At 56.0% G+C, this 57,671-nt stretch carries 43 protein-coding genes and 1 pseudogene (2 of these 44 cut by a window edge); 11 read left to right on the top strand and 33 right to left on the bottom strand.

Annotation, left to right across the window (positions count from 1 at the left end; all coding sequences use genetic code 11):
* The 6 genes from ispG to KXR87_RS08885 all read right to left on the bottom strand — a co-directional run.
* Window positions 1-785, bottom strand: partial view of a flavodoxin-dependent (E)-4-hydroxy-3-methylbut-2-enyl-diphosphate synthase gene (gene ispG, locus KXR87_RS08910; RefSeq protein WP_437431904.1) — the 5' portion only. Its footprint begins 334 nt before the window's first position; 785 of the gene's 1,119 nt are visible here — the first part of the coding sequence; it begins with the start codon at window positions 783-785; its stop codon lies beyond the left edge, outside the window.
* 26 nt (window positions 786-811) lie between these two features.
* Window positions 812-1,780: a cytoskeleton protein RodZ gene (gene rodZ, locus KXR87_RS08905; protein ID WP_437431903.1), complete on the bottom strand. Its 969-nt coding sequence runs from the start codon at window positions 1,778-1,780 to the stop codon at window positions 812-814.
* A gap of 290 nt (window positions 1,781-2,070) precedes the next feature.
* Window positions 2,071-3,237 (bottom strand): bifunctional tRNA (adenosine(37)-C2)-methyltransferase TrmG/ribosomal RNA large subunit methyltransferase RlmN, encoded by a 1,167-nt coding sequence (locus KXR87_RS08900; RefSeq protein ID WP_437431902.1) that lies wholly within the window; start codon window positions 3,235-3,237, stop codon window positions 2,071-2,073.
* A gap of 186 nt (window positions 3,238-3,423) precedes the next feature.
* Window positions 3,424-3,855: a nucleoside-diphosphate kinase gene (gene ndk, locus KXR87_RS08895; protein WP_437431901.1), complete on the bottom strand. Its 432-nt coding sequence runs from the start codon at window positions 3,853-3,855 to the stop codon at window positions 3,424-3,426.
* Between the two features lie 159 nt (window positions 3,856-4,014).
* Complete coding sequence (pbpC, locus tag KXR87_RS08890; protein WP_437431900.1) at window positions 4,015-6,339, bottom strand: peptidoglycan glycosyltransferase PbpC; 2,325 nt, start codon at window positions 6,337-6,339, stop codon at window positions 4,015-4,017.
* A 1-nt stretch (window position 6,340) separates the two neighbouring features.
* The gene (locus KXR87_RS08885; RefSeq protein ID WP_437431899.1) at window positions 6,341-11,305 is read right to left on the bottom strand and encodes an alpha-2-macroglobulin family protein; all 4,965 of its coding nucleotides are present in this window, start codon (window positions 11,303-11,305) and stop codon (window positions 6,341-6,343) included.
* 278 nt (window positions 11,306-11,583) lie between these two features.
* Here KXR87_RS08885 and KXR87_RS08880 point away from each other — a divergent pair, with 278 nt between their 5' ends.
* From KXR87_RS08880 to KXR87_RS08865, 4 genes are all read left to right on the top strand, one after another.
* Entirely contained in the window at window positions 11,584-13,128 is a 1,545-nt protein-coding gene (locus KXR87_RS08880; protein ID WP_437431898.1) for a PTS transporter subunit EIIC, read from the top strand.
* Window positions 13,129-13,140: 12 nt separating this feature from the next.
* Window positions 13,141-14,508, top strand: a complete 1,368-nt coding sequence (locus KXR87_RS08875; RefSeq protein WP_437431931.1) for a 6-phospho-alpha-glucosidase — start codon at window positions 13,141-13,143, stop codon at window positions 14,506-14,508.
* Between the two features lie 216 nt (window positions 14,509-14,724).
* On the top strand, window positions 14,725-15,570 hold the full coding sequence (sseA, locus tag KXR87_RS08870; RefSeq protein WP_437431897.1) for a 3-mercaptopyruvate sulfurtransferase: 846 nt from the start codon (window positions 14,725-14,727) through the stop codon (window positions 15,568-15,570).
* On the top strand, window positions 15,571-16,344 hold the full coding sequence (locus tag KXR87_RS08865; protein ID WP_437431896.1) for a MurR/RpiR family transcriptional regulator: 774 nt from the start codon (window positions 15,571-15,573) through the stop codon (window positions 16,342-16,344).
* A 17-nt stretch (window positions 16,345-16,361) separates the two neighbouring features.
* On the opposite strand, the gene sseB is transcribed toward KXR87_RS08865, so the two are convergent.
* The 11 genes from sseB to trmJ all read right to left on the bottom strand — a co-directional run bounded on the left by sseB (window position 16,362) and on the right by trmJ (window position 25,668).
* The gene (sseB, locus tag KXR87_RS08860; protein ID WP_437431895.1) at window positions 16,362-17,165 is read right to left on the bottom strand and encodes an enhanced serine sensitivity protein SseB; all 804 of its coding nucleotides are present in this window, start codon (window positions 17,163-17,165) and stop codon (window positions 16,362-16,364) included.
* Between the two features lie 343 nt (window positions 17,166-17,508).
* The gene (gene pepB, locus KXR87_RS08855; protein ID WP_437431894.1) at window positions 17,509-18,798 is read right to left on the bottom strand and encodes an aminopeptidase PepB; all 1,290 of its coding nucleotides are present in this window, start codon (window positions 18,796-18,798) and stop codon (window positions 17,509-17,511) included.
* A gap of 60 nt (window positions 18,799-18,858) precedes the next feature.
* Complete coding sequence (iscX, locus tag KXR87_RS08850) at window positions 18,859-19,059, bottom strand: Fe-S cluster assembly protein IscX (protein ID WP_437431893.1); 201 nt, start codon at window positions 19,057-19,059, stop codon at window positions 18,859-18,861.
* Between the two features lies 1 nt (window position 19,060).
* On the bottom strand, window positions 19,061-19,396 hold the full coding sequence (gene fdx / locus KXR87_RS08845; RefSeq protein WP_437431892.1) for an ISC system 2Fe-2S type ferredoxin: 336 nt from the start codon (window positions 19,394-19,396) through the stop codon (window positions 19,061-19,063).
* A gap of 1 nt (window position 19,397) precedes the next feature.
* Window positions 19,398-21,248, bottom strand: a complete 1,851-nt coding sequence (gene hscA, locus KXR87_RS08840; RefSeq protein ID WP_437431891.1) for a Fe-S protein assembly chaperone HscA — start codon at window positions 21,246-21,248, stop codon at window positions 19,398-19,400.
* 15 nt (window positions 21,249-21,263) lie between these two features.
* A complete protein-coding gene (gene hscB / locus KXR87_RS08835; protein ID WP_437431890.1) occupies window positions 21,264-21,779 on the bottom strand; it encodes a co-chaperone HscB in 516 nt (171 codons plus the stop codon).
* Window positions 21,780-21,969: 190 nt separating this feature from the next.
* Window positions 21,970-22,293, bottom strand: a complete 324-nt coding sequence (iscA, locus tag KXR87_RS08830; protein WP_437431889.1) for an iron-sulfur cluster assembly protein IscA — start codon at window positions 22,291-22,293, stop codon at window positions 21,970-21,972.
* A 15-nt stretch (window positions 22,294-22,308) separates the two neighbouring features.
* Complete coding sequence (gene iscU / locus KXR87_RS08825; protein ID WP_003860661.1) at window positions 22,309-22,695, bottom strand: Fe-S cluster assembly scaffold IscU; 387 nt, start codon at window positions 22,693-22,695, stop codon at window positions 22,309-22,311.
* Window positions 22,696-22,843: 148 nt separating this feature from the next.
* Window positions 22,844-24,058, bottom strand: coding sequence for a cysteine desulfurase (iscS, locus tag KXR87_RS08820; RefSeq protein ID WP_437431888.1), 1,215 nt, complete (start codon window positions 24,056-24,058; stop codon window positions 22,844-22,846).
* A gap of 174 nt (window positions 24,059-24,232) precedes the next feature.
* Entirely contained in the window at window positions 24,233-24,724 is a 492-nt protein-coding gene (gene iscR / locus KXR87_RS08815) for a Fe-S cluster assembly transcriptional regulator IscR (RefSeq protein ID WP_437431887.1), read from the bottom strand.
* Window positions 24,725-24,927: 203 nt separating this feature from the next.
* On the bottom strand, window positions 24,928-25,668 hold the full coding sequence (gene trmJ, locus KXR87_RS08810; RefSeq protein WP_437431886.1) for a tRNA (cytosine(32)/uridine(32)-2'-O)-methyltransferase TrmJ: 741 nt from the start codon (window positions 25,666-25,668) through the stop codon (window positions 24,928-24,930).
* A 118-nt stretch (window positions 25,669-25,786) separates the two neighbouring features.
* Between trmJ and suhB the strand changes: the two genes are divergently transcribed.
* The gene (gene suhB / locus KXR87_RS08805; RefSeq protein WP_437431885.1) at window positions 25,787-26,590 is read left to right on the top strand and encodes an inositol-1-monophosphatase; all 804 of its coding nucleotides are present in this window, start codon (window positions 25,787-25,789) and stop codon (window positions 26,588-26,590) included.
* 63 nt (window positions 26,591-26,653) lie between these two features.
* On the opposite strand, the gene KXR87_RS08800 is transcribed toward suhB, so the two are convergent.
* Window positions 26,654-27,634 carry a nickel/cobalt transporter gene (locus KXR87_RS08800; protein WP_437431884.1) on the bottom strand — a complete coding sequence of 327 codons (981 nt, stop codon included), beginning with the start codon at window positions 27,632-27,634 and terminating at the stop codon, window positions 26,654-26,656.
* Entirely contained in the window at window positions 27,625-28,263 is a 639-nt protein-coding gene (locus tag KXR87_RS08795; RefSeq protein WP_437431883.1) for a DUF1007 family protein, read from the bottom strand. The genes KXR87_RS08800 and KXR87_RS08795 overlap by 10 nt, the downstream gene beginning before the upstream one ends.
* Before the next feature lie 124 nt (window positions 28,264-28,387).
* On the opposite strand from KXR87_RS08795, the gene csiE reads away from it, so the two are divergent.
* The gene (gene csiE, locus KXR87_RS08790; protein WP_437431882.1) at window positions 28,388-29,665 is read left to right on the top strand and encodes a stationary phase inducible protein CsiE; all 1,278 of its coding nucleotides are present in this window, start codon (window positions 28,388-28,390) and stop codon (window positions 29,663-29,665) included.
* Here the strand turns inward: csiE and KXR87_RS08785 are convergent.
* The 3 genes from KXR87_RS08785 to KXR87_RS08775 all read right to left on the bottom strand — a co-directional run bounded on the left by KXR87_RS08785 (window position 29,662) and on the right by KXR87_RS08775 (window position 35,117).
* Window positions 29,662-30,801, bottom strand: coding sequence for a 3-phenylpropionate MFS transporter (locus KXR87_RS08785; RefSeq protein ID WP_437431930.1), 1,140 nt, complete (start codon window positions 30,799-30,801; stop codon window positions 29,662-29,664). The genes csiE and KXR87_RS08785 overlap by 4 nt on opposite strands.
* A gap of 99 nt (window positions 30,802-30,900) precedes the next feature.
* Window positions 30,901-31,764: an aldose 1-epimerase gene (locus tag KXR87_RS08780; RefSeq protein ID WP_437431881.1), complete on the bottom strand. Its 864-nt coding sequence runs from the start codon at window positions 31,762-31,764 to the stop codon at window positions 30,901-30,903.
* A 71-nt stretch (window positions 31,765-31,835) separates the two neighbouring features.
* Window positions 31,836-35,117: a DUF5107 domain-containing protein gene (locus KXR87_RS08775; protein ID WP_437431880.1), complete on the bottom strand. Its 3,282-nt coding sequence runs from the start codon at window positions 35,115-35,117 to the stop codon at window positions 31,836-31,838.
* Window positions 35,118-35,234: 117 nt separating this feature from the next.
* Here KXR87_RS08775 and KXR87_RS08770 point away from each other — a divergent pair, with 117 nt between their 5' ends.
* Window positions 35,235-36,428 (top strand): ROK family protein, encoded by a 1,194-nt coding sequence (locus KXR87_RS08770; protein WP_437431879.1) that lies wholly within the window; start codon window positions 35,235-35,237, stop codon window positions 36,426-36,428.
* A 158-nt stretch (window positions 36,429-36,586) separates the two neighbouring features.
* Window positions 36,587-36,913: a hypothetical protein gene (locus KXR87_RS08765; protein ID WP_437431878.1), complete on the top strand. Its 327-nt coding sequence runs from the start codon at window positions 36,587-36,589 to the stop codon at window positions 36,911-36,913.
* A 40-nt stretch (window positions 36,914-36,953) separates the two neighbouring features.
* Here the strand turns inward: KXR87_RS08765 and glyA are convergent, their stop codons facing one another.
* On the bottom strand, window positions 36,954-38,207 hold the full coding sequence (gene glyA, locus KXR87_RS08760; protein ID WP_437431877.1) for a serine hydroxymethyltransferase: 1,254 nt from the start codon (window positions 38,205-38,207) through the stop codon (window positions 36,954-36,956).
* A gap of 312 nt (window positions 38,208-38,519) precedes the next feature.
* On the opposite strand from glyA, the gene hmpA reads away from it, so the two are divergent.
* Window positions 38,520-39,710, top strand: a complete 1,191-nt coding sequence (gene hmpA, locus KXR87_RS08755) for an NO-inducible flavohemoprotein (RefSeq protein WP_437431876.1) — start codon at window positions 38,520-38,522, stop codon at window positions 39,708-39,710.
* 38 nt (window positions 39,711-39,748) lie between these two features.
* Here hmpA and glnB read toward each other — a convergent pair whose 3' ends face one another.
* The 5 genes from glnB to KXR87_RS08730 all read right to left on the bottom strand — a co-directional run bounded on the left by glnB (window position 39,749) and on the right by KXR87_RS08730 (window position 45,868).
* The gene (gene glnB / locus KXR87_RS08750; protein WP_002438074.1) at window positions 39,749-40,087 is read right to left on the bottom strand and encodes a nitrogen regulatory protein P-II; all 339 of its coding nucleotides are present in this window, start codon (window positions 40,085-40,087) and stop codon (window positions 39,749-39,751) included.
* 74 nt (window positions 40,088-40,161) lie between these two features.
* Window positions 40,162-41,499: a two-component system response regulator GlrR gene (glrR, locus tag KXR87_RS08745; RefSeq protein ID WP_437431875.1), complete on the bottom strand. Its 1,338-nt coding sequence runs from the start codon at window positions 41,497-41,499 to the stop codon at window positions 40,162-40,164.
* Entirely contained in the window at window positions 41,496-42,230 is a 735-nt protein-coding gene (gene qseG / locus KXR87_RS08740; protein WP_437431874.1) for a two-component system QseEF-associated lipoprotein QseG, read from the bottom strand. Before qseG ends, glrR begins: the two co-directional genes overlap by 4 nt.
* A complete protein-coding gene (qseE, locus tag KXR87_RS08735; protein WP_437431873.1) occupies window positions 42,227-43,663 on the bottom strand; it encodes a two component system sensor histidine kinase QseE/GlrK in 1,437 nt (478 codons plus the stop codon). Before qseE ends, qseG begins: the two co-directional genes overlap by 4 nt.
* Before the next feature lie 504 nt (window positions 43,664-44,167).
* Window positions 44,168-45,868: a reverse transcriptase family protein gene (locus KXR87_RS08730; protein WP_437431872.1), complete on the bottom strand. Its 1,701-nt coding sequence runs from the start codon at window positions 45,866-45,868 to the stop codon at window positions 44,168-44,170.
* 41 nt (window positions 45,869-45,909) lie between these two features.
* On the opposite strand from KXR87_RS08730, the gene KXR87_RS08725 reads away from it, so the two are divergent.
* Window positions 45,910-46,035 (top strand): hypothetical protein, encoded by a 126-nt coding sequence (locus KXR87_RS08725; RefSeq protein WP_437431871.1) that lies wholly within the window; start codon window positions 45,910-45,912, stop codon window positions 46,033-46,035.
* A gap of 151 nt (window positions 46,036-46,186) precedes the next feature.
* Here KXR87_RS08725 and KXR87_RS08720 read toward each other — a convergent pair whose 3' ends face one another.
* The 3 genes from KXR87_RS08720 to purL form a co-directional block, all read right to left on the bottom strand.
* A complete protein-coding gene (locus KXR87_RS08720) occupies window positions 46,187-47,809 on the bottom strand; it encodes a hypothetical protein (protein ID WP_437431870.1) in 1,623 nt (540 codons plus the stop codon).
* Window positions 47,799-50,813: a WGR domain-containing protein gene (locus KXR87_RS08715; RefSeq protein ID WP_437431869.1), complete on the bottom strand. Its 3,015-nt coding sequence runs from the start codon at window positions 50,811-50,813 to the stop codon at window positions 47,799-47,801. The genes KXR87_RS08720 and KXR87_RS08715 overlap by 11 nt, the downstream gene beginning before the upstream one ends.
* Before the next feature lie 124 nt (window positions 50,814-50,937).
* Window positions 50,938-54,825, bottom strand: a complete 3,888-nt coding sequence (gene purL, locus KXR87_RS08710; RefSeq protein WP_437431868.1) for a phosphoribosylformylglycinamidine synthase — start codon at window positions 54,823-54,825, stop codon at window positions 50,938-50,940.
* Window positions 54,826-55,081: 256 nt separating this feature from the next.
* On the opposite strand from purL, the gene mltF reads away from it, so the two are divergent.
* Complete coding sequence (mltF, locus tag KXR87_RS08705) at window positions 55,082-56,647, top strand: membrane-bound lytic murein transglycosylase MltF (protein ID WP_437431867.1); 1,566 nt, start codon at window positions 55,082-55,084, stop codon at window positions 56,645-56,647.
* On the opposite strand, the pseudogene tadA reads toward mltF, so the two are convergent.
* A pseudogene (gene tadA, locus KXR87_RS08700) lies at window positions 56,640-57,210 on the bottom strand (tRNA adenosine(34) deaminase TadA). The gene mltF and the pseudogene tadA overlap by 8 nt on opposite strands.
* A protein-coding gene (yfhb, locus tag KXR87_RS08695) for a phosphatidylglycerophosphatase C (RefSeq protein WP_437431866.1) crosses the window boundary here: on the bottom strand, window positions 57,207-57,671 show its 3' portion. The gene runs 171 nt beyond the window's last position; 465 of the gene's 636 nt are visible here — the last part of the coding sequence; its start codon lies off the right edge, out of view — the gene reads right to left on this strand; its stop codon occupies window positions 57,207-57,209. Before yfhb ends, tadA begins: the two are co-directional and overlap by 4 nt.

Genomic DNA, 57,671 nt, shown 5'->3' with positions numbered 1-57,671 from the left:
GAACGGATGCGCAGCGATTTCAGGATATCGAAACCGACCTTGATCTCTTCAACCGGATCTGCCGCCAGGGAGATACGCAGCGTGTCGCCAATCCCTTCAGAGAGCAGCAGACCAAGACCAATTGCAGATTTTACCGAACCTGCACGCGCGCCACCGGCTTCGGTAATCCCAAGGTGTAAAGGCTGATCGATCTGTTTTGCCAGCAGACGATAAGATTCTACGGCCAGGAAAACATCGGAGGCTTTTACGCTGACTTTAAATTGATCGAAATTCAGCCTGTCCAGGTGATCCACATGCCGCATGGCCGACTCCAGCAGTGCCTGCGGTGTCGGTTCGCCATATTTTTCCTGCAGATCTTTTTCCAGGGAGCCCGCGTTAACGCCGATACGGATAGGAATATTTTTGTCACGTGCGCAATCGACAACCGCGCGAATACGCTCTTCGTTGCCAATGTTGCCCGGGTTGATACGCAGGCAGTCAACGCCATATTCGGCCACTTTGAGCGCTATGCGGTAATCGAAGTGAATATCCGCCACTAACGGAACACTCACCTGCTGTTTGATAAATTTAAACGCTTCAGCTGCATCCATAGTTGGTACAGATACACGAACAATATCCGCACCGACGCGCTCAAGGGCTTTGATTTGGTTAACCGTTGCTTCCACATCCGTGGTACGGGTGTTTGTCATCGATTGAACGGCAATGGGGGCACCATCACCAATCGGTACATTACCAACGTAAATCCGTTTCGATTTCCGACGCTGAATCGGAGCCTGGTTATGCATGAAAAATCTCCCGCCTTGCCCGTCTGTTACTGTGCTGCTGATTGTTCGGCATTGAGGGTCAGACGTGCAACCTGGTTATTTCTGATAAAGCGGCTCAGATCAACAGGTTTTCCCTGATACTGAATCTGAACAGCGGCCGGGGCGCCAATTTTAAGTTTATAAGGTGCCTGACCCGTTAAATTTAAAGAGGCATCTTTGCGCTGCACACCGCTGAATAATTTCTTACCGCTGGCGTCAGTTACTTCAAGCCAGCAGTCGGCCGTAAAGTTCATGACCAGCGCATTAGCATCAACAGAGGGTGCGACGCCCGCCTGGTTGGTAGGCAGCGCAGCGCCATTTGTTGTCGCCGCAGGCGCTGTATCAACCGGAGCCTGTGAAGGTGGAACGACCGGATTGGTATTTGCCGTAGCGGCAGGCGCTGAGGCAGTAGGGGCGGGTGTTTCAACCGGGGTGGAGGCATTATCCTGAACTTCAGCGGGCGCTGTTGCGGTCTCGTTATTCAAGGGGACATTTTGCCCCTCACCACTGGCGTTCAGTTCGGCAGAGGATTGATCGGCCATGGTGGTAATTTCTTCCTGCTGCGCTTTGTGGTTCTGCCACCACCATGCGCCCGTCAGACCCACAACCACAAACAGTACCAACCAGGTGAAACTCATCAGCCAGCCATCGCGTTTTTTGCGACGTTTACCTAACGCATAAGTCTGCATGGGGGCTACTTTCGCCGTCCGGACAGGGGCCTGCTTTTCAATCATAGGCAGCAGCTCTTCTTCCGGGATATGGACAAGACGGGCGTAGGATCGGATGTAACCACGCAGGAATGTTGAAGCCAAATCGGCCGGAGCCTTATCGTCTTCAATATCGCGAACCGTGGAGACTTTCAGACACAGGCGTTCGGCAACCACCTGCTGGCTGAGTCCAAGTTGTTCACGGGCGTTGCGCAGACGAACGCCTGTGGTTTGTGCTTCATGTTGTTCGTTAGTGGCTTCAGTATTCATTCGCTACAACTGCTGGTACGTGTTTTAAGATTCATGCGCGTGTTCGGCCAATGCCTGGCGCACCGCGAAATATCTGGGTCAAATAAACTTAGACCGACAGTATAAGACTGTCAGGCCAGTGATGACAGAACAGCTTTCAGCCCAATTGCTAAGCCATTGTTCCATCATTACATACTGCCTTAAAGTCAGACGAAACGCACCGTAATTATTGACTACGCGAGTCGTTGGAGGCGATTTATTCAGCATAGTTATGCGGCGCTGTAAATTAATTTACCGCGCCGCCAGAATGATCAGAGTGCTTTAACCGCAATCGTCTCGCCCTGCATACGTTTACGAATAGTACGCTTCGTACGATCTATTACGTCACCCGCTAACTGGCCGCAGGCAGCATCAATATCATCACCACGGGTTTTACGAACAATGGTCGTAAAACCGTACTCCATCAGAACCTTGGAGAAACGGTCAATGCGGCTATTGGAGCTTCGGCCGTATGGCGCACCCGGGAAGGGGTTCCAGGGAATCAGGTTAATTTTGCACGGCGTGTCTTTCAACAGTTCGGCAAGCTGATGCGCGTGTTCCGTGCCGTCATTAATATGATCAAGCATCACATACTCAATGGTCACACGGCCCTGATTCGCATTGGATTTCTGCAGGTAGCGGCGTACCGCATCCAGGAACATCGCAATGTTGTACTTTTTGTTCACCGGAACGATTTCGTCACGGATCTCATCATTAGGCGCGTGCAGGGAGATGGCGAGTGCTACGTCAATCATATCTCCCAGTTTGTCGAGAGCAGGCACGACACCGGAGGTAGAGAGGGTGACGCGACGTTTTGACAGACCAAAGCCAAAGTCATCCAGCATGATTTCCATCGCAGGTACAACGTTGGTCAGGTTCAGCAGCGGCTCGCCCATGCCCATCATCACCACATTGGTGATAGGACGCTGTCCAGTGACTTTCGCTGCGCCAATGATTTTAGCGGCACGCCAGACCTGGCCAATAATCTCTGACACTTTCAGGTTACGGTTAAAGCCCTGCTGCGCGGTTGAGCAGAATTTACACTCCAGCGCGCACCCTACCTGGGAAGAAACACACAAAGTGGCACGGTCATCTTCCGGGATGTACACCGTTTCAACACGCTGATCGCCTACGGCAATCGCCCATTTGATGGTGCCATCGGAAGAACGTTGTTCTTCAACAACTTCCGGCGCACGGATCTCGGCGACCTCTTTGAGCTTATTGCGCAGGACTTTGTTGATGTCAGTCATGTCATCAAAGTTATCGCTGCAATAATGGTACATCCACTTCATCACCTGGTCGGCGCGGAAGGGCTTTTCGCCTAAGTGTTTAAAAAACTCGCGCAGCTGCTGACGGTTTAAATCCAGCAGGTTAATTTTTGCATCTTTGTTGGGAATCGTCAGTGCGACGTTCTCAGGCGTGACAATCTGTTCAGACATAATCGTATTCCGGCCTCGTTGTTACACGTTGTGGCCCCTGGAGGGTGGTTGAAAAAAGAAGCGCCCCGGGAGAGCGTCAGCTTCTCTCGGGGCGCTGCATTGTACAAATTCTGGTGTACAGATGCCACGGTTGCACGCGGCATTGACGAAATAAAGTGTAAATGTCCTTACACTTTTCTCAGTCGATCAGCGTGTACGCGGGCAAACTTCACCTTCGGCGAAGAAATAAGCGATTTCGCGTGCGGCAGATTCAACAGAGTCAGAACCGTGCGTGCCGTTCTCGGTGAAGCTGTCCGCATAGTCAGCGCGCAGCGTACCGGCCAGGGCGTTGTCCGGGTTGGTCGCCCCCAGCAGGTCACGGTGACGCTGGACCGCGTTTTCGCCTTCCAGAACAGAAACCACGATCGGGCCAGAGGTCATGAACTCGACGAGGCCGTCAAAGAAGGGGCGGCCTTCGTGCTCAGCATAGAAACCACGAGCCTGTTCAGTGCTCAGGTGCAGCATTTTGGTGCCAACAATTTTAAAACCCGCAGATTCAAAACGAGCAAAGATGCTACCAATAACGTTTTTTGCTACCGCATTCGGCTTGATGATGGAGAAAGTACGTTCAATAGCCATGTTAACCCCTGTAAGTTGTTCTGTTGTCGTACATACATGCGTATGACCTGGCGCGGATTATAATGAGCAACGATGATATTGCCTATGGATATAGGTAACATTTTTTTAAAATAAGACGAGTTTTAGCAACACTCCGCACTAACTCGCTTATTCCGCCATTTATTGCACCGCAAACTGCACGGCCTGTACCTGACCCACATCGTCCATCACCAGTAACTGATACTCACCGGAGGTATCTATCTTCAGGCTGAGCAGACCCGCATGGGTGGATAATGGCTCACCATTTAAGAACCACCAGCGACTGCCCTGCCCGCCGGAAGCCAGCACCGGTAGCGTAACCAGAGTCTGACCGGGAACGCGTTTAATCACCCCGCCTTCACGAATTCCTGACAGTACCAGCGGAGGCGGCGCATTCTCATCCTGAGGCGGGCAGATTGTCGAGCGGGCAGGCAACCGGGCAGCACGTTTTTCCGTAACCGGCAGCCAGGGTTCAAGAGGCAACGGCCAGACGATCATCATTTTCTGTTGCGCATCCGGGCAGTCTGCCGCCACGCGTTGCCCCTGTGCGTTTAGCCAGACAGGGAACCGGATACCTTTCACCCCCTCCTGCTCAGGCATCAGGAGTGTAGGGGGTTGACTGTTGTCGAGTAACCAGGTCGATAACCGGCGGCGGCAGTTGCTGTCGCCGGCAGGGAGGCTTTGCCCACCGGGCCAGCAAATCACTCCACTGCTGACCGATTCTGGGCGTGGATCTTCAGGCATTTTCGCCTGCTCAAGCGCCGAACGCGGTTGCAGCAGGTTATTAACCTGATTCAGCACCGGTACTGCGCTTGCGAAGCCAAACTGCCCGGCAACCGGCGTGCCGTCTGGTCTGCCGGTCCAGACGCCTATCAGATAGCGTCCATTGAGGCCGATGGACCAGGCATCCCGGTAGCCATAACTGGTGCCGGTTTTCCACGCCAGCGGCACCACGCGGGGCAGTGCGCTGTCCGGTAAAGGCTGGGCTTCATTTGCCAGAATCCGGCGGATAATCCAGGCGGCACCCGGCGACATTAAAGGCCGTTCAGTCAGGGGATCGTCAGGCTGCAATCGAAGCTGTCCGGCTTTACCCTGACGGGCAAACGCGCTGTAGGCCGCCGTTATATCCGCCAGTCGTGCCCCTGCCCCGCCGAGGATTAGCGACAGATTAGGTTCTGCTCCCTGCGGTAACGTCAGCGGCAGTCCTGCATTACGCAGCACACCTGCAAATTTTTTCGGTCCATAGGCCTCCAGTACCTGGACGGCTGGAAGATTAAGCGAACGTACCAGCGCCTCGCTCATACTCACCGGCCCGTGAAATCCGCTGTCAAAATTCCCCGGACGATAATCCCCGGTACGACGGGGTACATCCTGCAACAACGAAGCAGGATGGATAAGCCCTTCGTCCATCGCCAGCCCATAGACAAAAGGTTTAAGCACCGATCCCGGTGAGCGAACGGCCGTCACCATATCCACATGCCCAAACCGGCTGTCATCCGAAATATCGGCGGAACCCACCCAGCCACGCACCGTCATGTCAGTGTGATCAACAACAATAATGGCCAGCGAACTGCGCGCCGGAAGCCGTGATTTAACGTTTAACGCCAGCTCTTCAAGCTGCCGTTGCAGGCTGGCGTCCAGGGTCGTGGTTATCTTCTCCCCGGTGTGTTGACTCACCATCATTCTGGAAAAGAGCGGCGCGAGCTGAGGCATCTGTCGGGGTGCCAGCCAGACGGGTTCCTGGCGGGACTCCGCCACCTGTGCCGCACTCCACACGCCCTGGCTCACCATACGATCAAGCACTTTATCGCGCGCCGCCTGTGCCCGTCCCGACCATCTGTCCGGTCGCAGTCGACTCGGTGCCTGCGGCAGCACCGCCAGCAATGCCGCGTCGGCATAGCTCATCTGCGCAGGGGATTTACCCAGATAGGCCCAGCTTGCCGCCCCCACCCCCTGCAGCGTTCCGCCAAACGGGGCGCGGTTGAGATAGAGCGTCAGGATATCGCGCTTGGAGAGATGCCACTCCAGCTGCAATGCGCGCCAGAGCTGGCGGATTTTGCCACCAAACGTGCGCGAATGCGGATCGAGCAGACGCGCCACCTGCATGGTTAACGTGCTGCCGCCGGAGATAACGCGTCCGGCGCGTAAATCCTGCCAGGCGGCACGGAGAACCGAAAAGGGATTGACGCCCGGATGGGTCCAGAACCAGCGATCCTCATACTGGATGAGCGCCTCCAGATAGCGGGGGGACACCTCTTCGATAGTGACCGGATAGCGCCAGATACCGCCGGCATCGGCGAAACGCCAGAGTGGTGTCCCGTCTTTTGCGACAACCACCCGCGCCGGGTTCACCTCAGTAAGCGGTAACGGCCAGATCCTGTCGGCAATGCATACGCACACCAGTAATAAAAGCGGCGCTCCCGCCAGCCAGAGCCAGCGGGAGCGCAGGAGACGCCTGTTTTTCATCTTACGGGCGAACAATCATCGGACCACTCGCAGCCCCCGTCGCCCGCCACTGCGGAACGTACATTGACTCCACCTGCGGCATCGGCAGTTGGTAGGTGCCCGGTGTCACCGCGCGCGCCAGGTAAATCAGAGTAACCGGCTGCCCCTGACTTACCGCCACTGCGGCCACAAAGCGATCATCACGGAATTCCATATGCTGGATATCCGCCTGCTGCATCCGGTTGAGCAACTCCTGGACTTCGCTGGCGCTGTCTCCGAGGCTTGCGCTGCTGCTGGCGAGGTTCTGGTTTTCCAGCTCCATCCCTGCAGGCAACAGATCGACCACTAACGCATCCGGCACGTTATTGCTGGCGGTAACCTCCAGCCAGACCAGCACCAGTTCGCCACTCTTAAGGGAGTCCAGCGCTTTGGTTTGTCCGTCGGTTCCCAGAATATGGCGTTCGATTTTCAGCACATTACTGGACGGGGCCGGGGTGTATTCCGGGTAACCGGTGCTGTCCAGACGCAACCACATCGGACTTTCCCCGCTATTGGTCACCTGCAACGCCGCCATCTGGTCGGCATTAAGTTCACGGGTTTGCTGTTTGTCACCTTTGAGCATTTCGGCCTCCAGGCTCGTCTGCGCCTGCCAGGTACCCGGTAAGCTTTGCAGATGGCGTCCGGCAAGGAACAGCGCATTGCTCTCTTGTGTAGAGAGCCAGCGCTGGCCATACGCCTGTTCAGAGAGCGTGGTCAGCAGTTTATTTTGTTCATCCGGTAACAGCTTGTTCTCCTCAAGCAGGGCGAGCATCAGTGCATTATCGCGCAGGTCACTGCCGTAATCGGCCATCCAGCGTTCAGACGGCAGACGTTTAGTCACCCGCGCCTGAGCCAGGGCCTGCTCACTACGCGGAGCGTCACCCATCAGTTTCAGCGCCACGCCCAGTTGCATTAACGGAAGGGCAGCTTTTGCCTGGCTGTTACGCTGCCAGAGCTCACGCAGTGCACCTAATGGTGCTTTTTGCTGACGAGCCAGGACCAGCGCCGCATAGCTTTGAGTCGCAAATTTCGTTGCCGCGACATCGTCGCTGTATCGCACTGCCATCGCAGCGGGATCCTGCAAATAGCGCAGCAGGCGGTTGTTGGCACTGGTCAGCGCATCACCGGGCACGCTGTAACCCTGCTCGGTAGCACGGAAGAGGAAGTCCGTCACATACGCGGTGAGCCAGTACTCTTCAGGGCCGTTTTTATCCCAGAGCGAAAAGCCGCCATCATCGCGCTGCATTTGCAGCAGGCGTGAAATGCCGATATCCACCGCAGCACGACGTTGCTCATCGCTGTCACCCTTGATCCCTAATGCTTTCAATTGCGCGGCATTGGTATAGAGCGACGGGAACAGGCCGCTGGCGGTCTGTTCAAGGCAGCCGTAAGGGTAAGCGCGTAACTCCTGAATATAACGGGCAATGTTCAGCGATGGACGCCCGCTCAGCAGGAGCTGCCCCTGGAGTGCCACCGGCGAAATACGCGTGGTGTGCTCGGCAGGCGCGTTCCAGCTTTCATGCGGGTAAAGCATCACGTCACTGCTGATGGTCTGGGCAGGCCAGGCCGGACGTACCCCGATTTTCCACTGTTTATGCTGCGGGGCAAAGGTTTCACCCGGCAGTTGCAGTCCCGAAATATCGGCGCTGATTTCGCCATCACCAAAGCCATCAAGCGCACGAACCGGGATAAACAGCGTGGTACGGGCACCCGGCGCAAGATTGACCGGTTTCGGCTGCTGACTTTGCAGTGCCACCAGACCGCTTGCCGCTACCGCTACCTGCAAACTTTGCGGTTTGTCTGTGAGGTTTGTGATGTCCAGAGTCAGGCGCGAGGTGTCACCACCCGCGAGGAAGCGCGGCATATTCAGTTCAGCAATAACCGGTGCGGCTACCACCACTTTACCTTCGCTGCTGCCAAAGTCCTCTGTCGTCCACGCCTGCGCCATCACGCGCAGCTCACCGTTAAAATCACCAATCGGCAGGGTGACCGTTCCCTCACCGTTGTCATCCAGGGTGACCGGCTGGGCCTGCTGGGCAACAATAGTGACATGGTTAACCGGCGGTTTACCGCCACGGTTCAGTTCATCTCCATCACCACCAAAGCGCAGCGCAGCAAGCCGTCCCTGCCCTTCAATGACCTGACCATAAATGTCGTAAATATCCGCGCCGTAACGCTTCTGCCCGAAGAAACCGGCCCAGGGATCTGGCGTCACGTAGTCGGTGATATTCAGTACACCGCTGTCAACAGCGGACACCAGGACATTCACCTGTTTTGGTGCTTTACCGTCTTTCAGGCTGGCCTTAATTTTTACCGTCAGCGGCTGGTCAGGACGCATTTTTTGCGGACTTTCCATCGTTACGTTCAGTCGGCGGTTTTCATCACCCATCGGCAGATGCAGCAAACCGACTGCCCGTTTCGGCGTAGCCGATTTCGATTTATCTCCCGGGCGCACAACCAGCGTACTCAGGTAGAGATCATGGCGACGCCATTTCTGATCGACGGGAATGGCGATATCCAGACCGCCCTGCGGCACATCGATCTCCTGCCACCACAACGGTCCTTCACTGGATTCGATCATGGCATAGCCTTTACCCGCTGCCGGAGCAGTAATATGCAGATTGATGGTATCGCCAGGCTGGTAAGCGGGTTTATCGAGCTTCATGGTCACGCGGTCAGGGCGTGCGGCACCGGCACCGTCGCTGTTATCCTGCCAGCTATAGCCAGCCCAGAAACGCACGCTGCTGACGCTCTCATCCGGCGCTTTCACCTCCAGACGATAAGAGCCCCACTCCACCGGGAAGCTCACCTTACCGGTTTCATCAGCGGCTAAATCGAGAGACTGCTCCCCTTCGACCAGATCTTTTTGATCGAACTGAGACTGCCAGCCATCGCTCTCAGACCAGTTCCAGTAGTAGTCGCGACGTTCGCGGATGAGGCGCACCTGAAGGCCGGATACTGCTTTTTTAGCCCCCGTCGGGTCGGCATAAACGATATCGAAACCGGCCAGACCGTTCTCATCAACAATCGGCTGATTCACCGTGGTGTCCGTGCGATAGTCATACACGGCTTTCGCCGCGAATTGTGGACGGATGCCCGGTAAGGCAGGCGCAGGCCAGAGCGGTTGTTCTGCACGACGCGTCACTGGACGCCCACCCGACTCCAGCAGGCTTGCCTGCAAAATCACCTGCAACGGTGAATGCAGATCTTTCCACTGGCTCGCCGTTGCAACCTCCCCATGACCTTTTTCATCCAGCTGAATTTGTACTTCATCCAGACTGCGGCTCTGGTTCTCTTCGGCAATATCACCGAACTGGAAGCCAGGCAACGCTTTCACCGCTTCACGCAACGGGCGCAGGAAAAGCTGCCCTTGCAGGGTGTTTCCGCTGGCAGGCGCGCCGTAAAGGTAGTAGCCCACAACGCCAAAGTTGACGTCATCCGCCAGCGAGAGCGGCGTCTGTTGTGGGGTGAGATTGAGCGCCATCCGCTCCGGCATAAAATCTTCGACGTGGAAAGACCACGTGCGTAGCTGATTATCACCGGTATTGGCACGAATAGCCCAGGTGCCGGTTTGCGCGCTGGCATCAAGCGTCCAGGTAAAGCGGTAAAGGCCATTTTCAGGCTGGCTGACCACGCTGCGCATTACCTGGCCGTCCGGTTTCACGACCTCAAGTTTCACCGGTTGATCCGCAAGCGGTTTACCGTCGCTGTCACGCAGCAGCGCATTCATGATGACCGTTTCGCCAGGGCGATAGAGATCGCGCGGGCCAAACATAAAGAACTGTTTGCTGTAACCAGGATCGCCGGCGATGGCAAATTCAGCAAGATCCAGCGCTGGCAGTTTCAGATCCAGCAGCGTGGTTTCACCCTCTTTGCGCGCCAGCAGCAATGCCGCCTCTTTATCGGTATTAAGTGTGGCATGGCCCTGGGCATCGCTCGTTGCCTGCGCCAGCGTCTGTCCTTTGTCATTCAACAGGACAACATCAATCCCCGATTGCGCCGCACCGTTTTCCAGACTCTGGGTAAAGATATCCAGACGGTTGTGGTAGCGGTGGGCAGAAACGCCAATGTTGCTCAGGGTAAAGAGCGTGGCTGCATTGCTGTAATTATAATGACCGGCCTGATTCATCACCGCGACGTATACGCCCGCCTGCTGCAGAGGGGCGACCTCTTTTAGCGGCAGCAGCAGTTTTTCCCGCGTATTGCGCGCTGGCTTGAGGTCAAAGCGGCCGGTGTAGACCAGGTCGACCATTTTAAGGAGGCTTTCTGATTCCCAGTTGGTCAGCGAGTTGCGGTACTCCCACTGGCTGACAAACGCCGCCAGAGATTCTGGTTTAACGCGATAGAAATTGACGTCAATGTTGTCCACATTGAGCGCAATCACCGGCAACCCTTCCACCACTTTACCCGGCAGCAGCGAGCCACGGCTGGCGAACCCTACAGTCGGTTCAATATCACGGGTGGTGAGCGATTTTTCGTAATCAATGCCAAAGGTGGCGTTATTCAGGGCCTGTAAACCACGATCAACCGATACCAACAACTCCCGGTTCGGTTCAATATGACGTAACCGCAGCTCTTTCAGATTAGGGGCAAGCTCCCATGCACCGTCCACCTTACCGTTCTTCTTGTCGACCACATGAACGGTGTTGGCAAAATTCTGGTCTGGATTGAGCGGAATGGAGAAGGTCAGCACCAGCGCTGCCGCGCCGTCCAGCTGCACTTCTGAGGCATCCACCAGTTTCAGGGCTTTGCCTTCACTGCTTTTCGCCAGCTGTTTAATTTTTTCCGCATCAGGTTTCGCAGCGGCAGGCGTCTCCTGCCGCGCTGAAGAGGGCGTTGACGCAGGTGCTGATTGCGCTTCCTGCGTTTTATCGTTGTTATCACAGCCTGCCAATGTGAACGTAGTCAAGAGCGCGACAGCTATCGCCGCTAAACGTAACGGTGTCATCCTTTATCCCTGGCCCCATAGCCTGTTAAGTAAATATGCGTAAGTATTATGCGTGAGTTTGCCAATTTCAAACAGCTGTTGTGATTCCGGAAAGCACATCCGTGCACACTGAACGAAGCGACTAACATGTTACCGCGATCACAGGGTGAAACGTAACATGTTACCTTCAAGGTCATTTGTTTTTAAAACAATAAGATAAGTGGATAAACTCCATGACTGGCTGCTAACGTTACCTCATCTTTATTCGCATCCCTGCGGTTCATAGAAGAGAGAACGTAATGAGCAGAGCCGTCAATGCCCTACAAAATTTCGGTAAGTCCCTCTTTGGTCCGGTCCTGATTTTGCCCATCGTTGGCTTGTTTATCGCTTTTGGTAACATTCTGGGCAATGGCAATCTTGCCGAGTACCTCCCCTTCCTCGGTCATCCGCTGATCCAGAATACCGGGCAGTTAATTGCTAAATCCGCCGTCTCGGTGCTGGCAAACCTGGCACTGGTTTTTGCCGTGGGGATCCCGGTCGGCCTGTCTGCACGCGATAAAGGCTACGCGGCCCTGATCGGTCTGGTGACCTTTATTGTCTTTATCAATGCTATGAACGTGACCATGCAGTTACAGGGCGCGTTAGCTCCGGCGGAGCAAATGAAAGCAGCCGGGCAAAGCATGGTGCTGGGCGTGCAGGTGCTGGAGATGGGCGTCTTCGCCGGGATCCTGACCGGCGCACTCTCAGGTTATCTTTACAATAAATATTCCGGCGTGCAGTTTTCCGGCGCGATGGCGATTTACTCCGGTCACTGCTTCGTTGCCATTATCATGCTACCGGTATCGATGGTTCTGGGTGTGGTCATGAGTGAGCTGTGGCCTTTCGCGCAACACGGCATTAGCACCCTGGCAATGGCTATCAAAGGCGCTGGCCCTGTTGGCGTCGCGGTCTACGGCTTCCTTGAGCGTATTCTTGTGCCCACTGGCCTGCATCACCTTGTTTATACCCCGTTTCTTTATACCGAGCTTGGCGGTACGCAGGAGGTCTGCGGCTCGCTGTATCAGGGTGCGCGCAATATCTATTTCGCCGAAATGGCCTGCCCGGAGGTGAAGCAACTCAGCAGCACTGTCGTCTGGGATGCACGCGGTATCAGTAAAATGTACGGTCTGCCCGCGGCGGCACTGGCGATGTACCTTACCGCCAGCCCCGAACGGAAAGCAGCGGCAAAAGCGATTTTGATTCCGGCCGCGCTAACCTCCTTTCTGGTGGGCGTCACCGAACCTATCGAGTTCTCGTTCCTCTTTGTCGCCCCGCTGCTGTTCGTGGTGCACGCGGTGCTGACCGGCCTCGGCATGATGCTGTTCTACCTCTTTGACGTCCATGCCATCGGCGCCAACGGCATTATCGATTTTATTCTCTACAACCTGCCGCTGGGCACTGAAAAATCCAACTGGCCAATGTACATCGTGGTGGGGCTTATCATGTTTGCCCTTTACTTCGTTATCTTCCGCTTCCTGATCCTGCGCTTTGATATGAAAACCCCCGGTCGTGAAGACGCCGAGGAAGAGACACGTCTGTACAGCAAACAGGATTATCAGGCCAAAGGGAATAACGACGGGCTGGGCGAAGCGATTATTGCGGGCCTCGGCGGTCGCGACAACATCGAGGTCGTGGACAACTGCTACACCCGCTTACGCGTCACCGTAAAAGATGTCGCCACTATCGATGAACCTCGCCTTAAGGCGACAGGCGCGAAAGCGGTAATCAAACAAGGTAATAACGTTCAGGTGGTCTACGGGCTGCATGTCAAAAAAATGCGAGAAGCCGTTGAGCTGTTTCTCTAAAGGAGACTGATGATGTTTACACCCCCGTTTATTCTCTCTATCGCCGGTGGCGGCAGCACCTATACGCCCGGGATTGTGAAGAGCCTGATGGTACAGCTGGAGAAATTCCCGCTGGCGGAAATCCGTCTTTACGACATTGACGAAACCCGGCAGAACACCATTGCGCCGGTGGTCGAAAAGGTTCTGCGCGACCACAGCCAGAGCATTAAATTTACGGTGACCACCGACCCGGAAATCGCCTTTAGCGGCGCGCACTTCGTTTTTGCCCAGATGCGCGTGGGTCAGTACAGGATGCGCGAACAGGATGAGAAGATTCCCCTGCGCCACGGCGTTGTGGGTCAGGAAACCTGCGGACCTGGCGGACTGGCCTACGGCCTGCGCACCATCCTGCCAATGGTGGAGCTTATCGATCACGTTGAGCGCTACGCCGACAAAAAAGCCTGGATTGTGAACTACTCCAACCCGGCGGCTATCGTGGCAGAAGGGGTACGCCGCCTGCGCCCGCAGGCACGCGTGCTCAATATTTGCGATATGCCGGTTGCCGCCATGCGCAATATGGGCGCGGTGCTGGGGGTGGATCGTCACAAACTGGTGGTGGATTACTTTGGCCTTAACCACTTTGGCTGGTTCACCCGCGTGCTGGTGGACGGCGAAGATAAGCTGCCCCAGTTGCGTGAACATATCGCCCGCTTTGGTCTGCTCACCGAAGATGCCGCGCAAACCGATCCGCAGCACTCGGATCCGTCATGGGTGAAAACCTGGCGCAATATCAAACCGATAATGGATCACTTCCCTGACTACCTGCCGAACCCGTATCTGCAGTATTACCTGATGCCCAATGACATCGTCGAGCACCAGGATCCAGATTACACCCGCGCCAACGAGGTGATGAACGGTCGGGAGAAAAAGCTGTTTGCCGCGGCCGAAGAGTACAAACGCACCGGGCTCCTGTCGGATGCCTTCCACGTAGGGGTGCACGGCGAGTTCATTGTTGACGTCGCCCGCTCGCTGGCCTTCGATCTACGCCAGCGCCATCTGGTGATTGTGGAAAACAAAGGGGCTATCGCCAATTTACCTTACGATGCAATGGTGGAGGTGCCCGCCTACATCACCGCTGAAGGGGCAGAGCCGGTGCGCATGGGGGCCGTTCCCCTCTTCCACCAGACGCTTTTAATGCAGCAACTGGCCTCGGAACAACTGCTGGTGGAAGCGACCATCGAAGGCAGCTACGAGAAGGCGTTGCAGGCCTTTACTCTCAACCGCACGGTGCCCACCATGCAGCATGCCAAAGCCATACTCGACGACATGATTGAGGCGAATCGCGACTACTGGCCTGCGCTGCAGAAAGCCTGGCAGGAGGGGAAGGCGGTACAAAAATAACGAAGTGACTCGCGCCTTTTGCGATGGTTGCTTGTCGGGTCAGGAAAAAACGTTAACAATTCAGGATATACCCTAAATAATTCGCGTTGCAGGCAGGCGGCAGGTGAGTGCCTCTCCGGGCGCTGACTGAAGTCAGTGAGCGGAGTGGCCAAATGTAGCCGACACGCCTGCAGCGTGAAGCATGATGGGTTTCCTGTTGATGACCCGGAGGCAACCATGTCCACCTCTTATTTCGTCTCAGCCGACTGGCTGATTGAGCACGGCGACAACCCTGAAGTACAGATCATTGATGCCCGTATGGCCCCCGCAGGCCAGGAGCACCTGCGCGATATGACCGCGGAATATCGCGCCGGGCATATTCCTGGCGCCATCCGCTTTGATATCGATGCCCTCTCGGATCACACCTCTTCTTTGCCTCATATGCTGCCACGCCCGGAGGCTTTTGCCGTCGCCATGCGTGAGCTGGGTATCAGCCACGATAAGCATCTGGTGGTGTATGACGAGGGCAATCTCTTTTCCGCTCCGCGCGCCTGGTGGATGCTGCGTTACTTTGGCGCTGATAACGTTTCTGTTCTGGCAGGCGGGCTTGCCGGCTGGCAGCGCGATGAACTACCGCTTCAGCAGGGTGACGTCACAGCTGTGGAGTCCGAGTTTGAGGTTAAAAGCGATCCGGCAGCAGTAAAACGCCTGACGGATGTGCTGCTCGCCAGCCATGAAGGTACGGCTCAGCTTGTAGATGCTCGCCCCGCAGCACGCTTTCAGGGCGAGGCCGATGAACCCCGTCCAGGCCTGAAACGCGGTCATATCCCTGGTGCGCGTAATGTCCCCTGGGGCGATCTGGTGGTGAACGGTGAACTGAAAACTACCGATGAACTGGCAGACATTTTTGAACGCCAGGGCGTGGATCTTGATAAGCCGATTATTGCCAGTTGCGGCTCCGGCGTGACGGCATGCGTGGTGATTCTGGCGCTGGCGACGCTCGGTGCGGATAACGTCAGGTTGTACGACGGCTCCTGGAGTGAATGGGGCGCACGCGACGATCTGCCGGTTGATCCTGCCTGAATGGATAACCGACTCGCGCCGCTGTTGACGCGTGGCGAATCCCTGACGCGGGCGGAGTACCGTGTGCTGGCCCACCTGACGGAGCATCCGTTACTGGTGGGTAATATTACGGTACGCGACCTTGCCACCGCCACCTTTGTCTCGACCGCCACCATTATACGACTCTGTCAGAAATTGGGGTTTAGCGGCTACAGTGAGTTTATCTGGCACTGCAAACAGCTGCTTGCCGACACGCCGCATATCAACGAGCCACCAGTCAGCCACAGCGACAGGCTACCCGGGCTGTTTCAGCAGTTCGTCGCCAATTATCAGCAGACCTTTCAGTGGGTGACGGAGGAGAAACGGCAAACCTTCGCCCGCCTGCTGCGTGAGAAAGAGAGCTTCTTCCTTTATGGCGCAGGGTTTTCTTATCTCTTTGCTGAGTATCTGACCAAGAAGCTGCAGGTGCTGGGTAAAACGGCGTTTATCTCAGGCCCTGGCGACAGTCGCAATATTTTTCTTAGTAACGCCGCACGCTATCAGGTGTTTATCGCCGTCTCCCGCAGCGGGGAAACCGAGCAGGTGCTGGATAAAGCCCGCATCGCCCGCAACGTGGGGATGACGGTTATCGCTTTTACGCGCGCCTCTGCGAATACGCTGGCAAGCCTTGCGGATCTGCACTTTGCCCTTTACGACGAAGCGGTGCATTTCGCCGCCGAGGCCGCTGGCGTTACGTCGTTCGAGTCGAATCTGGTGCTGATGATGGATTTACTGCTGCTGGAAGCGACGGGCTAATCCAGCCCGTCGTGGCTTCAGATGATGCGGTTCGTTTTCAGGTCGCGCAGGAAGCTGCCCCAGCGACGTTCATAGAACGGGGTAATGTGGTCAATCATAAAATGGCTGATCCCCTTTTCGCCTTTCACTACCTGGCAGATATCCACCGGATCGTCCCCCGGCAGGGTATCCATTGCCACGCTGCCCGCCGCCTGAATGATCTCCTCGATGTCTCCATCGGCTTCAATGCCAATCAACAGGTTGGCGCGGGCGTCGTTTTTCTCTTTTATGGAGCAGAGATAGGCGCACTTCACATGGTTGAAGGTGCTGAACAGGGTGGTGAGGGAATCCACCATCTGCGCAGGCGGCTCGGTCACTTCTGAGAGCAGCAGCGATGTACCGCCTTCAAGCACCTCCTGCTCACTGAGCGGGCTGCCCTCTTTACCGACCAGATGACTGATTTCACGCGGCGTCAGCTCTTTGCCCGTCGGCAATTTGGCGTTGAGGAACAGTGTTTCGCCCAGCGTCATTTCGAACAGCGTACGGGCAGGGAGCACGACAAACGCCTGCTCGGTATCCACTGCCTGTTGCAGTGCTTCAAGCGAGGTGAAGAAGGGAATGACTGACTCACCGTCATCTTTTTCCCAGTGCTGAATATCCAGCGCGCTGTCTTCGACAACGGATTTATCATCCGCTGCCGTGCCCGGCACCCATACCGTGGACTCCAGCAGCGCACGGAAAAAGGCCGGGCGGTAGGCAGGCTCGGTCGCCGCCTTTTCCAGCAAAGTTTCGAGTGTATCTGGCTCGTGATGATGGTCGTGATCGTGGTCTGAATGGGACATAATTTTTACTGTTCGTCTCGATCTGTTTGATGCCCTCACCCCTGCCCTCTCCCACTGTGAGAGAGGGAATGGCCTGTACCGTGCACTCCCTTTCCCATCGGGAAAGAGGAAACGGCCTGCACCGTGCACTCCCTTTCCCATCGGGAAAGAGGGAACGGCCTGCACCGCGCTACCCCTCTCCCACCAGGAAAGAGGGAACGGCCTGCACCGCGCTACCCCTCTCCCACCAGGAAAGAGGGAACGGCCTGCACCGCGCTACCCCTCTCCCATCGGGAAAGGGGGAACGGCCTGTACCGTGCACTCCCCTCTCCCCTTTGGGGAGAGGGTCAGGGTGAGGGGAAAATTACTTGCTGGTCAGCAGATTTGCCAGCGCGCGTACACCAAGGCCTGTTGCTCCCGCAGCCCACTGCTCGACACCCGCTTTGCGGTAGGTGGCGGAACAGTCGATGTGCAGCCAACCCTGCTGATAGTTCTCAACAAAATGAGACAGGAAACCGGCTGCCGTGCTGGCACCCGCCGGGAAGGCTGCGCTGGCGGTGTTGTTAAGTTCAGCGAAGTTTGACGGCAACTGATGGCGGTGGAACTCGGCCAGCGGCAGACGCCAGAATGGTTCGTTCTCTGCGGCGGCGCTCGCAAGCAGTCGGTTAGCCAGTTGGTCATCAAAGCTGAACAGCGCATGGTAATCATTGCCCAGCGCGGTTTTGGCCGCACCGGTCAGGGTGGCAGCGTCGATGATAAGCTCCGGTTTCTGCGCGCTCGCGTTAATGAGACCATCGGCCAGCACCAGGCGCCCTTCTGCATCGGTGTTCATCACCTCAACGGTTTTGCCGTTACGGTAGCGAATGATATCGCCAAGCTTAAAGGCATTACCGCTAATCATGTTATCTGCGCAGCAGAGGTAAAGCTTCACGCGTTTGTTCAGCCCGCGCGTAATCGCAAACGCCAGTGCGCCCGTGACCATCGCCGCACCGCCCATATCGGATTTCATGGAATCCATAAACGCGGTCTGCTTGATGCTGTAACCGCCGGAGTCGAAGGTGATACCCTTGCCGACCAGACAGGCGAAAATCGGCGCGTCTTTGTCGCCGGTCGGGTTGAAGTCCAGTGACAACAGCACCGGCGGGCGGGAAGATCCACGTCCCACGGTGTGAATACCCAGGTAGTTCTGTTCACGCAGATCTTCACCCTTAACGATGCGGTAAGAGATAGCCTCGCCACCCACATCGCTGAGCAGATCCACCGCACGCTGCGCCAGTTGTTCCGGCCCTAAATCTTCCGCCGGGGCATTGATGGTGTCACGCACCCAGTCGATGGTTTTCAGCCGTGCATCAAGCTCTTTCTGCCCGGCATCATCCAGCACCGCCCAGTCGATGTTACGGGTGCCTTTCGGCCCCTTATAACCGGCCCAGAAGGCCCAGCTCCGGTCTGCATCCCAGCCTTCGCCGCTCAGCGCGACATGCTTAATGCCCATGCCATCGATTTTGCGTGCGGCACGCTGAATGAGGCCGGTATCGTCTTTGCCTGTCAGGTGCAACGTGATGCCGTCGTGATTAATGCTAAACGCTGCTTTTTCGCCCCAGCGAGCGTCCGCGCCCTGGGTCGATAAGGTAATTTTCATCGCTTCAGTTGTCATTGTTTTGTCCTTTAGCGCAGGAGATATGAAAACGGGCCACCAGAAGGCAGCCCGTCGATATCAAGATGCTTCGTCTAACCAGACTAGCAGAATTGCCTCGAGAATTTTTTCGTTCGATGCGTTTGGATCATCATCAAACTCCTCCAGCTCGCAAATCCACTGATGCATGTCGGTGAAACGCACGGTTTTCGGGTCGAGATCCGGGAAGGTGTCGTACAGCGCTTCGCCAATTTCGCGGCTGTCTGTCCATTTCAGTGACATATTAATGCTCCCGCGCGTGGTTGATGGTGTAGCGAGGGATCTCTACGACCAGATCTTCATCGGTGACGCGCGCCTGGCAGCTCAGACGGCTCTCCGGCTCAAGACCCCAGGCTTTATCCAGCATGTCATCTTCATCTTCGGTGCTTTCCGGTAACGAATCGAAACCTTCACGCACGACACAGTGGCAGGTCGTGCAGGCACAGGACTTCTCACAGGCGTGTTCAAGCTCAATGCCGCCACGCAGGGCCACATCAAGAATGGTTTCGCCGGTCTTTGCTTCCATAACTACTCCATCAGGGCATAAATCCTGATGAGGCAGAAAAACGATCTTAGGCATATTAAACCTCGTCGACGGAATGGCCTTTTAACGCGGTACGTACGGACATATCCATACGGCGCGCGGCAAATTCCTGGGTTTGTTTATCTACATTTTTAATGGCGTGTTCAATGGCGTCGGCATCATTACCTTTGGCAACGGCAACAAGTTGCGCGATAGCCTGGTCAATGTCCGTACGCTCTGCGGCGCTGAGCAGCGCGGCATCCGTTGCCAGCGCACCGGTCAGACTCTCCAGTACGCGGGCGGCCTCCACTTGCTGTTCTGCGAGCATACGTGCTTTCACGTCCTGCTCAGCAAAGCTCATGGAGTCCTTAATCATGGTGGCGATTTCGTTATCGGTCAGGCCATAAGAGGGCTTAACCTGAATTGCGGCTTCAACACCGGTGGATTTTTCCATCGCGGTGACGTTGAGCAGGCCGTCGGCATCCACCTGGAAGGTGACGCGAATATGCGCGCCGCCTGCGGGCATGGCCGGAATACCACGTAGCGCAAAACGCGCCAGCGAGCGGCAATCCTGCACCAGCTCACGCTCGCCCTGCATCACGTGGATAGACATGGCGGTCTGCCCGTCTTTGAAGGTGGTGAACTCCTGCGCACGGGCCACCGGAATGGTAGTGTTACGCGGGATAACTTTCTCTACCAGACCGCCCATGGTTTCAAGCCCGAGCGACAGCGGGATAACGTCCAGCAGCAGCATATCGCTGTCCGGTTTGTTACCCACCAGAATATCTGCCTGAATCGCGGCGCCCAGGGCGACAACTTTATCCGGGTCGATAGAGGTGAGCGGCGTGCGGCCAAAGAATTCGCCTACGCGTTCACGCACCAGCGGCACGCGGGTGGAGCCGCCTACCATCACCACTTCCAGTACCTCATCCGCCTCAACGCCTGCATCTTTCAGTGCGCGGCGGCAGGAGAGTAAAGTGCGTTTCACCAGGGTCGAAATCAGCGCCTCAAACTGCTCGCGGGTCACTGTACCCTGCCAGCCTGCGACGTCAACGGTGACAGAGGGCGCATCGCTCAGGGCGATTTTTGCCGCGATGGCCGCATCCAGCAACGCTCGCTGTAAATGGTTGTCGCCATGCTCCGGCAGACTGGCCTGTTCACGAATAAAATCCGCGAGCAGGTGATCAAAGTCGTCGCCGCCGAGGGCAGAGTCTCCGCCCGTCGCCAGCACTTCAAACACGCCACGGCTTAAGCGCAGGATGGAGATATCAAAGGTGCCGCCGCCAAGATCGTAAACGGCGATAACGCCCTCTTTACCGGAGTCCAGACCGTAAGCAATGGCTGCGGCGGTCGGTTCATTCAGCAAGCGCAATACATGCAAGCCCGCCAGCCGTGCGGCGTCTTTCGTCCCCTGACGCTGAGCATCATCAAAATAGGCCGGAACGGTAATGACCACGCCGTCCAGCTCCCCGGAGAGGGATTCCTGGGCACGCAGGGCCAGAGTTTTCAGAATGTCCGCTGAGACACGGATGGGGTTCACCAGGCCTGCGCGGGTCGCCATCATGGGCAGCCCATTTTCGCTGGCCTGTAACTGGTACGGCAGGTGAGGATAACGTGCCTGGATATCGGCCAGCGCGCGGCCCATCATGCGTTTTACCGAACTGATGGTATTAACCGGATCCTGCGCGGCATTGGCACGCGCGTCATAACCCACCGTCTGCCCCTGCGCATGATAGTGCACAACAGACGGTAACAAATGACGCCCTTCGCTATCGGCCAGCGTTTGCGCCTGACCACTGCGTACGGTGGCGACCAGTGAATTCGTGGTGCCTAAATCGATCCCTGCTGCCAGACGACGCTGGTGAGGCGCAGCGCTCAGACCCGGCTCACTAATTTGTAATAAGGCCATAATGTGCTTCCAAAATTAAAAACCGAGCAGTTTTTCTTCGAGTTGTTCTGTTGAGCTGCGCAGTTTATCCAGAAAACGGAGTTTACGCACGGTATCCGCCGCGTCGTCCCACGCTTCACGACTGAATTGTTCCACCATCTGCTGATGACGAACGTCGTACAGTTTTTTGACTCGCTGGGCAAAGGCCTCCAGGCGGTCAGCATCGCTGGCCGTACCAATCTCATCGAGCTCTTCACGAAGCTCCAGCTGCTCCATCAGAAACGCGGTATCCCGCACCGTGTGCTGCTCAGAACCGAGATCAAAGCCGTGCAGGGAGAGCAGATATTCTGCCCGTGCGAGGGGATGGCGCAGCGTTTGCCAGGCCTGATTAATGGTCGCAGACTGCTGCACGGAAGCGAGTTGTTCCGCTGGCGTGCCGCTGGCGAAGTTATCAGGATGATACTGCCGCTGAAGATCCTGAAACCGGATGGTCAGGGCCGGAAGATCGACGTGATAGTGAGCGGGTAAGCCAAAGAGGGTGAAGTAATCCATAAAGAGTCCTGCTATAACAAGCCCCACACGCAGGATGACGCTTTATCATTCGCACTGTCTCGGCACTGGCTGTGGTCAACGTCCCGTTCACATCGTTCTCTCTGTTTACGGGACGTTCTCACTTGCCGCCTCGACTCAGCATAAATGAGGTTGAGTCTTTTCCAGGGTGGGGCTTATCGGTAACACGCGATTAAACGTTGAAGCTTTCGCCACAACCGCACTCATCTTTCACGTTCGGGTTGGTAAATTTAAACCCTTCGTTGAGGCCTTCTTTTACAAAGTCCAGCTGAGTACCATTGAGGAACTGCAGGCTTTTGCCATCGACCACCACCTTCACGCCTTTGTCTTCGAACACGGTATCTTCAGCCGCAGGTTCATCAACAAATTCCAGTACGTAAGCCATACCAGAGCAGCCGGAAGTCCGTACGCCCAGTCGCAGGCCAAAGCCTTTACCACGGTTCGTCAGAAAGGCACTCACACGCGCGGCAGCGCTGTCGCTAAGGGTAATCGACATAACAACCTCAACTGATTATTTTGCTTCACGTTTGCTTTTGTAATCCGCAATGGCGGCTTTAATCGCATCTTCTGCCAGGATGGAGCAGTGGATTTTAACCGGCGGCAGTTCCAGCTCTTCGGCAATATCAGTGTTTTTGATTGCCTGCGCTTCGTCCAGGGATTTGCCCTTCACCCACTCGGTGACCAAGGAGCTGGAAGCGATAGCTGAACCGCAGCCATAGGTTTTGAAGCGCGCGTCTTCAATGATGCCTTCGTTATTGACTTTGATCTGCAACTTCATCACGTCGCCGCAAGCCGGTGCACCCACCATGCCGCTGCCTACGCTCTCATCGCTGTTGTCGAAAGAACCCACGTTGCGCGGATTCTCATAATGATCGATTACTTTTTCGCTGTAAGCCATGTTCTGTTCTCTTTATATGTACCCTAAATAATTCGAGTGGCAGGAAGGCGGCAAGGGAGCAAATCCCCAGGAACGTACATAAGTACGTAACTGGGGTGAGCGAGCGCGGCCAACGCATCTGCAACTTGAAGTCTGACGGGTATACCGATTAATGATGTGACCATTCAATACTGTTCAGATCCACGCCCTGTTTGAACATTTCCCACAAAGGAGAAAGGTCGCGCAGACGGCCAATGGAGTTGCGAACCAGCGTGATGGTGTAATCAATTTCTTCTTCGGTAGTGAAACGACCTAAGGAGAAACGAATGGAGCTGTGGGCCAGCTCGTCAGTCATACCCAGCGCGCGCAGCACGTAGGAAGGCTCAAGGCTTGCAGAAGTACAGGCAGAACCAGAAGAGACCGCCAGATCTTTAAGCGCCATGATCAGCGATTCGCCTTCAACGTAGTTAAAGCTGACGTTGAGGATGTTCGGTGCGCCCTGCTCAAGGTCACCGTTCAGGTAAACCTCTTCCATATCTTTCACGCCTTCCCACAGACGGTTACGCAGCGTACGCAGGCGCGCCATCTCGGTATCCATCTCTTCTTTGGCAATACGGTAGGCTTCACCCATACCAACGATCTGGTGTACAGGCAGGGTACCGGAACGCATACCGCGCTCGTGACCGCCACCGTGCATTTGCGCTTCGATACGGATACGCGGCTTACGACGCACATACAGCGCCCCAATGCCTTTCGGGCCATAGATTTTGTGGCCGGAGAAAGACATCAGGTCTACTTTCAGTTGGCTCAGATCGATTGGCAGCTTGCCCACGCTCTGGGTCGCATCAACGTGATAGATGATGCCACGCGCCCGGCACATTTCGCCGATGGTCGCGATGTCCTGCACCACACCGATTTCGTTGTTCACGTGCATGATAGAAACCAGGATGGTGTCATCACGCATTGCGGCGTCGAGTTCTTTCAGATCGATAATGCCGTTGCTCTGTGGAGCAAGGTAGGTGACCTCAAAACCTTCACGCTCAAGCTGACGACAGGTGTCCAGCACGGCTTTATGTTCGGTTTTGCAGGTAATAATGTGCTTGCCTTTTTTCTGATAAAAGTTGGCCGCACCTTTAATTGCCAGGTTGTCAGATTCGGTTGCACCGGAGGTGAAAACAATTTCACGCGGGTCGGCGCCTACCAGCTCAGCAATCTGATTACGGGCGATATCTACCGCCTCTTCAGCATGCCAGCCAAAACGGTGTGAACGGGAAGCGGGGTTACCAAAGTTTCCGTCCAGGGTCAGACACTGCATCATTTTCTCAGCAACACGCGGGTCCACCGGCGTCGTTGCGGAGTAATCGAGATAAATCGGTAATTTCATTGCTCTTAAACTCCGTACATCACTCAATGCAATGAACCAGGCTTTCGGCTGGATGTTCAACCGTTCTACGGGGCAATCTCTCACCCCGGCCTGATTCTGAAATCTTATAATTTATTACCCTTCCTGTTTTAGGGTGCGGCAGGCGTAGCAGCGCCCGGAAACAGGACGGATAAATTAAGCGCGCAGTTTGACGTCGATTGCGTCCTGACCACGGGTCGTGCGATGGGTTTCGTGCGAATGCTGGCGATCGGACACATCAAGGATCTCCTGGTTATTAACCAGTTCACCCAAGGTGATATTATTCAAAAAGCCGGTCAGACGATCGCTCAGGTCGCGCCACAGTGCATGGGTCAGGCATTTATCGCCGCCCTGGCAGCCGGTTTTACCCTGGCAGCGGGTTGCATCCACGGATTCATCAACGGCGCTGATCACTTCGCCAACAGCGATGCTGCTGGCATCTTTACCCAGCAGGTATCCGCCGCCCGGGCCACGAACGCTGGCCACCAGGCCATTTTTACGCAAGCGGGAGAAAAGCTGTTCCAGATAAGAAAGGGAGATCCCCTGACGCTCGGAAATATCAGCCAACGGCACCGGACCGGTCTCGGAATTGAGCGCAACGTCAAGCATTGCGGTCACGGCGTAACGCCCTTTAGATGTCAGTCTCATGTCTTAACTTAGCCTCAAACTCGCCCCTGCCCGGGGTTTTTATTAAAATTTCAAATAATGTCGCATAGCGGAGGCAAGTCTGACATTCCTGACTAAATTGGTCAACTATTTACTTGACTGTTTTAGTCAGGTATTAGGCTTTACGTGCCGTTTAACTTAAGTGCAGATTGAGGTACCCTCCCCGAAAAGGGAGGGCAAGAAAACTATTGTTTTTCCTGAGTTTTCTGCTCAATAGATGCCAGCATGCCACGCAAAATATTGAGCTCCTGGCTCTCTGGTCGGGCACGGGTAAAGAGGCGGCGCAGCTTATTCATGACCTGACCCGGATGGTTTTCGCGAATAAATCCGGTAGAAAGCAGGGTTTTTTCCAGATGGCCGTAGAACCGTTCCAGATCGTCAACCAGCGGATACGGTGCTTCTTCTTCTGTTTGCAGAGCAGCGTTACTCTCCTCCTGCGTTGCAAGCCAGGCCATACGCACTTCATAGGCAATCACCTGCACCGCCATCGCCAGATTCAGCGAGCTGTATTCCGGGTTAGCGGCAATGGCAACGTGGTAATGACACTTTTGCAGCTCATCATTGGTAAGCCCCACACGTTCACGACCAAAGACCAGCGCGACGGGGGCATGCTTGCCTTCGTCCACGCTTTTAAGTCCGCATTCACGTGGATCAAGCATAGGCCAGGGCAGCGTGCGGGAGCGTGCGCTGGTGCCAACCACCAGGCTACAGCCTGCCAGTGCTTCATCAAGCGTATCGACAATCTGTGCATTGCCAATAACATCGCTTGCGCCAGCGGCCAGTGCGATAGCCTGCGAGTCCGGTTTCACCAGCGGGTTAACCAGCCACAGGTTGGTCAGCCCCATTGTTTTCATTGCGCGGGCAACAGAGCCCATATTGCCGGTGTGAGAGGTCTCCACCAGTACGATTCGAATATTTTGCAGCATAGTTTTTCTACGGCTAAAGAATATTTGTGCATATTATCATAAACCGAAGACATATTCCGAATACGCTGCTATCATACGCGCCGTTTTCCCGTTCTTTAACATCCAGTGAGAGAGACCGATGCATCCGATGCTGACCATCGCCGTGCGCGCAGCGCGCAAGGCGGGTAATGTAATTGCCAAACACTACGAAACACCTGACTCCGTAGAATCCAGCCAGAAAGGCAGCAATGACTTTGTGACTAACGTCGATAAAGCCGCAGAAGCGATTATTATCGAAACCATTCGCAAATCTTACCCGCAACACTCCATCGTCACCGAAGAAAGCGGTGAACATGAAGGCGCAGATCAGGATGTTCAATGGGTTATCGATCCACTGGATGGCACCACCAACTTTATCAAACGCCTTCCCCACTTCTCCGTCTCCATCGCCGTACGCATTAAAGGTCGTACTGAAGTCGCGGTGGTTTACGATCCTATGCGCAACGAACTGTTCACCGCAACGCGCGGTCAGGGCGCACAGCTGAACGGTTACCGTCTGCGCGGCAGCAATGCGCGTGACCTCGATGGCACCATTCTGGCGACAGGCTTCCCGTTCAAAGTGAAGCAGCATGCAGCCCCTTACATTAATATCGTCGGTAAGCTGTTCACCGAGTGCGCGGACTTCCGTCGCACCGGCTCTGCGGCGCTGGATCTGGCCTATGTGGCCGCTGGTCGCGTTGATGGTTTCTTCGAAATCGGCCTGAAGCCCTGGGATTTTGCTGCTGGCGAACTGCTGGTACGTGAAGCAGGCGGTCTGGTATGTGATTTCACCGGTGGCCACGGCTACATGATGAGCGGTAACCTCGTTGCCGGTAACCCGCGCGTCGTTAAAGCTATGCTGGCCAGCATGCGTGACGAACTGAGTGAAGCGCTGAAGCGTTAATTCGGTTGAGGCTTTCTCCCTCGCCCCTTTGGGGTGAGGGCATCTGGCCCCCTCCCCTTCACCTCAAAACGGCCTTATCCCTCTGCCTTGCGGCACTGCACTCATCCACATCACTACCGCAGCCGCTATTAACACCATCCCCCCTGCTAATGCCAGCGTCGTCCACCCTACCTGTTTCCACACGGCGGGCGTTTTACTGCCGCTCAGTTTTACCGCCAGGGTACGAAAACTATGCACAAGTAGCGCCAGCGAGCTGATGGTCAGTGCGGTGCCTGCGGCCATCGCCATTGCCGACGCCACTCCCCAGCCAAACACGCCGACCACCTTGCTGAACAGCAGCACCATTATCGCCCCCGAACAGGGTCGCATGCCCATCGAAAGCACAATCACCAGCCGGGCGCGCCAGTCGTCACCCTGCTGTAATTGCTGAGGTGTCGGCAGATGCTGATGTCCGCAGCCGCACTGTTCATGGTGAACATGATGAGGGGTAAAGGTTTTAAAGGTCGGTTTGCGTAAAATACCATGCAGTTTTTTAAGCGCCCGCCAGCAGAGCAACAGTCCTAATACCCCCACCAGCGCATAGCTTCCCTTCTCCAGCCAGAAACTGCCGAGAGGAAGCTGCCGCGCGGGCAGAGCCAGCACCTGGAGCACCACAACCACCAGCAGCACTGCCACCAGGCCCTGCAGTAATGAAGAGGCAAGCGTAAGGCCCATGCTGGATTTCAACTTAGACGGGTGGGTGGCAAGCCAGGTCGTGATCACCACTTTCCCGTGCCCCGGCCCCAGTGCATGCAATACCCCATAAAGGAAGCTCACCAGCAGCAGCGAACTTCCGGCTCGGGTCGGGTTATCCGCCACGCCTTGTAATAGCGAGCTGAGTTGCTGGTTAAATTCCCGCTGCCAGACAATGCTTTCGCGCAGCACCTGCGGCCAGGCCTGCCAGAGCCAGGCACCACCCACCGCTGCCAGCACCAGAAAAAGAGCCAGCGGCCACCACTGGCGAACACCTGTCTTTTGCAAACGCGCGGCGGATATCACTGACATTGCAGCGTCACCGTCTGTGCAAATTGTTTACCCAGCTCCATACTCTCCTCCGGCGCATCGGCCTTATCCAGCGACTGAGCATAGTCCAGGACATCGTCGCCAGGATGTGGCGTGTGCAGGCTCAGCTTACATTTTGCGCGCAGTTCAGCAGCCAGGGTTACGTCGCTATCGTGTTCATAGCTCATATCCACATAATAGGTAGGATCAAAGGTGGAGAAAGTGTAACTCTGCCCATTAAGCGTCTGGGGTGCGGCAAGCGGAAGGGCAAAGGTCAGTACGGCCTGGTGCCCCTCTCTCTCCATGCCATAATGCAGAGGACGGTTAACAAACCTCACTTTTTTGCCGTTGTGCCAGACCTCCGTGAAATAGTGCTGTCCAAGCACATTGGCCATGACCTCGGCGGCCAGTTTTTTCCATATTTCGTCCCCGGGTCTGGCATCTCCGGCATCGTAAAGTAGATCAGCCGAGGTGATTTCATCCATCGTCCAGCGCATCAGAAGCCCGGTCCACTGACCATTCTCCACCATTACTTCGGTTTTCAGACGGATAAAACTATGGGGATGCGCCGTCACCGCGGACGATAAAAACGTGAGAATAAGCCCTAAGGCATACGGTTTCACTGCTTGCATGTCTTCCTCACGATATAAATTCTGTGATGTTCTCCGGCATTCCTGAGGTAAAGGGCTGCGGCTGCGCTTTCGTCAATCATACCTTTAGCTATTCTTATCGAACACCCTAACTGGAACTTCGCAGATGACAATCGTAATGACGCCACCATCTGTGCTCTCCAGTCCGCAGCGCCGCTGCCAGGTGCTACTACTGCTTGCGTTACCGGGGCAGACGGTCACCACGGAAATCATTCGCGCCGTCAATGGCGTTGACGAAGAGATCGCGCGTCAGGATATCGCCGACACCGATCATGAGATCCAGCGCTACCATCGGCTCACTATTGCGTCCCAACAGGACGGAAGCTATCGGATTGAAGGCACAACCCTTGACCAACGTTTATGCCAGCTACAGTGGCTTCGACGCGGCCTGCGTCTGTGTCCACACTTTATTTCCGAGCACTACACGCCAGCCCTGAAATCGGCGCTGAAACAGCAGGGCATTGCCCGCACGCTTTACGACGACACCAATCTTCGCGCGCTGATTAATCTCTGCGCTCGTCGGCTGCAGCGCTCATTTGAGTCTCGGGATATGCAGTTTCTGGGCCTCTATCTGCAGTATTGTCTGCTGCAGAGCCATGCTGGCTTCTCACCAGAATTTAACCCGGTGCAGCATGCCTGGACGCAAATGCGGGCTGAATACGTCGTAGCGCAAGAGATTGTGCGCCACTGGCAGCGACGCGTCGCTGCCCTCCCCCCGGACAATGAACATGCATTCCTCGCCCTGCTGTTTATGATGCTGCGCACGCCCGACCCCCTGAACGACAGCCACCAGGAGGATCATCGCCTCCGGCAGGCCATTGTCAGTATGGTCGCTCTTTTTCGTCAGCGCGCTGGCTTGCACTTTAGCGACGAACAGGGTCTCACCGATCAGCTTTATGTCCATATCACGCAGGCGCTGGACCGCCATCTCTTCGGCATTGGTATTGATAATAGCCTCCAGGAAGAGATAGTACGCCTTTATCCCCGGCTCATTCGCACAACCCGCGAGGCGTTAGCGCCCCTTGAGGCTGAATATGGGCTGCGTTTCAGTGATGAAGAGGCCGGCCTGGTGGCAGTGATTTTTGGTGCCTGGCTGATGCAGGAAGCGGAGCTGCATGAAAAGCAGGTGGTGCTGATAACGGGCAACGAGCCGGAGAGGGAGCAGGAAATTGAGCTGCAACTACGCGAGTTGACGCTGCTGCCGCTCAATATCAAATACCTGCCGGTGCGTGAGTTTAAAAAGCAGGGGGCCCCCCGTGACGTAACGGTAATTGTCACCCCTTACGCCACGCCGCTGCCGCTGTTCTCCGCGCCGCTTATCCATACGGATCAGTCGCTGAGCGAACACCAGCAGCAGCATATTCGTACTATGCTGGAGTCCTAACGCTGCAAGGTGACTTTCGGGCGCAGGAACAGCGCCGGAAGTGCCAGCAGTGCCATTACCCAGAAGAGGCCCTGGTGAAGATGCTGGTACAGGAACCCTGACACCATCGTCATCAGGGCAATACTGCCCCCCATCGCCACGGCGGAGTAAATAGCCTGCAGGCGGATAATTTCACTTTCCTTACGCGCGGCGATATAACGCATGCCCGCCAGATGGCAGACGGTAAAGGTGCCGCAGTGGAGTATCTGCACCACGATCAGCCACGGCAGATCGGTCGTCCATCCCATCAATCCCCAGCGTGCCAGTCCGCTTACAGCCGAAAGAAGCAGTAAATCACGAGCGCTGAAGCGGCGGAACAGCCGGTTGCTCAGCGTAAAGACCACCACTTCCGCCACCACGCCAAGCGACCATAAATACCCGACGGTCGAGGCAGAGTACCCGGCTTCCTGCCAGTAGAGCGCACTGAAGCCGTAATAGGCGGCGTGTGCCCCCTGGAGCAGCGACACGCAGGCCAGAAAACGCCAGTTTTTAACCACCAGATCGCGCCAGGCCTGCCAGCCTGTGGCATCCTGATGACGCCTCTCCCCTTGCGGCAGAATCGACGGGCGAATCAACATGCCAAGCAGCATGGAGACCACACCGAGGGTAAGCATCGCCAGCACCGCACGGTAATCAAACTCGCTAACCAACTTGCCTGTTGCCGCCGAGCCAATCACAAACGCAATAGAACCCCAGACCCGCACCCGGCCGTAGTCCATCGGGAACTGTTTTTGCCAGGTATTTGCCAGCGCATCGGTTAGCGGCACCAGCGGGGAGAAGAAGAGGTTAAACCCGATAATCACCACCATCAGCCAGGCCACATTCGTGCCAGCCCAGAACCCGAGGGCGAACAGCAGGGTAATCAGTGCCAGAATACGTAAGGCTTTAATCAGCAGCGAAGGATTACTGACGCGTGGGGCAATCAACAGGCTGCCGAGAAAACGGGCCACCAGACCTGCACCAAGCAAAATACCGATGGTTTCAGGCGTCAGCCCTGTCCCTTTGAGCCAGACGCTCCAGAAGGGGAGAAAAATACCGTAGCTAAAAAAGTAGGTGAAGTAAGCGAGCGCCAGCCAGCGCGTGGACTGCAAGACCATGATTTCCTCCTGAATGGTGGCGATAGTCTGGAGGGAAACCGACGACCTTGCAAGCAACAATGCCATAACAGCCGGCCCTGTTGCGCGCAGGTCTGCTTTTCAGATCTGCAAGGTGATCACCATCGTCTGGCTGAAGCTTTCTCCCGGTTTAAGCGGCGTCAGATGCCCACCCCGGGGTCGGTGATGGTCGTCCGGCGCGTGGCTCATCGGTTCAAAACAGAAGGCGTCAAACGCATAGCCCTCCTCAAATTCAGGGGCGGAGACAAAAACAAAATAACAGGGGGCCGCCGGTGTCGTTTTTATCTGCAGACTGTAGCCCTGCTGGCTGATAAGTGCCTCACCGTTCCAGCCTGCAAAACCATTGTTAACCCACTGGCGCGGGAGTGCGTTGGGCTGTTGAAAATTTAACGCCGCAGGCAGGCTATCCTGATACTCACCTGCAAGCCACTGCTCGCGCTCCAGCCAGTAGCCGGTCGCTTGCGCCTGCAAACGCGTCTCCCTGGTCAGGGGAAAATAGGGATGCCAGCCGAGGCCAAACGGCAGCGTCTGCCTCCCCTCATTTTTTACGCTAAGCGTGACTGTCAGTGACGAGGCACCGAGAGTAAACCGCTGCTGCGCGAAATAACGGTAAACGCCGTGGTTATGCCGGTATGCCAGCGTCAGCGCGACTTTGGATTTCTGCCCGCACGTCCAGTGAGCCAGCCAGCCATCGCCGTGCAGATAATGGCGGTCCCACGCCACGTTTGGCTCAAGGCAACAGGGGGTTCCCTCCCACGTAAAGTGGTTCCCGCTGATGCGATTGCCGAAAGGCACCAGTGGGAAACAGGCAGACTCTGTCGCCACGCCGCTCTGTTTTCCGGGACGTAGCAGGGGCATATCCTGGTGCCAGAACCCCTCTATCACGCCTCCCTGTTCGGACACCATCAGCCGCAGCGTCCCGTTCTGTAAGCTGTGAATTGTCATCGCACTCCTCTTCCTCCAGGGGGTAGTCGGGTGCGGCGGTCAGGCCGCGCCCGGATTGCAGAACGCAGGCGCTAGCGAACAAGGTGCAGCACGTAAGGCATGACGCGCACGAAGAGCGCGGCTTTTGGCCAGGCGGGGTTAAGGGCGCTTAGCGCCGTGCAGGCCTCATGCCACTGTGGTTCATCGCCCATACCGGCTGCTGCCAGCGCCTGGATGTAGAGACATTTTTCCTGATGCTGCTGCTGGAGAGAGCCGTACAGCGAGAGCAGATCGGGTTGCGAGACGGCAAAAAAGTCGGCCTGTGCAGGTGTGTCTGCCATGTTGATTGCCCACTGCGCCATATCCGTAAACAGCGCGTCGGCAGCGGCGCCATCGCCAAGCATCCGCAGCGCCATCCCCTGCCAGAAGAGATAGTCCACGGGCTGATCGTTGTAATAGCTGTGAACATTGAGCGTGCGGTCGCCCTGCATGGCTTTTTGCCAGGCCACCTGCGCCTGCGCCTCGTCGCGTTGTAACCGGGCGCAAACGCCCAGCCAGAACCAGATGTCATTATCCGTCTGGCCGGGCAAGCGGCCTTCGCTCAGGTTTTCCGGGTAGCGTAAGGCGCCCATCAGCAAATGTTCTGCGCGGGCAGGTTGCCCGGCACCAATGGCCTCCCAGGCCTGAAGCAGTCTGTTGAGAATGAACTGGCTGGTGACTTTACCTTCCCCGCCTTCCCAGGGGTGGAATTTACGGCTTTCCAGCACACGAGTGGCGTTGTCGGTTTTACCGCACAGGTGCCAGAGGTTCAGTAACTCTGCCGTCATGTCATCGCGTTTCAGCGCGCATGCCAGATTCGCTTCCAGCCGGGCAAGCCGACTTTGGGGCGAGGCCCCGGCGAGTCTGGCGAGCAAATCACGCTCAAACAGCAAACGCGCATCATTCGGTAATAAACCACAGGCGGTGTCGAGGTAGCGGGTCGCTAAGACTTCATCCTGCTGTCTGTTCCAGGCATGAATGGCCAGACCGCGCCAGGCATCGGCCAGGCGGTCGTCCATCGCCACGCACTGCTGCCAGAGGGCAACGGCTTTTGCCTCACTGCGTTTGCTGTAATGGAAGCAGGCCAGCAGATGGCGGGCAAAAGCGCTCTCCTGCAGGGCGTTAAGGGCATCGACTTCATCAAGCGTATTCGGGAAACGGACAAAGCGCGGAAAGAGGTCAATCGCGCGGGCGATAAGCGGCGCCCGTTCGGCTTCAGGCAGCAGACTGGCCTGCATCAGGAGCGGCAAAGTACGTTCGCAGTTAAGCGTATTCAGCACGCTGAGCGCCTCGTCAGCCATTCCCCAGCTCAGTAACTGCCCGGCGGTGGTCAGCGCATTGATATCGCGCCCACCGCAGAGGTTGCGCCAGGTCGCGCGTGCGTCATCACTCCCCTCACTCTGCCATTGCAGCCACCACACCGTCGGGTTTAACGGGTAGTCGCGCCTTAACTGTGACAGCATCGCCACCGCATCGTTTTGCTGCCCGCTCAGTTGCAGTAGCCGGACCAGCAAACAGTGGGCCTCCTGGCAGCCAGGGCCAGCCCGCAGGCTCTGCTGGCAAAATGCAATCCCCTGCGCGTAGCGGCGATCGCGTGCAGCAAGCCGCGCCAGGCCGTAAAAACCAGCTGCTTTGCTGTTGCCGCTCCAGGTAGCACGCCAGAAATCCTCCTCCGCCTCTTTCCATCGTTGCAGGCGTTCACAGGCGCAGGCACGAATAAAACTGGCCATCCCGCACTGGGGATTTTTATTGAGCCGGTGTGCACGCGTTAACGCCTGGGTGGCAAAATCGACGGCACGAGCATAGTCGGCCCGGTTGTATTCAAGCGTTGCCAGCGCCAGGTTGCAGCGATAATCAAGTGGGTCGATCGCCACGCCGCGGGCGTAATAATCCAGAGCCGGGCGGCTGGCATGGTGGTACTGCTCAAGGTGTTGACCAATAAACCAGGCCTCGTCAGCGGAGGTAATGTCATCGGCGGCGGCAGGCGCCGTGGCGACATCCGGCAGCGGCATTTCGCCCGGCTGATGCTCTTCGTAGGCCAGCACTGTCGTACCCGTAGCATCAAAAAGCGTCAGGGTCAGCCGTGCCGGGTGAGCAACATCAAGCGCGCCCTGCGTCACTGAGACGGGCGTAAGGGTGACGTTTTCATCCAGTAACGGTGTCGGGTTGCCTGCTTCAGTAAGCGTCAGGCGATGCCCCGTTAACGGGGCGATGGCGTAGAGCCCCCACTCCAGCCCTGCTTCGTGTCGCTGGAGTTTCAGTACCGCATCCTGCGAGGCGTTATGCACCATACCGAGCGAATGGTAGGGCAGGAAATACTGTACGAAACGTTTTTCTTCATACGCATCCAGCCAGGTAAAATCGGGCTGGTTATCGGCAAAAATCCCGGTCATCAGTTCGATATAGGGACCGTTGTGGTCGGTGAGGCTACGATCCCAGGCCTGACCAAATTCGCTATGCCCCCAGCTCCACTGCTTTTTGCCGGGTGCTATGTGGTGATCGGCAACGTGCAGCAGTCCGCCATTTTCATCCTGCGACCAGGCACCAACAAAATCGTAGGCAGACTTTTCCGCCATATAGGAGGTCGGGACCGGTACGTTTTTATAGCGGGAGATATCGACACCGGCCGAATAATCGACTTTGTAATATGTCCCCGTGGCAATCGGGAAAGAGGAGACGGCGCGTTTACCATGATCGAACACGGCGGTCACATCTGGCGGGAAGACGCTCTGATGATCATCGCCCCCTTTCACTGCCGGGTTCGCCCACCACAGGAAATGGCGCGGCGTCGCATTAGCGTTGTAAACACGGCTGCCGATTTCCAGCGCCGCCCGCTCCGGCCGCAGAGTGAAGCCCGTCATGACCTGCAAGCCATGCATCGGCTCGGTTTCACCGACCCACACCGTTTTGCTGCCGTCCTCATGCTCTTCGAGCATAGAGTCCACCGGCATAAAGGTGGTTGGACGATGATGCTGCGGCCAGTTGAATTCGATACCCCCTGAGATCCACGGGCCGAGTAGCCCCACCAGCGCTGGCTTGATCACCTCATTGTGATAGACAAAATCGCGCTGTTTGACCTTATCGAATGCCTTCTGAACACGACCGCCAAGCTCAGGGAGGATCATGATTTTCAGATACTCATTTTCCAGCCAGACCGCCTGCCACGCTTTATCTGTCCGGCTGTCGCTCAGCGTGTCCGTCACGCCGTAAGGGTAAACCGCCCCGGTCGAGCCCTGGTAAACACGGTTTTCCAGAAACATGGGGTGAACATCCTGTGGACCGGTTTCATAAGTGGGGATAATGACGGTTTCGCGCCAGACTTTTACGGGTTCCATAGTGCCCTCTTTATTAATAAGACTTACTAAAACGGGGAGTTGTGGGCAGTCTGACAGACAAAGAAAAGGCGTTTTTGCATAATAATCACGCATTACACTAAACAAGGTTTAGTAAACATGAGCCTCTGCCTGACTCACCAACAGATTCGCCGCATCAATAAATGCGTGGTACTTGAGCATCTCTATCGTGAAAAGCGCGCCACTAAATCAAGCCTGGCGCGGCTGACGGGGCTCTCTGTCCCTGCCATCAGTAATATTCTGGATGATCTGGCGGCGGAGAACCGCGTACTGAACGTGGCGGATGATAAGCCCGCGCGCGGGCACAGCAGCGGATCCTGGCTTATCGCGCCGCATGGAGACTGGACGTTGTGCATGAACATTACGCCGACCAGCCTGGAGTGTCAGCTTGCCAACGCCTGCATGAGCCCAGAGGGAGCGTACCAACGCCATACGCTGAACGCGCCCCATCCTCAGGCCTTACTGACGGCCATTGAGCAGTGCTGGCAGCGCTACCGGAAAGCCTGGCCGGGGCATCGAATCAATCTTGCTCTCGGCGTACACGGGCAGGTCGATCCGCTCACTGGTGTGTCGCAAAATATGCCCCAGGCACCGTGGAGTGAACCGGTTGAACTGAAATATCTGCTGGAAGAGAAGCTGGGAGTCCGCGTAAGGGTCGATAACGACTGCGTGATGCTGGCGCTGGCGGAAAAGTGGCAGAACGCCGCGCAGGAGCGGGACTTCTGCGTGATCAATGTCGATTACGGCATCGGTTCATCCTTCGTGATTAACCAACGCATTTATCGTGGGACGCTCTACGGTAGTGGACAGATTGGTCACACCATCGTTAATCCCGACGGAATGGCCTGCGATTGTGGGCGCTATGGATGTCTGGAAACCGTTGCCTCGTTGAGCGCCCTGAAAAAACAGGCGCGGATCTGGCTGAAATCTCAACCGACTCCGGCTATCGACCCTGACACGCTTACCACCACGCAGTTACTTGCAGCCTTTAAGGCGGGAGATGCGCGGGTCCAGGCCTGGGTGGAAAACGCCGCCAGCGCCATTGGCCTGAGTTTGTATAACTTTCTCAATATCCTGAATATCAACCAGATATGGCTCTACGGGCGCAGCTGCGGATTTGGCGAGCGCTGGCTGAACGCCATTGTGCAACAGACGGGGTTAAACCCGTTTGATCAGGGCGGGAACCCACGCAATAAAACCACCCACATTGAAATGGGGCGGTTAAGCCGCGAGCAGCAGATCATGGGGATTGGTTATTTGTACGTCGAGGCGATGCTGAGCGAAATAATGTAATAGCCGGTGGTCTGGTATATGCCGTTCATTGATGCGCACTCGCACGGGTGTCGCCCCTGACGCCCCAATCATGCAGCCACATATTGGTAGTGGAACCGAATAAGGCGTCTGGCCTACACTGCGTTTATCCATCCCTTCAGTACAGTGGCGCCGCTCATATGCTTAAGCACCTCCTGCAAACTTTAAAAATGGGGTACGTTAAGGCGTTCGACTGCTATGGCAGGGATACGAAGCTTGAGTATCTGACGATTTTGTCCTTTCAGCAGTGCTGGTTTGCCTTTTACTTATGGCAGCCTTACACCAGCGACTACTCGTTAATTATCTTTCTGCTTTTTATCCTGCCGGTTGCGTCAAGCAATGCCCGCTGCATACGTTATTGCGGTTACTCCCGCGCGCTGTGCCTGCTGTGGTTTATTGCGCCTTATGTGCTGTTGTTCCTGCCTTTCATACTCAAAAAAAGGCAAGTGACGCCACTGACGCCATAAAAAAAGCCCGCTATGCGGGCTTTTTCATCACGCAACGGGCTTACGCGTAAACCGGGAAGCGCGCACAGATAGCCAGGACTTTCGCTTTGACGCTTTCGATAACAGTCTCATCGCTGATGTTATCCAGCACGTCACACATCCAGCCAGCCAGCTCTTTGACTTCCGCTTCTTTAAAGCCACGACGGGTTACCGCCGGAGAACCGATACGGATACCGGAGGTCACAAACGGGCTCTTCGGATCGTTCGGTACGCTGTTTTTATTCACGGTAATGTTGGCACGGCCCAGGGCGGCATCCGCTTCTTTACCGGTCAGGTTTTTATCCACCAGATCCAGCAGGAACAGGTGGTTTTCCGTGCCGCCAGACACTACTTTGTAACCACGGTTCAGGAACACTTCCACCATCGCTTTGGCGTTTTTCGCAACCTGCTGCTGGTAGACTTTGAACTCCGGCTCCATCGCTTCTTTGAGCGCCACTGCTTTTGCGGCGATAACGTGCATCAGCGGGCCGCCCTGCGCGCTTGGGAAGACAGCAGAGTTCAGTTTCTTATACAGCTCTTCGTCACCGCCCTTCGCCAGGATCAGGCCACCGCGCGGACCCGCCAGGGTTTTGTGGGTGGTAGTGGTCACCACGTGAGCGTGGGGGACCGGGTTCGGGTAAACGTCTGCGGCAATCAGACCGGCAACGTGGGCCATGTCAACGAACAGGTACGCGCCGATGCTGTCGGCGATTTCGCGCATTTTTGCCCAGTCAACGATACCGGAGTAGGCAGAGAAGCCGCCGATGATCATTTTCGGTTTGTGCTCTTTAGCCTGCTTCGCCATGTCTTCGTAATCAATTTTACCGGACTCATCAATACCGTAAGGAATGATGTTATAGAGCTTGCCGGAGAAGTTAACCGGAGAGCCGTGAGTCAGGTGGCCGCCCTGCGCCAGGTTCATGCCCAGAACGGTATCGCCCGGCTGCAGCAGTGCGGTATAGACCGCGAAGTTTGCCTGAGAACCGGAGTGCGGCTGCACGTTGGCATAGTCAGCACCAAACAGTTCTTTGGCACGGTCGATCGCCAGCTGCTCTACCACATCAACGTATTCGCAGCCACCGTAGTAACGTTTGCCCGGGTAACCTTCGGCATATTTATTAGTCAGCTGAGAACCCTGAGCCTGCATTACACGCGGGCTGGTGTAGTTTTCGGAGGCGATAAGTTCAATGTGCTCTTCCTGACGTACTTTTTCTTGCTCCATAGCCTGCCATAACTCGGCATCATAATCGGCAATGTTCATTTCACGCTTTAACATCCGCTTCTCCTGCTCAGCTAACAATAAAACCGCTTAAATTGAGGCCCGTTTTGGGGAACGGCTCACAGTATAACTGAATCAAATCTTGATAACAGGTCTTGACAAAGGTTTTTACGCAAACGATTGGCTGCCCGTCAGACAAGGGTTTATGAGATCAGTCACTTTGCCTTAGCAACGGAATTCTTTTCACCTTTGTGATGCAGCAACTTCATCTTGTTTTTACCGCATGCAGATAAAGGCTTTACAAACGCAGGGGTAAATCTATAACATGTATTTAAAATGCATGTTATAGAAAATCATAAGGAAGACATCATGCTCGACGCCCAAACCATCGCCACGGTAAAAGCCACCATTCCCCTGCTCCTGAAAACGGGTCCGAAACTGACCGCCCATTTTTACGATCGGATGTTTACCCACAACCCTGAGCTCAAAGAGATCTTTAACATGAGCAACCAGCGCAATGGTGACCAGCGGGAAGCGCTGTTTAATGCCATTGCCGCCTACGCCAGTAATCTGGATAACCTTGCTGCCCTGCTCCCTGCGGTAGAAAAAATTGCCCAAAAGCACACCAGCTTTCAGATAAAACCCGCCCAGTACAATATTGTGGGCGAGCATCTGCTGGCCACGCTCGATGAGATGTTCAGTCCGGGGGAGGCGGTGCTGGAAGCCTGGGGCAAAGCCTACGGCGTACTGGCAGGGGTATTCATTCAGCGCGAAGCGCAGCTCTATCAGCAGAATGTTGAGAAAACCGGCGGCTGGGAAGGCACCCGCGCGTTTCGTCTGGTCGCCAAAAAACCACAAAGCGCGCTTATCACCAGTTTTGAATTCGCCCCTGTAGATGGTGGCAAGGTCGCTGACTACCAGCCGGGGCAGTATGTTGGCATCTGGCTGAAGCCCAAAGCTTTCGCCTTTCAGGAGATCCGCCAGTATTCCCTGACTCGCGCCGCCAATGGCAATACCTACCGCATCGCGGTAAAACGTGAAGAGGGTGGCCAGGTTTCCACCTGGCTACATCAACATGCCCGTGAAGGGGATATTGTGCACCTGGCCGCGCCCGCAGGGGATTTCTTCCTGACGGTTGCCCCCACAACGCCTGTTACGCTGATTTCCGCAGGCGTAGGCCAGACCCCTATGTTGGCGATGCTGGATAGCCTGGCACAGGCTAAGCATCAGGCTCAGGTTAACTGGTTTCATGCATCGGAAAATGGTTCAGTACATGCTTTTGCCGATGAAGTGGCCGCACACGGCAGCGCCCTGCCGCGCTTTCTATCACACGTCTGGTATCGTGAACCTGCCGCTGAAGATAAAGCGGCGGCACGATTCAGCCATGAAGGTCTGATGGATTTAGCGCAGTATGAAGAGGCAGTCAGCGACCCGGATATGCAGTTCTATCTCTGCGGGCCTGTAGCCTTTATGCAGTTTGCCGCGACGCAGTTAGTGGGGCTGGGAATTAATACCGATAACATTCATTACGAATGTTTTGGTCCGCACAAGGTGCTGTAAAGCAGGAGGCCCCTCACCTCCGGGCGAGGGGCTAAAAATCAGATTGCCGCGTCATCCTCTTCGCCGGTACGAATACGTACCACGCGCGCGACATCAAAGACGAAAATCTTGCCATCACCGATTTTACCGGTCTGGGCGGTGCGGATAATGGTATCCACACAGGTGTCGACGATATCGTCGGTCACCACGATTTCAATTTTCACCTTCGGCAGAAAATCCACCATGTATTCCGCACCACGGTAAAGTTCAGTGTGGCCTTTCTGGCGACCAAAACCTTTTACTTCAGTTACCGTCATCCCGGTGATGCCAACTTCGGCCAGCGCTTCACGCACGTCATCCAGTTTGAAAGGTTTAATAATCGCATCAATCTTTTTCATGGTGGGTCCTTATACACGCTTGCCAGTAGTCGTCTTCGTAATCGGTTGCTCACACTACCATATCCGTAACGCCTTTACTCTTTAAAGTCGTTAGCATCGAGTTCATGCCGGGAGAGCAGTTTGTAAAATTCCGTTCGGTTGCGCCCCGCCATTCTTGCCGCATGGGTGACATTCCCCCTCGTGATTTGCAGCAGTTTACGCAGGTAGTTCAGTTCGAACTGATTGCGCGCTTCAACGAAGGTGGGCAGCGCGGTGTTCTCCCCTTCCAGTGCCTGTTCCACCAGCGCATCGCTGATGACCGGGGACGACGTAAGCGCCACGCACTGCTCAATCACATTTACCAGTTGACGAACGTTGCCGGGCCAGCCCGCAGTCATCAATCGTTTCAGGGCATCGGTTGAAAAGGCGCGCACAAAGGGTTTATGCCTGTCCGCGGACTGGCGTAAAAGATGGTTTGCCAGCAGCGGAATATCTTCCGCGCGCTCGGCAAGCGCTGGGATCTTTAGATTGACGACATTCAGGCGATAGAAGAGATCTTCGCGAAACTCGCCGCGCGACATCGCCTTCGGGAGATCCCGGTGAGTGGCGGAGATAATGCGCACATTGATGTCTATGTCACGGTTGCTGCCCAGCGGACGCACCTTGCGCTCCTGCAGCACACGCAGCAGTTTCACCTGCAACGGATTGGGCATATCGCCGATTTCATCCAGAAACAGGGTTCCCCCCTCCGCCGCCTGAAACAACCCTTCACGGCTACTGACCGCACCGGTGAAGGCGCCGCGCGCATGGCCGAAGAGTTCCGATTCCAGTAACTGCTCAGGCAGGGCACCGCAGTTGATGGCGATAAAGGCATTTTTACTGCGGGGACTGGCGTTGTGAATAGCCTGAGCAAGGATCTCTTTCCCGGTCCCGCTCTGGCCATTGATCAGCACGCTGACATCGGACTGCGCCACCATTTGCGCCTGCTCCAGCAAGCGCAACATCAATGGGCTACGGGTAATAATGGTTTCACGCCATTTATCGTCGGACACCGGGGCCGTATGCTCCAGCGCATCGTCTATCGCTTTATACAGCGCGTCTTTGTCTACAGGTTTGGTGAGGAAGCTGAATACCCCCTGCCGGGTGGCGGCTACCGCATCAGGAATGGAACCATGAGCCGTCAGAATAATAACCGGCATCCCCGGCTGAACCCGCTGGATTTCGGCAAACAACTGCATGCCGTCCATTTCGTCCATCCTGAGATCACTTATCACTAGGTCGACTTTTTCGCGCGCCAGGATCCGCAGCCCCTCCTGACCACTTTCTGCGGTGACAATACTGTAGCCCTCGCTGGTCAGGCGAAGCCCAAGCAGCTTCAACAGGCCCGGATCATCGTCCACCAGCAGGAGATGGGCAGGTTTTCGACGGGTCATGGCTTACCATCCTCAGGTTTTACATCGCTCCGTGACGGGTGCGCACTGTCCGGCAGATCGTTTCCGGCAGGTTTACGCGTGGAAAGCCGCCGTTCAATATCAGTCAGATTTTCCAGTTTGCGCGTTGTCGTTTCCAGCTGTTCACGTAAGAACTGCTGTTGCTGGCGCAATGCATCCAGTTCAGTGTCAGTTGTTTGCTGAAGTCTGGCGTAACGGCCCCGCTCTTCTGCAAGCTGTATCTGCAGAACTTCGCCGTCACGCCAGAGTTGATAGAGTGGACGCACCGGCGAGGGTATCTGCGGGCTTAGTGCATCCAGACGTGCAGCATTTTCGCGGCGTTCGACCGGCGTAATTTTGGCACTCGACAACAGAATGCCGCGCTTGAAGAGATCCTGCCAGGTTTCATCACCGTAAATGCGGGCTTCAGCACGTGCAGCGGCGGGTGCCAGGCGGCTGGCACAGTCCATGCCGCGCATCCAGAACAGGGGATTGGTATCAAAAACCTGACCGGAGAGCGACCAGATATCGTTGCAGTCGGCCATCAGAAAATCGGCTACCTGATGTTCAGGCACCTGTTCGCCCCGTTTTTCCCGTACAGCACTCTCCGGGGCCTGCATCACACAACCTGCCAGCAGAAGGCAGGGCAACGCTCGCCCTATCTTTTTGGACCATGACTTCACGTCAGTCACGCGGGTTAAAACGTGCGACATACTTAGCTTATTTCGCTTCATTTAATGGATTTTTCCGGGGCACTGAGCGGCAGCTCAATGCGAAAACAAACATCTGCGTGGCTGACAGCCACCAGATGTAATTCACCCTGCATACGACGAATACAGTCTCTGGCAATACTCAGACCCAGCCCGCTGCCTTTCACCGCCCCTTTTCGTTGATGGCTACCCTGAAAGAAGGGTTCGAAAATCATGCCGCGTTCCGCTTCCGGGATAGCGGTCCCGGTGTTTGATACGTCAATACGCAGTCGCGAGCTGGCAAGGTAACTGTGGATGTAAATGTTACCGGATTCAGCACCATAGTGCACCGCGTTAGAGTAAAGATTATCCAGTACGCTCATCAGTAACATGGGTTCGGCAATGCAGCTTTTCGCATCAAGGGTCACCTCGGTATGCATCATTTTAGCTCGCGCAGGCAGACTATGAGCAGAGATGACCATCTCCAGTAGCGGCGCTATTTCAACCTGTTCGAGTTCCACGGCGCTGTCCGCAAGCTTACGGTTGTAGTCAAGCAACTGCTCAATGAGCTTTTGCAGGTTGCGGCTGCTGTCGTCAAGAATATCGACCACTTCTTTCTGTTCTGCGGTTAACAGCCCCACAACCTCATCCGCAAGCAGTTCAGTGCCTTCGCGCATACTGGCCAGGGGCGTTTTTAGCTCATGGGAGAGGTGACGAAGAAACTGGTGGCGTTGCGACTCAAGCCAGGTAAGCCGCTCGCTGAGCCAGATAATGCGCTCGCCAACGTAGCGAAGCTCCCGTGGCCCTTTAAAAATCACGGTATGGCCAAGCGATCGTCCTTCCCCCAAACGATTGATCATTCGCTCAATGCCTTTTACCGGCCCGATAATCATGCGGGTAAAAAGCAGCACCATCGCGAGGCTGACCATAAAGAGCACCAGCGCCTGCCAGCCAAAAAACTGACCGCGCTCGGCAATGACCTGCTGCAACTGCTGGCCACGGGAGAAAACCACCTGACGAGTGGATTGCACCATCTCGGTATTGGCGGCGGCAAAGGCTTCGAGGCTGGCAGCGGCTTGCGGCGCCGGGCTGCTGTTTTTGCACTGCAGCTGCGCCAGTGCGCTTAAATCCTGGCGCAGCGCCTGGTACAATTTTTCATCAGGCAGGACGCCGGCATGAGCATCCAGCATTTCGCTGTAGCGCTTGAGCTGACTTTGATATACCCGTTGCAGCGTATGGTCGTCGAGCACGCAGTACTGACGATAACTACGCTCCATTTCGAGGGCGGCATTGGTCATCGCCTCGCTGCGCCGTGCGTCAATGAGCGTTGTCCGGTTAGTCAGTGCTGCCTGGGCACTCAGGGCATTCAGGCTTTGCCATGCCTGCCACGCCAGCACCAGCAGGGGCAGCAGAATCAACAGGAACGCCATCATAACGACCTGGCGAAGGGATCGGGGGAAAACAGGCCAGCGTTTCAACAGCTCGACTCTCTTAAAAACAGGTTTACAGGATGCTAGCTGAGTAACGCGCCGTGGGGAAGCCAGAAACAACAAAGCCGGGTATAAACCCGGCTTTGTGATGGAATAGGCGGTGCCTAACTCGACGTTTCGCCCGGGGTCTGAAAAAGCGAACTTTTATCAGCAGTTGGACGGCAGGCACCTTAAGTGCATCATTCGAAGTTTATGTAGCGCGTCCCGAAGGGGCTGACATAAGAGGGTGAATGAGCCACTGGTTTATATTATGCAACAGCCATGCCAGAATGCAAATTTATTTATTAACATATTGAAAATAAAGTCATTTACTCCAAAGCCATTCTGAATGCGACTGGATGATTTGCATGCTAACTGTCGCTGATTAGCAACACCCTCTGCTTCGCTTTTTCTGTTCTATATAAATCAATAACTTAAGTGTCTCCTTTTAGAGACACCTCGATCAGGCGTTTGTCGCATTTTCCCGACACTACAACATGACGTAGTTAACGTTTACAGCATTCGCGCCACGATAAACACCAGCAAAACAAGAATCAGCACCACCCAGAGCCGTAAGGGTGAACGCGGTGTTTCAGCCGTCGGGCGTGGCGGGTCATCAGGCGGCGTTTGCGGGACCGGGTTAACTGCCGCTACCGATACGGGCGCCAGGGCATCCTGTTGCCGGGCAGTTTTTTCCAGAACCGGTGCCGGGGAATGTTGTGCCTGCCACCAGTTTTCCCGCGGCGCTTCTCCCCGGGCGGCCTTCGCACGAAACAGCTTCTTATTCAGCGCCGTAATACGGCCCGGCGGAGTGGGATAGCCGTACTGCCGCTTAAGATCGGTGACCTGTTTTTGCAGGGCTATCCCTTTTTCAGGCGCTACCATCGCCACAAAGTTAGCGTATCCCTCGAGGCTCGCCATCAGTTCACCCGCCCCCCAGCGCTTTCCTTCGGTTCCATCTTTCGCAATCTGAAACAGCAGGGCACGAAATCGTTTTAGCGTTTTGCGATCCAGTGAGGGTTTTTCATTCACCACAATACCGGTCACTTCCTGCTTTTGGGATTTACGCATCACCCGCGTTTTAGCCGGATGAAGGGTGAATCCTTCATCCTTAACAATCTGCCTGCAGCGCCAGAGGAGTTGCTGAACATTGGCTGTGGATTGCGCACTGGAAAAGGTCATGTCATCAGCATAACGGGTATAAACAAAGCCGAGTTTGCGGGCCATCGCCTGCAGGCGGCTGTCGAGCCGTCGGCAGATAATATTGGAGATGGCCGGACTCGTTGGTGCCCCCTGCGGAAGGAGACGATTATCCTCCTGCACATACCAGGTTTCGCCATCCAGCATAACCTGCTCAACCTCAGGCTCTGTGGTTAACAGCGCAAGCTCTGTGGCGAGCTGCCCGGCATAACCTAACTGGCGAAACATCCCTCTGACACGGCGGTAGTTCACCGTCGGAAAAAAGTTTTCCATATCCAGGTTGACCACAATGGCCTGATTCACATGCGGCAGTGCGTTACTCAGAATGTTGCGACCATTCACAAAGCCGTGCGCGGCATCGTGCAACGTCACCCGGTTCAGAATGTTATCCAGGATCCAGTACTGCGCACGTTTCATTCGTGGCATCGGGGCCGAAATCAGCCGCTCGCCGCCGCTTTTTTTGGCAAGGGTAAAACGTCGGTAGTGATTGATGCGGGAAACATTTTTCTGAAAGCAGAGAAACCGCAACTCATTAAGGGTAATGCCCATCGCCGAGGCCAGTGCCTGGCTGTCAGCCAGCAGAGGCAGATGTTGTGCGCGTAGCCGGGCTTCGTTGTGCGCGGTATCCGCCAGATCAAACGAATAGCCCTCCCCAAGCCAGGTAATTTCCGTCTGCTGTTTCTGATGCCATTGCACTGCACGGGCATAACGCGCTTCATTACGGGCAATACGGGTTTGCTCTCGTTTCTCCAGCGCTGCTTTTTTCCGTGTCCTGTGCATCTCCCGTAACGCGAGCTGCGGGTCGCTGTAGAGCCGCTGCTTTTGCCCCAGTTCGGCCAGCTGTTTTTGTAACGCCGCGCGTTGCGAAATAAATTCCTTCGTGAGCGTCGGTTTTTCCTGGGTTTCATCCCAGAACCCAAGCCGGATCATTTCCGAAAGGATGTACTCCTCTTTGCTGGATTCACGGATACGTTCGTAAATTTGCTGGCGGGTGAGTTTTGGTGATTCAGACATAACGAACACTCCCTGAGCGTGATGCGCAAGCGGAGAGGGTGATGAACGGGAGGGGTAGCGGCGTGGCGGAACAGGTCTTCGAAGCGTTCCTGGTACTGAGGTTATCCACTCGACGCAGAGTGGAGTACCTGTCACTCATTGGCTTCGTTGAAGCCATACTGCAATAGTGACAGGTACTCACACTCTGCCCAGTGAAGATGACATCAGTGACGCGTGGGCAGTCATAAAACCTGAATGGCGATCCACCATCCGGGATGCAAGGTTCCTGCGCCACGCCGCTATTAAAATCGAGTATACCAGCTGAAAAAGTCCTTTTCATCATGCTTTTACCCTGACTGCCAGCCGCAATGCCAGCATATGTTCGCACGGACCGCGACGCAGGCGGTTCTGATGGTAAAAGTGGCAATTGCACTCCCCCGCCGTCAACCGCTGGTCTCCATCCAGAGTGAGGGAGACCCTGTAACGCACGGCGTTGTCCAGAACCTGCCCCTGACAGGCCATTCCTGCCGTATTGCCGGCGCAGTTTTCCACCTTGACGAGCCCGGCGTTGACGAAATTAACGGCTTTTTCTTCCCGTTCATGGCTGAAACGCAGCTGTTCCAGCGGAATGGGCTCCCGACAGAGGGCGCGTATACGGTAGACATCCTTGTTTAAGTCATACAGCACCTGCCCGCGCTGGCTGTAGCCCGCCAGCGCCGCTTTTACGATGCTCTCTTCCAGCCCAAGTTCGGCGGCAAGTGCGGCGCTTGACGCCAGGTGGCGCGTGCTGAGCGCCTGATAGACGCGCTCCAGCGTCAGGGTATCGACCGTCTGGCGTGGCGCGAGCAGATCAAAATTGCCCTGGGCCGACCAGTCGTTTGCGCTCCAGCCGGACAGGCCGAGCGTAAAACTCATCGCCCCTAAATCGGCTGTCCAGAATGAAGGCATTCCATCATCCAGAAGAGCGACATCAAATTTTTCAGCGACCGGGATCAGACGCTCAAGGATATGCAGCCTGCGCCGCCCCCAGATACGAATGGAACGCGGCTGGTCGCCGTTGTACAGCGAGCGGGGACAGACCAGCGTTTCGTTCCAGGGTTCGAAGATGATCCGCACCGGCTGGCCCGGCAACAGTTCAAAACGCAGCGACCGCGGTCCGTTTCGCTCTTTTTTACGCCTGAGCCGAAAGCAAATATTGTGCATATCCATAGGCTCAAGCGAGAAATTCACCTTTGGCAGAGTCATTGCTGAACTGACCTGTAAAAAGCCCCGCACCCAGCTGTCCGGCAGGTCGATCTTCTTCTCGTCGTATACCGTGCCATCGGTTTTTACGGCAAAGCCGTCCGGGTCGATTTTTAACTGCGTCGGGTGGTAATCACGGATCTTCTGAAACGCCTGGTAGAGACCTTCGGAATAGTCAATATTGGTCGTGCCAAAGGCATGCTCGCTGATATGGTTGAAAACATCGTAATGGCAGCTCAGTTTTCCATAGCTTGATTCATCCTCAGAAAAACATTCAAAGAACACTTCATCAGGATGTACGGTGATAACCGGGTCCAGCACATACCAGGCGTCGATATCGTTTTTATAGAGATAACTAAAATAGGCTTTTTGCGCCTGGTGATAAGGTGCAAGCAGAGTCGTGGCCGCTTTGTTCATGGCATCCAGTTGCCCGCTTAGCTTCCCGACCTCTTGTTCAAGCTGGCTTTTTTGCGCAATAAATGCCGCCAATAACCGCTGCTCTTCCCCCGCTAACCAGTTGCGATACTCGGTTTTGTCTTTCGGCCGGAAACGCATATCTGACACCACCACGTTATGCAGCGCCGAAATAGCCTCGCGAAACGCCAGCTTTTGCTTCAGTTCACCGACAAAAAACGTCGGTGGACGCAAGCTATCCGGCGAGAAGGTCAGTCCCGACGCCTGCGCGTGACTCTTTCCCTGATAGCGATAATTAACCTGCATGAGGCGCTCCTTGTCCGGGTCGGGTGATGATAGCCAGTGGTAGATTCAGATGAGGATGCTGCCGTTGCAGTTGCAACATCGCCTTAATCAGCGGGGCCTTGTCTTTCTGCACGACGGTCAGCGACAGGCGGGTGAGTAAAGAGGCAACCATTTCAAGCACCTGCGGACTCGCCGCCGCCTGCTGCGTCAGAAAGGCCAGGGTTCTGTCCTTCGCAACACGCCCACGGTTGACCTGAGATAGGATGGCCAGGAAACAGGGTTTCAGCGCCAGGATAACGGCGGGCTTTCCGGCCGCGTACTCTTCAAAAAAATGCGTCACGAACGTCTGTACCGTCAGAGAGGGGTGCTGGCTCAGCTTTAATAAATAGGTCTCTCCCTGCTCGTGCCGGAAGAAAGTCTGCAACAGCTCCCGCCCCCATGCCTGCACATCTTCACGGCTGCTGTCACACAGGTTAACAATCATATCCGGAGTCCATACGGAGTCAGGCATGTACTGGCGCAGATAGGCAAATCCGAATTCGCGGGTGGCAGGCCAGTCACTCTCGACAAGCCCCAGTGCGGCTTTACTCTGTTCCCGTAGCACATCGGGGTGTTCAGTAAAGGCCCGCAAGCCGTATGCGCGAACGTGATGGTCAGGATGATTTGCCAGCGCAACCCACTGACTAACGCTCCACTCTTGCGGCGAGCGGGTCTGGAGGATGGTATCGCCCAGTTTCTGCGCACCAGGCGACCTGGCGTTGAGCAGCCGCCAGAGCGTGTTGTTATCAAGCGTAGCCAGGCTGGCACTGAGCTTTTGCGTGAAGAAGCTCAGGAGCGCCTCATGCGTGCCCTCCTGTGGCTCCTTTTGAAAGACTAAAGGCAGCAGCGCCGTAAAAACATCAGGCGCATAGTGTTCCGCCAGCTGCCCCAGAAGGGCGAAGCAGGCCTGCCGCTCCTCCCTCTCTCCCTGACCGAGAAGCGCAATCAGATGGGGTAATTGCAATTGCAGCAACGCCGGACTCTGTTTACCCAACAGAGCGATACCAGCGGCGCGGATAGCCGCAACGGGAGACTGGTGAAGGTGCGCCAGAAGCGGTTGCGGGAGACGGTCCAGCGTGACATCGGACCCCACCAGCAACTCAGCAGCTAAAAGTTGTACGCCCGTATCGTCATGGGCCAGCAGCCCGCTGATGGCCTCTGTCGTCAGTAAGGGTAACGAAGCATGCAAATGGCTCATCATAATGGTAGCCAGCCAGAGCGCATGTTGTTCAGAAATACGGGTGTGCGCGGCGTTAAGCTGTAAAAAAAGCGCCTGCGTCAGCGACTCCTGCTGCTCAAGGGTCAGCGGCTGGCGGGCAAGGTGCCCTTCTGACCAACCTCTGATTTGCGCATCGTCAGCCAGCATAAGGGCAACCGCAAGCGCCGTGTCATCGAACAGGTCGCTCACGTTGTTCAGGTGGGTCAGTGCCAGGGCGCGAGCCTGTGGATGAGCGCAATGGATAAGCGCGACCAAAAGCGCAGGGCTAAGCGAACGGTCAGCCAGAAGCGACAGCACAAAATCAGCAATACGGGTAAAAGGGCGCGCCAGCAACTGGGTTAGCTGGCTCTCGGACAACGCCTCACAGAAACCCCGATTCTCTTGCAGTGCCCTGATTGCAAAGGCGCAGACCGCGTCACTGTCACTCGCGTTTAATAACATCAGCAACGCATCAGGCCGTTTATCCCATAATGCCGGAAACGCCTCATGACGGCTGTCGTCAGGGGTATCGTCAACCCGAAGCCATAATGCTCTTTGCCGGTGGCGCTGATAGTGAGGGTGACGCAAACGCAGAATGGCGTTCCATACGAAGAGATGCGCATCGCTGGTATAGACGCCCGCTTCACTCTGCTTTTCTGGCAGCAGACTCTCTTCCTGATAACGCAGCAGAATGGCGCAGGCCATATCGACATAACGCGTATCACCACGGGCACCGAGCCGACGCAGAGCGCGCCAGCTACGGCGACGCAGGTAATTGCGGGTTTTGCGCGAGTAAGCCAGCCGGCTGTCGTCACGCAACAGCTCCTGGCTGGGTTTAAGATAGCCCACGCCATTTACCCAGACGCCATCCCACTCGGCGGCGTAATATTCGCGCGTGGTATCAAAGCGCCAGGCCAGCAGCGCAAACATGGGGGCGTCGAGACGGAATTCCGCCATTTTGAACAGATAGCGTACCCCTTTAAACAGCCCGGGGCGCAGAGGCAAAGTGGTCAGGAGGCGAAGCAGGCTCTGGTGCAAGGGCACGCTCTCCAGGGCCGCCAGATAGAGCGTTTTCAGTAACGCGCTGGCATCCGGATTGTGCTCCGTTACCGTATGCCGGAGGCAGGCATCCAGTAACTCAGGGTCGTTAGCTGCTAAGGCATTGACCAGCTCCTGGGGTAACGCGGCCAGCAATTGCTCCCTTTGCAGCGCACTATCATCATCGTCGCCAAGGCGCAGGCACACTTCATACGCCAGGCTGCTTAATGGGGCAGAGTGGCTTGTCAGAAACGGCTTCACCCGCGTGAGGTGGCGTTGATTACCCACCCGGCCCAGCACCCAGAGGCGGGCGTAATTTTCCAGCCAGTGGTGCTGCTCGTTAAGCCCCTTTTCCAGCCAGTCGGCCAGCATGTCATCCGGCTGCTGCGGCAGTCGCCATATGCTGCGGGCACGCTGTTCGCTTGCGTTAATGCGATGGATTTGGCGCAGTAAGGTGGGTAACGACGAGGAGAAAGTGCTGACTGCGGACGGAGAAAGGGAACCGGCTTCAACGTAGCCTTTGTTGGTTTTGGCAACCACCACGCTTGCGAAAATAGCCTCGGCCTGGGCGAGATCAACGGGCGCAGGGGTTTTAGTCCCCTCCCGCAGCGTAGCGCCGCGTCGGCCATAGCGAAAATTCACCCAGTAACGATTTGCCTCGTTGCCTGGCTGTTCACAGAGATCCACCTCATAAACCTTGTCAGAGGCTCCCTGCGTAAAGCTTAATTTTACCTTTTTAATCAGCTTCATAACCGTCCCCTTCCCTGTTAGCACCGGAAACGATTGTACTCAATATCGCCAGCGCTGTCCTACAGATAAACACCTGGAAAGCGCGGGTACGCCCGACCACACGGGCCGGGCGTCACAGACCGGGTTAACCCAGCTGCTTACGGGCGTTACGGAAAATGCGCATCCACGGGCTATCTTCGCCCCAGTTTTCCGGGTGCCAGGAGTTGCTTACGGTGCGGAACACACGTTCCGGATGTGGCATCATCAGGGTTACACGACCACTTTCGTTGGTCACCGCCGTGATCCCGTTTGGTGAACCGTTCGGGTTTGCCGGATAGGTTTGGGTCACTTTGCCGAAGTTATCAACGAAGCGCAGCGCCACCAGCCCTTTGCTTTCAAGCTGGGCCAGGTGCGCGTCATCACGCACTTCCACACGCCCTTCGCCGTGGGAAACGGCGATCGGCATTTGCGAACCTACCATGCCCTGCAGCAGCAGCGACGGGCTTTGCGTGACTTCAACCAGGCTGAAACGCGCCTCGAAGCGGTCAGAATGGTTGCGTACAAAGCGTGGCCACAGTTCACTGCCCGGCACCAGCTCACGCAGGTTAGACATCATCTGGCAGCCGTTACAGACGCCCAGGGCCAGGGTCTGTGGACGGTGGAAGAAGGTTTCGAACGCATCACGCACGCGGTTGTTGAACAGAATCGATTTCGCCCAACCCTCGCCCGCCCCCAGCACGTCACCGTAAGAGAACCCGCCGCAGGCCACCAGCGCCTGGAAATCGTCCAGACCGGTACGCCCAGCCAGCAGATCGCTCATGTGTACATCAATGGCATCAAAGCCCGCACGGTAGAAGGCGGCCGCCATCTCCACATGGGAGTTCACACCCTGCTCACGCAGTACGGCCACTTTCGGGCGTGCGCCGGTCGCAATATACGGTGCCGCAATGTCTTCGTTGATATCGAAGGAGAGCTTCACGTTCAGGCCCGGATCGGCATCATTCGCTTTCGCTTCGTGTTCCTGGTCTGCACATTCCGGGTTATCACGCAGGCGTTGCATCTGCCAGGTCGTTTCCGCCCACCACATACGCAGGGTGGTGCGGCTTTCGCTGAACACCGCCTGACCAGCGGCTTCAATCACAAAGCGATCGCTCGCGGTGGCCTGACCAAGGTAGTGAACACAATCCGCCAGACCGTTTGCCGCCAGCAGCGCCTCAACCGCTTCGCGATCCGCGGCGCGCACCTGAATCACCCCACCCAGCTCTTCATTGAACAGAGCGGCCAGGTGATCGTTACCCAGGGCAGCGATATCAACATTCACGCCGCAGTGACCGGCAAAGGCCATCTCGGCAAGCGTGACCAGCAGGCCACCGTCAGAACGGTCATGCCAGGCCAGCAGCTTCTCTTCTGCCACCAGCGTCTGCATCGCATTCCAGAAGCCTTTCAGTTGCTCGACGTCACGCACATCGGCGGTTTTATCACCCAACTGGCGATAAACCTGCGCCAGCGCAGTCGCCCCCAGCGCGTTATGCCCTTTACCCAGATCAATCAGCAACAGGGCATTGTCTTCGCTGGAGAGCTGTGGCGTTACGGTGCGGCGCACATCCTCTACGCGGGCAAAGGCGGTGATCACCAGCGACAGCGGCGAAGTCATCTCACGTTGTTCATTACCGTCCTGCCAGCGGGTTTTCATCGACATCGAGTCTTTACCCACCGGAATGGTCAGACCCAGCGCCGGGCAAAGCTCTTCGCCGACGGCTTTCACCGCGTCGTAAAGGCCCGCATCTTCACCGGGGTGCCCGGCGGCAGACATCCAGTTTGCAGAAAGTTTAATGCGGTTAAGGGCGCCAATTTGTGTCGCCGCCATGTTGGTCAGCGACTCTCCCACTGCCAGACGGGCGGAGGCCGCGAAATCCAGCAGCGCCACCGGGGCGCGTTCGCCGATAGACATGGCTTCACCGTAATAGCTGTCGAGACTGGCGGTAGTGACCGCACAGTTCGCTACCGGAACCTGCCACGGGCCAACCATCTGGTCGCGTGACACCATCCCGGTGACGGTACGGTCGCCAATGGTCACCAGGAAGGTTTTCTCAGCAACAGCAGGCAGATGCAGTACGCGATTGACCGCGTCAGCAATGGAGATCTCCCGTGAATCAATGGCTTCGCCAGCTGCCTGGCGGGTCTGCACATCGCGGGTCATTTTCGGGGTTTTGCCCAACAGCACATCCAGCGGCAGGTCGATTGGCTGGTTGTCGAAGTGACTGTCGTTCATCGTCAGATGCTGCTCTTCCACCGCCTCACCAATCACGGCATAGGGCGCGCGCTCGCGGCGGCATAGCTCGTCAAACAACGGAAGCTGGTCGGCCGCCACGGAGAGCACATAACGCTCCTGAGATTCGTTACACCAGATCTCAAGCGGGCTCATGCCCGGTTCATCGCTCAGGATGTCACGCAGCTGGAATTTGCCGCCGCGCCCGCCGTCGCTCACCAGCTCCGGCATGGCGTTCGACAGGCCACCTGCGCCTACATCGTGAATAAACTGAATCGGGTTGGCATCGCCCAGCTGCCAGCAGCGGTCAATCACCTCCTGACAGCGACGTTCCATTTCCGGGTTGTCGCGCTGAACGGAGGCAAAATCCAGGTCCGCATCGGACTGACCGGAAGCCATAGACGAGGCAGCACCACCGCCCAGACCGATGTTCATCGCCGGGCCGCCCAGCACAATCAGTTTCGCACCGACAGTGATTTCACCTTTCTGCACATGGTCAGCACGGATATTGCCGATGCCGCCTGCCAGCATGATGGGTTTGTGGTAACCGCGCAGCTCTTCACCGTTGTGGCTGTTCACTTTTTCTTCATAAGTACGGAAGTAACCGGTGAGCGCGGGGCGACCAAATTCGTTGTTAAAGGCTGCACCGCCCAGCGGGCCATCGGTCATAATATCCAGCGCAGTAACGATACGCTCAGGCTTACCGAAGTCCTCTTCCCACGGCTGTTCAAAGCCCGGAATACGCAGGTTCGAGACAGAGAAGCCCACCAGACCCGCTTTGGGTTTGGCGCCACGACCGGTTGCACCTTCGTCACGAATCTCACCACCGGACCCCGTTGCCGCACCCGGCCACGGCGAGATTGCCGTCGGGTGGTTGTGGGTTTCGACTTTCATCAGAATATGTGCGGCTTCCTGGTGGAAGTCATAACGCCCGCTCTCATGGTCAGCAAAGAAACGCCCGACCTCTGACCCTTCCATGACCGCCGCGTTGTCTTTATAGGCAGACAGCACATAGTCAGGGGTCTTTTCGAAGGTGTTTTTGATCATTTTGAACAGCGACTTCGGCTGCTGTTCACCGTCAATGACCCAGTCGGCGTTAAAAATTTTGTGGCGGCAGTGTTCGGAGTTAGCCTGCGCGAACATGTACAGCTCAATATCGTTAGGGTTCCGGCCAAGACGGCTGAACGCCTCCTGGAGATAATCTATTTCGTCTTCCGCCAGCGCCAGGCCCAGACGCACGTTTGCATCAATCAGCGCCTGACGTCCCTCACCAAGCAGATCTACGCTCTGCACCGGTGCTGGCTGATGGTGTTCAAACAGCGTTGCCGCCTCCGCTTCTGCGGTAAAGACGGTCTCCATCATGCGGTCATGCAGCGCTGCGGCAACACTCCCCCACTGCGCCTCGGTCAGCGTGGAGGCCTCAACGTAGTACGCCACTCCGCGCTCCAGACGATTGATTTTGGCCAGGTCGCAGTTATGAGCGATATCCGTTGCTTTAGAAGACCAGGGAGAGATAGTGCCAGGGCGAGGCGTCACGAGGAGCAATTTGCCGGACGGGGTATGGCTGCTTAAGCTTGGGCCGTACTTCAGAAGGCGCTGCAGTCGGGTCAGTTCTTCCTCGTTCAACCGGTCATTCACGTCGGCAAAATGGACATACTCAGCGTAAATGTTGCTCACCGGGAGCTGGGCTGCCTGAAAACGCGCCAGCAGTTTGTTGATACGAAATGCGGACAGTGCAGGCGAACCACGCAGAATTTCCATCATAAGTCTCTCGTCGTCGAAGCTTTAAGTGTGCATCAGGGGGAAAACGGGCGTCATTATAGTGAATCCTGAGCAGCGACGAAACCGTTTGCGTCGAAATAAAATTGCCTGCGCCAGTTGGCTATGCCGATGCGCCCCTTCGCTAATTAGTTGCCAACTGGCGTATTGTTGCGCAAAATGCCGCTCAATTACGAATAAACCCCCTGGTATTGATAGCGGCTTTTCACTTGGGCGACGCACGGCGCAGAGAATTAACTAATTGAAAAAATTTAAGATTAATTATCTGCTCATAGGCATCGTTACCCTTCTGCTGGCAGCCGCGCTATGGCCTTCTGTCCCCTGGTTCGGCAAAGCTGAGAATCGCATTGCTGCCATTAAGGCGCGCGGTGAGCTTCGTATCAGCACCATTGTCACTCCGATGACCTATACAAACGTAGACGAAAAGCCCTACGGCCTCGACTATGAACTGGCGCAGCAGTTTGCCAGGTACCTGGGGGTAAAACTGCACGTCACCGTCAGGCAAAATATCAGTCAGCTGTTTGATGACCTGGACGAGGGCCGGGCCGACATGCTTGCCGCCGGCCTGGTCTACAACAGCGATCGCATTCAGCACTACCAGCCAGGTCCGGTTTACTACTGGGTCTCCCAACAGCTGGTCTACCGTGTCGGCAGCTATCGCCCCCGAACGCTGGCAACCGTAAACGACAGCCAGTTAACCATCGCGCCCGGCCACGTCGCCATCAACGATCTACGTGAACTAAAAGAGAAGAAATTTCCCGAACTGAGCTGGAAAGTGGATGAGAAGGCAGGCACCACCGAGCTGCTGGAGCAGGTGGTGAACGGTAAGCTCAGTTATACGGTTGCCGACTCTGTTGCCATCAGTTTGTTTCAGCGCGTCCATCCCGAACTCGCGGTGGCTCTCGACATCAGTGATGAACAACCGGTGACCTGGTTTACCCGCCGTGATAATGACAATACGCTCTCCGCCGCGATGCTCGACTTCTACAACAACATCAACGAAGACGGGACGCTGGCACGCCTGGAGGAGAAATATCTGGGTCACGGGGAGGATTTCGATTACGTGGATACGCGTAGTTTCCTGCGGGCAGTGGATAGCGTCCTGCCTGAACTCCAGCCACTGTTTACGAAATACGCGCAGGAAATTGACTGGCGTCTGCTGGCTGCCATCTCTTATCAGGAGTCGCACTGGGACACCCAGGCTACCTCGCCAACCGGGGTGCGCGGCCTGATGATGCTCACTAAAAATACGGCCCAGAGCCTGGGCCTGAGCGATCGTACAGACGCGGAACAGAGCATCAGCGGCGGCGCGCGTTACCTGCAGGATATGATGGCGAAAGTGCCGGAAACCGTCCCCGCTGAGGAGCGCATCTGGTTTGCCCTCGCGGCGTACAATATGGGGTATGCCCATATGCTGGATGCCAGAGCGCTGACCGTTAAAACGAAGGGTAATCCCGACAGCTGGTCGGATGTAAAGCAACGGCTTCCTATGCTGAGTCAGAAGCCCTGGTACAGTAAACTGACCTATGGTTACGCGCGCGGGCATGAAGCCTATGCCTACGTGGAAAATATTCGTAAGTATGAAATCAGTCTGGTGGGTTATTTGCAGGAAAAAGAGAAGCAGGCCGCGAAGACGTTGAAAATGGCGCAGAGTTACCCGGTGGTGGGGGCAGATGAGTTTAATAAAACGCCCTACGGTGTGATGCCCTTTAGTGCGTTTAATCCCAATCCCAGTGACGCCTTCCCACGCAATCCGCTTCTGGTGCCAGACAGGCTGACGGTACCGGTGCCAGCAAAGGTCAAATAAGCGCGTCAGGCCCTTTTCGGAGGGCTTTTTTTTCGAGACGGCGCTGACGGAAGAAGTCGCTCAGTATAACTGCACACTCGTCCCGCAATACCCCTTCGATAACCTCAGGACGATGGTTCATTCCCGGATGCTGCAGTACGTCCAGCAGTGAACCCGCAGCGCCGGTTTTGGCATCGCGCGCCCCGAAAACCACCTGCCCGATGCGACCATGCACCATTGCGCCTGCGCACATCACGCAGGGCTCCAGCGTCACATATAACGTGGTGTCGATAAGCCGGTAGTTTTGCAGCACCATCCCCCCCTGACGTAGCGCCATGATCTCGGCGTGCGCGGTAGGATCGTGGCGACCTATCGGGCGATTCCAGCCTTCACCAATCACCTGGTTGTTGTGCACCAGCACGGCGCCAACGGGCACTTCGCCTTCATCCCATGCACGTTTTGCCAGGGTTAAGGCGTGGCGCATCCAGTATTCATGATTCAGTTCAGGGTTGGACAAGGGGGAGGACTCCAGTTAACAAGCGGGGCGCATTATACACACCCGCTATGTATTGCACATCACTCATTCCAGCTGCTGGAGCTTACCCTGAGGAGTCACCCGCCAGCGGTGCTGGCAGAAATAAAGCAGTGGGTTATCCTGTTTGCTGTCGCTGTAGCCGCTGTAAAGCCGCAGTGGCGTACCGATTTGCCGCTCAAGCTGCGCCACTTTTTCATGACCGAGACAGCGCATCGTCAGTACCCAGCCACCATAACGACGCCCAATCTGGCTGGCGATGATGTTCACACGCGGCAGCCAGGGGGTATCAAAATAGACCTGCTCCACCAGCGGCTGCGGTGAGCCGGTAATCAGCCAGATATCAGCATCGGAAGCCAGCAGATACTGCGTGAGACGCTCCTGGACCACCGGGAATGCTGTCACCTGCCCCCGAAACCAGGTGGCAAATTTCTGCTCCAGTTTCTTCATATGCGCTTCGCTATAGCCAAAGGTACAGGCCCACAGCAGCAGGCTCATAGGCCAGCGCGCCGC

It is taken from the genome of Yokenella regensburgei (genome assembly GCF_051486985.1).
In the GTDB taxonomy this organism is placed as follows: domain Bacteria; phylum Pseudomonadota; class Gammaproteobacteria; order Enterobacterales; family Enterobacteriaceae; genus CBFFRJ01.
This window is presented reverse-complemented; position numbering and strand designations above follow the sequence as displayed.

What these genes read in the sequence shown, in the direction of transcription:
- rodZ (WP_437431903.1), bottom strand. Translation starts at nt 1,780, where the DNA reads ATGAATACTGAAGCCACTAACGAACAACATGAAGCACAAACCACAGGC.
- KXR87_RS08900 (WP_437431902.1), bottom strand. Translation starts at nt 3,237, where the DNA reads ATGTCTGAACAGATTGTCACGCCTGAGAACGTCGCACTGACGATTCCC.
- ndk (WP_437431901.1), bottom strand. Translation starts at nt 3,855, where the DNA reads ATGGCTATTGAACGTACTTTCTCCATCATCAAGCCGAATGCGGTAGCA.
- pbpC (WP_437431900.1), bottom strand. Translation starts at nt 6,339, where the DNA reads ATGAAAAACAGGCGTCTCCTGCGCTCCCGCTGGCTCTGGCTGGCGGGA.
- KXR87_RS08885 (WP_437431899.1), bottom strand. Translation starts at nt 11,305, where the DNA reads ATGACACCGTTACGTTTAGCGGCGATAGCTGTCGCGCTCTTGACTACG.
- KXR87_RS08880 (WP_437431898.1), top strand. Translation starts at nt 11,584, where the DNA reads ATGAGCAGAGCCGTCAATGCCCTACAAAATTTCGGTAAGTCCCTCTTT.
- KXR87_RS08875 (WP_437431931.1), top strand. Translation starts at nt 13,141, where the DNA reads ATGTTTACACCCCCGTTTATTCTCTCTATCGCCGGTGGCGGCAGCACC.
- sseA (WP_437431897.1), top strand. Translation starts at nt 14,725, where the DNA reads ATGTCCACCTCTTATTTCGTCTCAGCCGACTGGCTGATTGAGCACGGC.
- KXR87_RS08865 (WP_437431896.1), top strand. Translation starts at nt 15,571, where the DNA reads ATGGATAACCGACTCGCGCCGCTGTTGACGCGTGGCGAATCCCTGACG.
- sseB (WP_437431895.1), bottom strand. Translation starts at nt 17,165, where the DNA reads ATGTCCCATTCAGACCACGATCACGACCATCATCACGAGCCAGATACA.
- pepB (WP_437431894.1), bottom strand. Translation starts at nt 18,798, where the DNA reads ATGACAACTGAAGCGATGAAAATTACCTTATCGACCCAGGGCGCGGAC.
- iscX (WP_437431893.1), bottom strand. Translation starts at nt 19,059, where the DNA reads ATGTCACTGAAATGGACAGACAGCCGCGAAATTGGCGAAGCGCTGTAC.
- fdx (WP_437431892.1), bottom strand. Translation starts at nt 19,396, where the DNA reads ATGCCTAAGATCGTTTTTCTGCCTCATCAGGATTTATGCCCTGATGGA.
- hscA (WP_437431891.1), bottom strand. Translation starts at nt 21,248, where the DNA reads ATGGCCTTATTACAAATTAGTGAGCCGGGTCTGAGCGCTGCGCCTCAC.
- hscB (WP_437431890.1), bottom strand. Translation starts at nt 21,779, where the DNA reads ATGGATTACTTCACCCTCTTTGGCTTACCCGCTCACTATCACGTCGAT.
- iscA (WP_437431889.1), bottom strand. Translation starts at nt 22,293, where the DNA reads ATGTCGATTACCCTTAGCGACAGCGCTGCCGCGCGTGTGAGTGCCTTT.
- iscU (WP_003860661.1), bottom strand. Translation starts at nt 22,695, where the DNA reads ATGGCTTACAGCGAAAAAGTAATCGATCATTATGAGAATCCGCGCAAC.
- iscS (WP_437431888.1), bottom strand. Translation starts at nt 24,058, where the DNA reads ATGAAATTACCGATTTATCTCGATTACTCCGCAACGACGCCGGTGGAC.
- iscR (WP_437431887.1), bottom strand. Translation starts at nt 24,724, where the DNA reads ATGAGACTGACATCTAAAGGGCGTTACGCCGTGACCGCAATGCTTGAC.
- trmJ (WP_437431886.1), bottom strand. Translation starts at nt 25,668, where the DNA reads ATGCTGCAAAATATTCGAATCGTACTGGTGGAGACCTCTCACACCGGC.
- suhB (WP_437431885.1), top strand. Translation starts at nt 25,787, where the DNA reads ATGCATCCGATGCTGACCATCGCCGTGCGCGCAGCGCGCAAGGCGGGT.
- KXR87_RS08800 (WP_437431884.1), bottom strand. Translation starts at nt 27,634, where the DNA reads ATGTCAGTGATATCCGCCGCGCGTTTGCAAAAGACAGGTGTTCGCCAG.
- KXR87_RS08795 (WP_437431883.1), bottom strand. Translation starts at nt 28,263, where the DNA reads ATGCAAGCAGTGAAACCGTATGCCTTAGGGCTTATTCTCACGTTTTTA.
- csiE (WP_437431882.1), top strand. Translation starts at nt 28,388, where the DNA reads ATGACAATCGTAATGACGCCACCATCTGTGCTCTCCAGTCCGCAGCGC.
- KXR87_RS08785 (WP_437431930.1), bottom strand. Translation starts at nt 30,801, where the DNA reads ATGGTCTTGCAGTCCACGCGCTGGCTGGCGCTCGCTTACTTCACCTAC.
- KXR87_RS08780 (WP_437431881.1), bottom strand. Translation starts at nt 31,764, where the DNA reads ATGACAATTCACAGCTTACAGAACGGGACGCTGCGGCTGATGGTGTCC.
- KXR87_RS08775 (WP_437431880.1), bottom strand. Translation starts at nt 35,117, where the DNA reads ATGGAACCCGTAAAAGTCTGGCGCGAAACCGTCATTATCCCCACTTAT.
- KXR87_RS08770 (WP_437431879.1), top strand. Translation starts at nt 35,235, where the DNA reads ATGAGCCTCTGCCTGACTCACCAACAGATTCGCCGCATCAATAAATGC.
- KXR87_RS08765 (WP_437431878.1), top strand. Translation starts at nt 36,587, where the DNA reads ATGCTTAAGCACCTCCTGCAAACTTTAAAAATGGGGTACGTTAAGGCG.
- glyA (WP_437431877.1), bottom strand. Translation starts at nt 38,207, where the DNA reads ATGTTAAAGCGTGAAATGAACATTGCCGATTATGATGCCGAGTTATGG.
- hmpA (WP_437431876.1), top strand. Translation starts at nt 38,520, where the DNA reads ATGCTCGACGCCCAAACCATCGCCACGGTAAAAGCCACCATTCCCCTG.
- glnB (WP_002438074.1), bottom strand. Translation starts at nt 40,087, where the DNA reads ATGAAAAAGATTGATGCGATTATTAAACCTTTCAAACTGGATGACGTG.
- glrR (WP_437431875.1), bottom strand. Translation starts at nt 41,499, where the DNA reads ATGACCCGTCGAAAACCTGCCCATCTCCTGCTGGTGGACGATGATCCG.
- qseG (WP_437431874.1), bottom strand. Translation starts at nt 42,230, where the DNA reads ATGAAGCGAAATAAGCTAAGTATGTCGCACGTTTTAACCCGCGTGACT.
- KXR87_RS08730 (WP_437431872.1), bottom strand. Translation starts at nt 45,868, where the DNA reads ATGTCTGAATCACCAAAACTCACCCGCCAGCAAATTTACGAACGTATC.
- KXR87_RS08725 (WP_437431871.1), top strand. Translation starts at nt 45,910, where the DNA reads ATGAACGGGAGGGGTAGCGGCGTGGCGGAACAGGTCTTCGAAGCGTTC.
- KXR87_RS08720 (WP_437431870.1), bottom strand. Translation starts at nt 47,809, where the DNA reads ATGCAGGTTAATTATCGCTATCAGGGAAAGAGTCACGCGCAGGCGTCG.
- KXR87_RS08715 (WP_437431869.1), bottom strand. Translation starts at nt 50,813, where the DNA reads ATGAAGCTGATTAAAAAGGTAAAATTAAGCTTTACGCAGGGAGCCTCT.
- purL (WP_437431868.1), bottom strand. Translation starts at nt 54,825, where the DNA reads ATGATGGAAATTCTGCGTGGTTCGCCTGCACTGTCCGCATTTCGTATC.